Raw genomic sequence first — 55,326 nt, 5'->3', positions numbered from 1 at the left:
GTCCTGGGCAGTCCGTCGCTCTGGTACGACAAGGGCTACATGATGGGGGTCGAGGCCGACTACGCCCGCAACCATCGCGACCTGAACGCCCAGGTCTTCATGTATGTGGGCGGTCACGAGAAGCCCGGCCCGACACGCCGCAACAGCGAGGCCGACATGGTCGGCGACATGCAGGCTCTGCACCGCAACCTGGAATCGCGCGGCTATCCCGGTCTGAAAGTCAGCTCCGTAGTGCTGGAGGACGAAGACCACCTGACCGTCGCCCCCGTCGGCTTCACGCGCGCTCTTGAGGCCGTGCTTCCCGCCCGCTGAGACCGCCTCCGAAAAGCCGCGCGCCTATCCGAAGATTTGCCCAAAGGCGTCGGGATCGCTACATCCCCCGTCAACTTCCCCATCCGCACTGAATCAAGGGCGCGACGCGACGCATGGCGCAGCAATATATCTTCCAGATGCAGGGTCTGACCAAGACCTTCCCCGGCGGCAAAAAGATCTTCGAGAACATCTGGCTGAGCTTCTACAACGACGCCAAGATCGGCGTTGTCGGGGTCAACGGCTCGGGTAAATCCACCCTGCTGAAGATCATGGCCGGCCTGGACAGCGAGTTTCAGGGCGAGGCCCGCGCCGCCGACGGCGTCAAGCGCGGCTACCTGGAACAGGAGCCCCACCTCGATCCGGCGCTGAACGTGCGCCAGAACGTCGAGGCCTGGTGCGAAGAGAAGCAGTGGGTCAACCGCTTCAACGAAGTCGCCGCCGAACTGGGCGAAAACTACACCGACGAACTGATGGAGGAGATGACCGCCCTCCAGGAGAAGATCGACGCCGGCGACGTCTGGGACATCGACAGCCGCATCGACCAGGCCATGGGCGCCCTGCGCTGCCCGCCCGACGACTGGGAAGTCACCAACCTGTCCGGCGGTGAAAAGCGCCGCGTGGCCCTGGCCCGCCTGCTGCTGTCGAAGCCCGACATGCTGCTGATGGACGAACCGACCAACCACCTGGACGCCGAATCCGTCGCCTGGCTGCAGCACCACCTGGAGAACTTCCCCGGCTGCGTCATCCTGGTGACCCACGACCGCTACTTCCTGGATCAGGTCACGAAATGGACGCTGGAGCTGGACCGCGGCAAGGGCCACCCGCACGAGGGCAACTACTCGTCGTGGCTGGAAGCCAAGCAGAAGCGCGTCGTGCAGGAACAGTCGGAATCCGAAGCTCGCCAACGCGCCCTCACCCGCGAACTGGAATGGGTCCGCTCGGGCGCTAAGGCCCGTCAGGCCAAGTCCAAGGCCCGTCTGGCCGCCTATGAGAAGATGGTCGCCGAGCAGGAAAATTCGCGTCAGGCCCAATCCTTCGCCGTCATCCAGATCCCGCCCGGCCCGCGCCTGGGCAACGTCGTGCTGGAAGTCGACGGCCTGAAGAAGTCCTATGGCGACAAGCTTCTGTTCGACAACCTGACCTTCAAGCTGCCGCCCAACGGCATCGTCGGCGTCATCGGCCCCAACGGCGCCGGCAAGTCGACCATGTTCAAGCTGATCACCGGCCAGGAAACCCCTGACGGCGGCACAATCAAGGTCGGCGAAACGGTCAAGCTGGCCTACGTCGATCAGTCGCGCGACGACCTGAAGCCGGACGACACCATCTGGCAGGCCATCTCGGGCGGCACCGACATCATGATGGTCGGCAAGCGCGAGATTAACACTCGCGCCTATGTCGGCAGCTTCAACTTCAAGGGCGGCGACCAGCAGAAGAAGGTCGGCCAACTGTCGGGCGGTGAGCGCAACCGCGTCCACCTGGCCAAGACCCTGGCCACCGGCGGCAACCTGATCCTGCTCGACGAACCGACCAACGACCTGGACATCGAAACCCTGCAGAACCTCGAAGAGGCTCTGGAAGAGTTCGCCGGCTGCGCCGTGGTCATCAGCCACGACCGCTGGTTCCTGGACCGTCTGGCCACCCACATCCTCGCCTTCGAAGGCGACGGCCACGTGGAATGGTTCGAGGGCAACTTCGAAGCCTATGAACAGGACAAGATGCGCCGCCTGGGCGCCGACAGCATCATTCCGAAGCGCATCCAGCACCAGAAGTTCGGTCGCTGATCGAACGGACAAGATGACAAGCGGCCCTCCGAGCGATCGGGGGGCCGTTTTTCTATGCCCCCTCTTCCGCTCATCCCGGCGTCCGCCGGGATGAGCGATGAATGAGAAGGCTGGCGCTCCAGCGAAAGCGGGATAGTCTGTCCCCATGACCCAGCGTCCCGCCGTCCTGATCATGCAGCGGCATCTGGCCCCGCTGAGCGCCTTCCTGGAAGGCGCCTACGACGTCTATCGCTTCTGGGAAGGCCCGCCGATCGAGGCCGCCCATGATATCCGCGCTCTGATCGTCGCGGGCGAGTTCGAACTGGACAAGAGCCTGATCGAACGCCTGCCCAATCTGTCGCTGATCGCCTGCTTCACGGCGGGTTATGACGGCATCGACGTCGAATGGTGCCGCGCGCGCGGTCTGCCCGTCACCCATGCCCCCGGCGTGAACCACGAAGACGTGGCCGACCACGCCATCGGCCTGATCCTGGCCGCGCGCCGCCAGATCGCCGAGGGCGACCGCACGCTCCGCGCGGGCGGGTGGAGCCTCTCCACACGCAGCATCACCACCTCCTTGAGTGGTCAGAGACTGGGGATCGTCGGTCTGGGCCATATCGGCGAGGCTGTGGCGAGACGCGCCGACGTCATGCGGATGGACGTCCGCTGGTGGGGCCCGCGCGAGAAGGACGCAAGCTGGCCTCGCACCGACACCTTGATCGACCTCGCCCAAGGTTCCGACATTCTCGTCGTCGCCTGTCGCGCGGATGAGAACAATCGGGGGCTCATCTCGGCCGAAGTGATCGAGGCGCTTGGCCCGTCGGGCCTGCTGGTCAACGTCGCGCGCGGGCAATTGGTCGATGAGGACGCCGTCATCGCCGCGCTGAAGGACGGCCGACTGGGCGGCGCCGCGCTGGACGTCTTCGCCCAGGAGCCGACCGAAGCCGCGCGTTGGGCGGGCGTGCCCAACACCGTCCTGACGCCCCATACCGGCGGTGCCACGACCGAAGCGGTGCAGGGGATGCTGATGCTGCTTCTGCAGAATCTCTCGGCCCACTTTGCCGATGAACCGCTAAAGACGCCTGTCGCAGACTGAAATTCCGCGCCTCGGGGCCGTCTCGCCCCCCATTCCAGACAAGCAAAGAACGATCCGTGCCTGCATTACGCGGATAGAAGACGCGTGCGACCAGATTTTGCTTGCATAAGCGTATAAGGATATCTTTATACGACCCATGACACTGACCGCTGACCAGACTGTAGAAGCCCTGCGCGCCGCCGGCGAACCGACCCGCCTGCGCGTCCTGTCCCTGCTGGCTGCGGAAGAGCTGTCGGTGATGGAGCTGTCGCGTGTTCTGGACCAGAGCCAGCCGCGTGTCTCGCGCCATCTGAAGCTGATGGCTGACGCGGGTCTGATCGAGCGTTTCCCCGATGGCGCGCGCGTCTTCTACCGCCTGTCGCACGACGCCCTGTCGCGGCGTCTGATCGACACCGTTCTGGACCTTCTGGACGACGGCGAAGGCGAGGCTGACCATCGCCGTCTGGACGAGGTGCGCAAGGAGCGCGCCATCGACGCCGCCCGCTATTTCGAACAGATCGCGCCCCAGTGGGACCAGATACGCAGCCTCTATGTCTGCGAAAGCGCGGTCGAGGCGGCGGTCGCACGCGCGGCCGGATCCGGCCCGTTCGAACGCGTGGTCGATCTGGGCACCGGCTCGGGCCGGATGCTGACCCTGTTCGGCAAACAGGCGAAGATGTCGGTCGGCCTCGACCTGTCGCAGAACATGCTGAACATCGCCCGCGCCAACGTCTCCAAGGCCGGGCTGGACAAGGTCGAGCTGCGCCACGGCGACATCTTCTCGACCCGCCTGCCGCACGAAAGCGCCGATCTGGTGATCGTCCATCAGGTGCTGCACTACCTCGCCGATCCGGCCGCCGCCGTGGCCGAGGCCGCGCGTCTGGTCATGCCGGGCGGCAAGCTGCTGATCGTCGACTTCGCGCCCCATAATTTCGAGCACCTGCGCGAGGCGCACCAGCACCGCCGCCTGGGCTTCTCGGACGCCGAAATCCGCGAATGGCTGACCGGGGCGGGCCTGACGCCCTCGGCGCCCATCGCCCTGCCGCCCGACACGGAAGGCCTGACCGTTCACATCTGGACCGGCGAACGCGCCGCGAACCCTGCCCGAAAGACCGCCTGATGGCCCCCTCATCCCTCGCAGAAGCCCGCGCCCTGCTGCTGTCGCCGCTGGGCCCGGTGGCTCGCGCCGGCTCGAACCGCAGCGCCGTCAACGTCTCTTTCGAATTCTTCCCGCCCAAGTCTGACGAGGCAGAGGCCAATCTGTGGAAGGCGATCCGGCGGCTGGAGCCGCTGAACCCGGCCTTCGTCTCCGTCACCTATGGCGCGGGCGGCTCGACGCGCGAGCGAACCCACCGCACCGTCCAGCGCATCATCAGCGAGACGACCCTGCGCCCCGCCGCCCACCTGACCTGCGTCGAGGCCAGCCGCGCCGAGGTCGACGAGGTCATCGAAGGCTACAAGGCCATCGGCGTCGATCACATCGTCGCTTTGCGCGGCGACCCGCCTGGTTCTGCCGGAATCGGCGGCGCCTATACGCCGCGCGCCGACGGCTACGCCAACGCCACCGAATTGACCGCCGCCATCGCCAGCATCGGCGGGTTCGAGGTCACGGTCGGCGCCTATCCGGAAAAGCACCCGGAAAGCCCGTCCATCGACCACGATATCGAGGTGTTGAAAGCCAAGGTGGACGCAGGCGCCACGCGCGCCGTGACGCAGTTCTTCTTCGATATCGAAGCCTTCCTGCGCTTTCGTGATCGCGTGCGGGCGGCGGGCGTGACCATTCCCCTGATCCCCGGCGTCATGCCGGTGTCCAACTTCGCAGGGCTGAAGCGGATGACGGCGGCGTGCGGCGCAGCCCTGCCCGACTGGCTGGCGGGACACTTCGACGGGCTGGACGACGACCCGGAGACGCGCAAGCTGCTGGCCGCCTCCATCGCCGCCGAGACCTGCGCCCGTCTCCAGGAAGAGGGCTTTTCGGACTTCCACTTCTACACCCTGAACCGCGCCGAGCTGGTCTATGCGATCTGCCGGGTGCTGGGCGTGCGTGAAACCAAGGCTGTTGCGTAGATGACTTCCCCCCTGACCCGCGCTGAACGGATCGCCGCCCTGCACGCGGCGGCGAAAGAGCGCATTCTGGTGCTGGACGGCAGCTGGGGCGTGATGATCCAGCGCCGCGATCTGACGGAAGAGGACTTCCGCGGCGAGCGCTTCCGCGACCACAACCATCCGCAGAAGGGCAACAACGACCTGTTGATCCTGACTCGGCCCGACATCGTGGCCGATCTGCACGATGTCTATTACGCCGCTGGAGCCGATATTTCGGAGACGAACACCTTCTCCTCGACCACCATCGCCCAGGCCGACTATGGGCTGGAAGACGCGGTCTATGACCTGAACTATGAAGGCGCCCGCATCGCGCGCGAGGTCGCCGACCGCTGGGCGCAGAAAGAGCCGCACAAGCCCCGCTTCGTCGCCGGCGCCATCGGCCCGACCAACCGCACCCTGTCGCTGAGCCCCGACGTCAACGACCCCGGCTATCGCGCCGTCACCTATGATGAGGTCTATGAGGCCTATAAGCAGCAGGCGCGCGCTCTGCACCACGGCGGCGTCGACATCTTCCTGATCGAGACGGTGTTCGACACCCTGAACTGCAAGGCCGCGATCAAGGCGATCAAGGATCTGGAGGACGAAGGGCTGGAGCCCCTGCCCCTGTGGATCTCGGGGACCATCACCGACCGCTCGGGCCGCACGCTCAGCGGCCAGACGGCGGAGGCCTTCTGGAACTCGATCCGCCACGCCAAGCCGTTCGCCGTCGGCTTCAACTGCGCCCTGGGCGCCGAGCTGATGCGGCCGCACATCGCTGAACTGAGCCGCGTCGCCGACACCCTGGTCAGCGCCTATCCCAACGCGGGCCTGCCCAACGCTATGGGCCAGTATGACGAACAGCCGCACGAGACGGCCCACTTCCTCGAGGAATGGGCGCAGTCGGGTCTGGTCAACATCGTCGGCGGCTGCTGCGGCACCACCCCCGACCACATCCGCCACGTCGCCGAGGAAGTCGCGGGGGTGAAGCCACGCGCCGTGCCGGAACGTCCCACAGCCCTACGCCTGTCGGGCTTGGAACCCTTTGAACTGGTGTCGTGATGGCTAGACCTACAGTGGAAGAAGACAAATCTAAGCTACTGGCAGCGCTGGAAACGCTCGGTGGAAGTGCTGGGAACGGAGCACTTAAACGCAAGCTTGCTTGGCAAGAGGATCGATATTGGCGCACGAGGAACGCCCTTATTGAAGATGGAGCGCTCACGACTGGCCGAGGCAAGGGCGGAAGTGTTCAGCAAATTGGCTTAGACGCTCCTACAGCTCCAAGCAGTGCGACCTCCTCGCAATCAGAGGCGACCAAAGCGCGAGAAATCGATCACTATCCTGCTCTGGCCGAATGTATGCGGGACCATTGGCTACGTCGTCAGGGCATCGAGAACGCCCGTGCGAATATCTGCGCGCACCAAGGATCCAAATCGACTGGCGGAAAATGGAGCAGACCGGACCTCATCGTTGCCTTCGTTGAAACGTATGAATACGTGCCTGGAAAGCGAATTAGCGTGAATACCTATGAGGTAAAAACCGGAGAGACTGTTGATATCACTGGCGTGTTTGAGGCTGCCGCGCATCGACGTACCGTACATAACTCTTACTTGATGGTGATCGGCGAGTTTGGTTCCGGCGATATCGAAGCAATCGTACGAGCCGCCTGTACGGAGCAAGGCGTAGGCCTGCTTCTGGCAGAAAAGGCTGACAAGGTAGAAACGTGGGAAGAACTTGTTCCTCCCAAAAGAAACGAGCCGGAGCCTCGCGACCTCAACAACACAATCTTCAATTTCTTGGACGACCGCGACTGGCTTAAGCGAGAAGTGCGCTGATGCGTCCTGTCTTCATCAACGTCGGTGAACGCACCAACGTCACCGGCTCGGCCAAGTTCAGGAAGCTGATCGTCGACGGCGACTACACCGCCGCCCTGTCGGTCGCGCGTCAGCAGGTCGAGGCGGGCGCCCAGGTCATCGACGTTAACATGGACGAGGGCCTGCTGGACGGCCCCGTCGCCATGCGAACCTTCCTGAACCTGAGCGCGGCCGAGCCCGACATCGCCCGCGTGCCGGTCATGATCGACAGCTCCAAATGGGAGGTGATCGAGGCGGGCCTGAAATGCGTTCAGGGCAAGCCGATCGTCAACTCGATCTCAATGAAGGAGGGCGAGGACGCCTTCCGCCATCACGCCATCCAGTGCCTGCGCTACGGCGCCGCCGTGGTGGTCATGGCCTTTGACGAGGTGGGTCAGGCCGACACGGCCGCGCGCAAGATCGAGATCTGCACCCGCGCCTATAATATCCTGGTGAACGAGGTCGGCTTCCCGCCCGAGGACATCATCTTCGATCCCAACATCTTCGCCGTGGCGACAGGGATCGAGGAGCACGACAACTACGCCGTCGACTTCATCGAGGCGACGCGGGTCATCAAGGCCACCCTGCCCCACGCCCGCGTCTCGGGCGGGGTGTCGAACGTCTCGTTCAGCTTCCGCGGCAACGAGCCGGTGCGCCGGGCGATCCACAGCGTCTTCCTGTATCACGCGATCAACGCTGGTCTGGACATGGGCATCGTCAACGCCGGCGACCTGCCTGTCTATGACGACATCGACGCCGAACTGCGCGAGGCGGTCGAGGACGTGATCCTCAACCGGCCGCAGCGGACCAACGTGTCCAACACCGAGCGGCTGGTGGACATGGCGCCCCGCTACAAGGGCGAGAAGGGCGCGGCCAAGGTCGTGGACCTGAAATGGCGCGACGCCCCCGTCGCCAAGCGGATCGAACACGCCCTGGTCCACGGCATCACCGACTACATCGTCGAGGACACCGAAGAGGCCCGTCAGGCGTCCGAGCGCCCGCTGCACGTCATCGAAGGGCCGCTGATGGACGGCATGAACGTGGTCGGCGACCTGTTCGGCTCGGGACGGATGTTCCTGCCGCAGGTGGTGAAGTCAGCGCGCGTCATGAAGCAGGCCGTGGCTCACCTCGAACCCTTCATGGAGGCCGAAAAGGCCGGTCAGGAGCGGCAGGCGGCGGGCAAGATCCTGATGGCCACGGTCAAGGGCGACGTCCACGACATCGGCAAGAACATCGTCGGCGTCGTGCTGCAGTGTAACAACTATGAGGTCGTCGATCTGGGCGTCATGGTCCCGGCCGACCGCATCCTGGACGCCGCCATCGAGCACAAGGTCGACATCGTCGGCCTGTCGGGCCTGATCACGCCGTCGCTGGACGAAATGACCTTCGTCGCCGCCGAGATGGAGCGGCGCGGCTTCGACATTCCCCTGCTGATCGGGGGCGCCACGACCAGCCGCACCCATACGGCCGTGAAGATCGAACCGGCCTATCGCAAGGGCTCGACCACCTATGTCATCGACGCCAGCCGGGCGGTCGGCGTGGTGTCCGGCCTGCTGTCCCCCACCGACAAGGCCAAGAACGAGGCGGCCACCCGCGACGAATACATCCGCATCCGCGAGCAATACGCCCGCGGCCAGGAGGTGAAGGCCCGCGCCTCGCTGCAGCAGGCGCGCGACAACCGCTGGCGGCCCGATGAGGCGCAGACCCCTGCCCCGGCGCCGTCCTTCCTCGGCGTGCGCGCCTATGAGGCGTGGGATCTTCAGGATCTGGCCGACCACATCGACTGGACGCCCTTCTTCGCCAGTTGGGAGCTGATCGGCCGCTACCCGCTGATCCTGGAGGACGAGATCGTCGGCGAGGCGGCGCAGGATCTGTTCCGCGACGCGCAGGCCATGCTGAAGCGCATCGTCGAAGAGAGGTGGTTCACGGCCAAGGGGGTTGTCGGCTTCTGGCCCGCCAACGCCCGCGATGACGACGTCATCGTCTGGACCGACGAAACCCGCACGACAGAAGCCGCCCGCTTCCACGGCCTGCGCCAGCAGATCAAGAAGTCCAACGGCAAGCCGAACCTGTGCCTGTCCGACTTCGTGGCCGAGGACGGCGCCGACTATCTGGGCGCCTTCGCCGTCACCGCCGGTCATGGCGAGCTGGAAAAGGCGGCTGAGTTCAAGGCGGCGGGCGACGACTACTCCGCCATCATGGCCACGGCCCTGGCCGACCGTCTGGCCGAGGCCTTCGCCGAGCGGCTGCACAAGGAAGTCCGCACCCAGCTGTGGGGCTATGTTTCCGACGAACAGACCTCGGTGCAGGATCTGATCGAAGAGAAGTATCAGGGCATCCGCCCCGCACCCGGCTATCCGGCCCAGCCCGACCACACAGAGAAGGCCACCCTGTTCCGCCTGCTGGACGCAGGCGCCAACGCCGGGATGGAGTTGACGGAATCCTTCGCCATGACCCCGCCCGCCTCGGTCAGCGGCCTCTACTTCGGCCATCCGGGCAGCCACTATTTCGGCGTCGGCAAGATCGACCGCGATCAGGTCGAGGACTACGCCGCCCGCAAGGGCTGGGACGTGGAGACGGCCGAGCGCTGGCTGGCGCCGATCCTGAACTACGACCCCGACGCTGTCACACGGAACGACGCGGCCTAGGCGGCAGGCCTTTAGCCGTGCGCCTGCTGTTCGGCGCAGCCTGCGACGAGGAAGTCCAGCAGCATGCGCACGGACGGCAAAAGGCCGCGTCGCGACGGGAAGACGGCGTGGACGATCCACTTCTTCGGCCGCCAGTCCGGCAGCAGGTCGACCAGTTTCCCGGCGTCCAGATCGCGGGCGACGGCCACCGTCGGCAGCAGGGCGACGCCCAGACCATGAACTGCGCCTTCGTGCAGCATGTGCAGATCGTCGGTCACAAGACGCGGCGCGTGTCGCACCGAGGCCGTCATGCCTTCCGTGTGATGCAGCGCCCAGACGTGGTCGCGATGCGCCGGGCCGAAGTCGAGGCTGGGCCAGTTCGCCAGATCGGCCGGGCCGGTCGGCCGTCCCATGCGGGCGATCAGGTCCGGACTGGCGACCAGACGATGCACGCTCTCGTCCAGCTTGCGCATGACCAGATCGGTTTGTTCCAGCGGCGGCTCGCGGACGCGGATCGCCAGGTCGAAGCCCTCGCCGATGACGTCCACCCGGCGACTGGTGCTGTGCAACTGCACGTCCAGATCGGGATACAGGGCCATGAAGCGGACGATCAGACTGCTCATCTGATAGGTCAGCAGGCCCGGCGCGCAGGCGACGCGGATCGTGCCGCACGGCTCGGACCGGGCGCCGTCGATCAAGGCCTGCGCCGCCTCGGCCTCGATCAGCATGGCGAGACAGTGTTGATAATAGGCCAGCCCGATATCTGTGACCGAGAATTTGCGTGATGAGCGCTGGATCAGCCGCGTGCCCAACTGGTCTTCCAGCGCGGCGATGCGGCGGCTGAGCTTGGACTTCTGCATGCCCAGCGCCCGCGCCGCCGGGGCGAAGCCGTGGTGATCCACCACCTGCACGAAATAATAGAGGTCGTTGAGGTCTCTCATCGTTCTATTGATAGAACGCAGCGAGGCGATTTCGCAATCTGCCCGCCTCATCGTTTCGCAGGCATAAGGTCTTCAACGCGATCGGCCTCTTCTTCTGACGGCCGGTCCATCGAATGGAGACAAGACCATGAAGAAGGTTCTGGGCCGTTACGGCAACGACCGCGGCCATTGGGTCGGCGACGGTTTCCCCGTCCGTTCGCTGTTTTCCTACAACGCCGCAGGCAAACAGGTCAGCCCCTTCCTGCTGCTCGACTACGCCGGTCCGTACAACTTCGAGCCGACGACCGAGCGGCGCGGCGTGGGGCAGCATCCGCACCGCGGCTTCGAGACCGTGACCATCGTCTATGACGGCGAGGTCGAGCATCGCGACTCGACCGGCCAGGGCGGGATCATCGGCCCCGGCGACGTCCAGTGGATGACGGCGGGCGGCGGCATCCTGCACGAGGAGTTCCACTCCCCGGCCTTCTCGCGCACCGGCGGCCCGTTCCGCATGGTTCAGCTGTGGGTCAACCTGCCCGCCAAGGACAAGATGACCCGTCCCGGCTACCAGTCGATCCTGAACGCCGACATTCCGACCGTTTCCCTGCCGGACGACGCAGGCACGGCCCGGATCATCGCCGGCGCGATGGACGACTCGAAAGGCCCGGCCACGACCTTCACCCCCATCAATGTGTGGGACGTGCGGTTGAACCGGGACGCCGAGACGACGCTGGATCTGCCTGAAGGCCACACGGCCATGGTGGTGGTTCTGTCGGGTCACGTCACCGTCAACGGCGACCAGCCGGCCGGCGCCGCCGAGGCCCTGCTGCTGGACCGCAAGGGCGACAGCGTCACCCTGAGCGCCGATGCGGACACGACCCTGCTGATCCTGACCGGAGAGCCGATCGACGAGCCCATCGTCGGCTACGGCCCCTTCGTGATGAACAGCGAGGACGAGATCCGCACCGCCGTCACGGACTTCAACAGCGGCCGCTTCGGCGACATCCCCGCCGCCTGAACGCCCTCACGAAAACGTAAGGCCCGGTCTTCGGACCGGGCCGCAACCCCCGCCTTGACCGGACATTCGTCCGAGCGCGGCCCCCTGCCTGAAAGGAAAGACGCCCGTGTCCGCTTCCGCCCTGCCCGCCAACTTCAACGGCCAGCGTCCGGTCATCGACCCGAACGACGCCGTCATGCTGCTGATCGACCACCAGAGCGGCCTGTTCCAGACCGTGGCCGACATGCCGATGACCACCCTGCGCCGCCACGCCGCCGCCCTGGCTTCGATGGCGACTCTGGCCAAGCTTCCGGTCATCACCACCGCCTCGGTGCCCCAGGGCCCGAACGGCCCGCTGATCCCGGAAATCCACGCCAACGCCCCCCACGCCCAGTATGTGGCGCGCAAGGGCGAGATCAACGCCTGGGACAATCCCGACTTCGTCGCCGCCGTGAAGGCCACGGGTCGCAAGACCCTGATCATCGCCGGCACCATCACCAGCGTCTGCATGGCCTTCCCCGCCATCAGCGCCGCCTATGAAGGCTACAAGGTCTTCGTCGTGGTCGACGCTTCGGGCACCTATTCGAAGATGGCCCAGGAGATCACCCTGGCCCGCGTGGTCCAGGCTGGCGTGGTGCCGATGGATATGGCCGCCGTCGCCTCGGAACTTCAGAAGACCTGGCATCGCGACGACGCCCAGCAGTGGGCCGAGGTCTACACCCAGATCTTCCCGCCGTACCAACTGCTGATCGAAAGCTACGGCAAGGCCCAGCAGGTCGCGACGGACCACGAAACCCTCGACTCGCAACGCGACTGACGAAGACGCGCCGGTTCCGCCTCGCCCCTCATCAATGAATCGAAACCGGCGTCATGCGCGCGCCTCGCCAAGGCGCAACTTCCCCGGAAAGGAACCATTCAATGGCCAGCGAACCGATCCGCGATCCGAAATCGGATCATCTTCTGACCCCCGAGAACTCGGCCTTCGTCATCATCGACTATCAGCCGGTTCAGGTGAACTCCATCGCCTCGATGGACCGCCAGCTGCTGGTGAACAACATCGTCGGCACGGCCAAGGCGGCCGTCGCCTATGGCCTGCCGATCGTCCACTCGACCGTCAACGTCGAGACGGGGCTGAACCGGCCGCCGATCCCGCAGCTGCGCAAGGTGCTGAAAGACTATCCGACCTATGACCGCACCACGATCAACTCCTGGGAAGATGTGGAATTCCGCAAGGCGGTCGAGGCGACCGGCCGCAAGAAACTGATCATGACGGCCCTGTGGACCGAAGCCTGCCTGACCTTCCCGGCTCTGGACGCCCTGCGTGACGGCTATGAGGTCTATGTCGTGGCCGACGCCGTCGGCGGCACCTCGGTCACGGCGCACGAAATGGGCCTGCGCCGCATCGAACAGGCGGGCGGAAAGCTGATTTCCGCGCCTCAGCTGTTCTGTGAACTGCAGCGTGACTGGAAACGGTCGGAAACTGTCCCCGCCTTCATGAACCTGTTCATCGAAACCGGCGGCACGGCCGGAATCCAGTTCTCCTACGACAGGGAAGACTGACCCTTGAGGGCGATCCGCGTCATAGTGCGGGGATCGCCCCTTTCGTCGTCGCAGCGTTCAGCCTTCAGGAAACCCCAACCATGATCGAACTCATCATCGACCAGCGCCGCAAGGATCTCGGCGGCTTCGAGGTCGGCCGCGTCCTGCCCTTCGCCAAGCGTCGCGCGGTCGGTCCCTTCGTCTTCTTCGACCACATGGGCCCGGTGGACATGCCCGCCGGCATCCCCAAGACGGTCGACGTGCGCCCGCACCCGCACATCGGCATCTCGACCCTGACCTATCTGTTCGACGGCGAGATCACCCACCGCGACAGCCTGGGCGTCCAGCAGGACATCCGCCCGGCCGAGGTCAACTGGATGACCGCGGGCAGCGGCGTCACCCACTCCGAGCGGTTCGAGCGCGCCCGCATGGAGGGTCTGCGTCTGGAGGGCATTCAGGCCTGGCTGGCCCTGCCCGACGGTCAGGAAGAGGTCGACCCGTCCTTCCAGCACGTCGGCTCCAGCGACCTGCCGACCTGGATCGAAAGCGGCGTGAAGGGCCGTCTGGTGGCGGGCGAGACCATGGGCATGAAGGCCGGAGTCAGCACCTTCTCGCCCCTGCACTACATGCACCTTGAGATGGAGCCGGGCGCCCGGTTCCAGACGCCGACGGATCACGCCGAAAGCGCCGTCTATGTGGTCCAGGGCATGGTCGAGATCGACGACGGCCGCCCTGTCGGCCCCGGTCAGATGGCCGTGCTTGAAAAGGGCCTGCCCTCGATCATCGTGGCGCAGCAGCCGACCACCCTGATGGTGCTGGGCGGCGAGCCGGTGGGCGAGCGCTTCATCGAATGGAACTTCGTGTCGTCTTCGAAGGAGCGGATCGAGCAGGCCAAGGCCGACTGGCGCGCCGGTCGCATGAAACTGCCCGACATGGACGATCAGGAGTTCATCCCCCTGCCCCCCGATCGGACGCCGCCCCCGCCCATGTCCTGACCGGGACTGGGCGCTAGGGACAAGGCCGACGCAGGATCCCCTGCGTCGGCCTTATTCCTATGTGACGGCCGGCGCAGCAGGCGGCTCGTCGGCGTCCGTATCCTCTTCTCCGCGCGACACTACGGCGGCGACGACCAGGTCGCCGGTGACGTTCAGCGAGGTCCGGCACATATCCAGGAAGCGGTCGACGCCCAGGATGAGGCCGATCCCTTCCGGCGGCACCCCCACCATGGCCAGGATCATGGCGATGACCGGCAAGGAGCCGGCGGGCACGCCCGCCGTGCCGACCCCGCCCAGGATGCAGACCAGCATGACGATCACCTGCTGGCCCAACGTCAGGTCGACGCCGAAGAACTGGGCCAGGAACAGCACCGTCACCCCCTCGAACAGGGCCGTGCCGTTCTGGTTGGCGGTGGCGCCGACGGTCAGGACGAAACGGGCGATCTTGCGCGGCAGACCCAGATTCTGCTCCGCCACGCGCAGCGACACGGGCAGGCTGGCGTTGGACGAGGCGGTGGAGAAGGACACCACCATGGCCTCGCGGATGTCGCGGAAGAACTTCAGCGGCGACATGCCCCCCATCAGCCAGATCACCAGCGGATAGACCACGAACATATGGATCGCCATGGCCCCCACGGCTACGGCTACGAACGCGCCCAGGCGGATCAGCAGCTCCCAGCCGAACAGGGCCGCCAGGTTGAACATCAGGCAGGCGATGGCGAGCGGGGCGATGCGGATGACGAGGTTGATGAGCTTCATCATCACCTCGAACAGCCCCTCGATGGTCTGTTGCAGCCGGTCCGTGGCAGGGCTCTTGGTCATGACCAGGCCGACGCCGAAGAACAGGGCGAAGACCATCACCGGCAAAATCTGGTTCTCGGCCGCCGCCGTGAAGACGTTGGACGGGATCAGCTCCAGAAAGAAGTCGCCCGCCTGCACCGACTTGGGCGCATTGCCGACGATGGAGGCCGCGCCCGCGCGCCCCTGATCCAGCAGTTGTTGCGCCAGGGCCGGATCAACCCCGTCGCCGGGCCGGAAGACGTTGACCATGACCATGCCGATCAGCACGGCCACGGCGGAAATGAAGACGGTGAAGCCCAGGCTCTTGGAGCCCGCCCGGCCCAGAGCCTTCAGGTCGCCCATCTCGGCCACCCCGATGACCAGGGCCGAGAACAGCAGCGGCAGCACCAGCATGAACAGCAGACGCAGGAATATCTGCCCGGCCGGTCCTGTGATGTTGGAGGTCAGCCACTGCACCCAACCGACGTCCCCTCCGACGGTCAGATTGACGATGAGTCCGCCCGTGAGACCGACCAGAAACCCGATCAGCATCAACATATGGAGCGGCAGTCCGCGCTTGGCTTTGATCTCCATCCGATCCCTTCCCCTTATTCCCTCATCCCCTTGGACTAACGGACAGGAAGGCCATAGATCAACCCACTGGGCCGTGACGACCATTGAGCATTCAGTCCACGCTCCAGATCCAGAGACGACTGTGAACCCAGGTTCCGATTGAATATCTCGCCGTAATTTCCGCCAGCAGAAACAGCGTCTTTCGCCCATGTTCTCGACAGATCGAGGCTCGGGCCGAAGTCACCTTCGTCGCCGAGCAGACGACGGACTCTAGGATCTGCAGAATTCTTATCCATGTCTGCGGCATTTGCACGCGTCACGCCCAATTCCTCGGCCAAAATCAGAGCGTTGAGCGTCCAGCGAATAACCGCCGTCCAGCGGTCGTCGCCGCTGCGCACCACGGGCCCCAGCGGCTCCTTGGAGATAACGTCCGGCAGAATGACGTGCTGCTGCGGGTTCGGCAGGGTCGTGCGCGCCGCCGCCAGGGCCGAGATGTCGGCGGTGAAGGCGTCGCATTCCTCGCGCGCATAGGCCTGGCGCGCCTCGCCTTCGGTGGCGACCACGACGGGGCGATACTCGATGCCCCTGCGGCGGAAATAGTCCTCGACATTCAGCTCAGTGGTCGAGCCGGACTGGACGCAGATGCGAGCGCCGTTCAGTTCGGCCGCGCTGCTCAGATTGAGCGCGCGGCGCACCATGAAGCCCTGGCCGTCGTAGTAGTTGATCCCGGCGAAACTGAGCTGCGCGCCCGTATCCCGGCTCATGGTCCAGGAGGTGTTGCGCCACAGCACGTCCACGCGCCCGTCGCGCAGGGCCTCGAACCGCTGTTCCGTCGTCAACGGCACGAAGCGCACGGCGTCCGGGTCGCCGAAGATGGCGGCCGCCGTAGCGCGGCAGAAGTCGACGTCAAAGCCCCGCCAGGCGCCGCGATTGTCGGTATAGGCGAAACCGACCAGCCCCTCGTGCACGCCGCAATTCAGCCGACCGCGCTGGCGCACCGCCGCCAGGGTCGGGCTGGACTTCGCCTCGGTCGCAGCGGTCGGCGCCTGGCGTGAAGGTTCGCGCGGTTCCGGCGCCTGCGGTTCAGCCGATCTCTGACAGGCGCCTGTCGCCAGGGTCAGCATCGCCGCCACGCCTGCTGTCGCTCGCCATCTCCGCATCCGATCCACCGCTCCGTCTTGCGCCCCGGAACAGTTTAGAGCCCTCTAGGCCCCGAACCGCAACCCGCCGGAGCCTTCATGCCGCCCATTTCCGACCGAACCCGGCTGATCGCCGGCGCCACCCGGCGCGGCCAGGGCCGTCGCCCGGTCAATCCTCCTGTGGAGCGCGCCTCCACCATGCTCAGCGACGATCCGGCGCGGATGCAGGATGCGTCGGACGGCCCCGTCTATGGCCTCGACGGCACGAGCGCGGCGCGCGAGCTGCGCTCCCTGCTGGCCCAGATGGAGGGCGGGACCGACGCCTTCCTGGTCCCCTCGGGCCTGGCGGCCGTGACCGTGCCCCTGACCGCCCTGCTGCGTCCCGGCGACGAGGTGCTGACCACCGACGCCGTCTATGGACCCACGCGCCGCTTCCTGACCCGCCACCTCGCCGCGCGCGGGATCACCGCCCGCTTCCACCCCGCCGACGCCTCGGCCGAGTCCGTTCTGGCCGCCATCACCCCACGCACCCGACTTCTGCTGATCGAAGCGCCCGCCTCTCTGACCTTCGAGATCGCAGACGCCCCCGCCCTGGCCGCCGCCTGTCGCGAACGCGGCGTTCTGACGGTCATGGACAACACCTGGGCGGCGGGGCTGGCCTTCCGTCCCCTGGCGCATGGCGTCGACGTCAGCGTCCAGGCGCTGACCAAATACGTCGGCGGCCATTCCGATCTGCTGATGGGCGGGATCGCCGCCGGCGAGCCGTCCGTTCTACGCTCCATCGCAAACACCATCGAGGACATGGGCTGGCACGTCTCGCCCGACGACGCCTGGCTGGCGCTGCGCGGCGTCCGCACCCTGCCCCTGCGCTACGAGGCCCAGGCCCGCTCGGCCCTGACGGTGGCGCAGTGGCTGAAAGCCCAGCCGGAGGTCGCCGACGTCCTCTATCCGCCCCTGCCCGGTTCGGTCGGACACGACCTGTGGCGGCGCGACTTCGACGGCGCGGCCTCCCTGATGGGCGTGGTCATGAAGGGCGGCGACACAGCGGCGGCCCACGCCTTCATGCGCGCGCTCAGCCTGTTCGGCATGGGGTATTCCTGGGGCGGCTTCGAGAGCCTGATCACCCACGAAACCCCGCAACTGGCCCATCGGCAGCATGCGCCCGACCTGTCCGGTCAGTTGCTGCGTCTGCATATCGGGCTGGAAGACCCCGCCGACCTGATCGGCGATCTTGAGAAGGGATTGAAGGCATGGCGCGCCCTGCAGGACTCGAACCTGAAACCTGCCGATTAGAAGGCGGGCGCTCCACGACCATATGCATCTGAATGGAAAAGCTTCTTGCGTTTTGTCAGACGCCTGCCTGACCTATCCGCCAGACTCCTGTTCGTCAGCCGTTCACAAGGATCGCATCTCCTGCTATCGGGCGTCCGCCGCGCCCATAGCTCAACCGGATAGAGCAGCCGACTTCTAATCGGCAGGTTTCAGGTTCGAGTCCTGATGGGCGCGCCACTCGATTAGATGACGAGTCCGCGCTTCCTCTGCGCATTCCTCGCCACCTTGCTATCGCTCTGCCTATCGCAAGAACAGTTCCAGGCAATTGAACGGGCATTCAGCGATCAAGGCCGCTCTCTCACACACGCGAACAGCGGCCAAGGCCTGATGGGAAGATCAAGCTGATGGGTCTCACGATTGTGGACACCGGCTCGACGCGGATTCTGTGGTCCGCCGCACGACGTTGCCGAGTTACGTGGCGGACATATTGCGGCGCTATGTACTGATGAAGCCGATAGCCGACGGCGAAATCTGACGGTGCATTCTGGCGTGCGGGCCATGTCGCAAGCATGGCCGCATGGGACGAACCTACACACCTAACGGCGAGACGCTCGAGAAGTATCCTACAGCTGCGCGAACGTGGTCTGCATTCAGGGGCCGATACTATCGGGCAAGTCCGTCGCCAGCGTAGTGCGCATCTACGAGGCCATGATGAACGTCGAGCCGGATCTCACTGGCAAGCGACGGTCGCGGTGGCTGGTGATCCACAACAGCTATCCCGACCTGCTGAACACCACGATCAAGACGTGGCTCGAGTCACCGAAAACCTGAACATCGTCGAGCCGAGCCGGCTCATGGGCCTGCTGGAGGGCCGGACCAAGGACGAGATCGACGCGGACCTGATGAACCGCGTGATGATCTCGCAGTCAGACCTGCCTGTGTTCCCGATGTTCGTCCGCGACACTCACGTTGCGAAGTCGCCACTGCACGCAGCATCAAGCGTGGCGCTGCAAGCGGGGCTGGACTTTGGGCCCCGCCCTGCCGCGATCGTGTGATGCAGCAGACAGGCAATCGCTGGTTCATTTTGGGCGAGTTGACGGCGCTGAACACGGCAACCGAAGAGGTTGCGCCCTGCAGGCTGTTGACCTAACAGGTAACATACCCGCCCATAAAAACGACTGTGTTATCTCCACAGATATTGTGAACTGTCGTATCTATCGAATCCTGACCTGAGCGGCGTTGAAACGGCGTGTCGCGGCAGGATTACCGCCACGACATTTGATATTGTGACTTCGCCATTCCTAAACGTCTCTGGCGCTGACCTTAAGGTCGCCAGGGAAGTGAGGCCCTAACTCCAAGGGGTGTCGACTGCCGTCTGCAGTAGATTGGTCCACTCACCATACGCGGCTAACTCAACGCGATGGTAGCTTGCGAGCGTGGATATAGTGGCTAGTTTCAAGCCTGGCTCGATCAGCATTACGCCATCAAAAGCGAACGTCGATGCGGGAACGACGCATAGCAACCTGTGAGGTAAATATTGGTCTAGCGCAGCCTTCAAGGCGAGACATTCACTCAGCGTTAGCCCAGCGTTCGCCTTCACCACGTAGATTTTATTGCCTGTCTTTAGAGACGCAATCGTCTTGTCCCTAAGGTGAATGAATTTCGAACGGTCCGCTTCCCAAACAGCCCGCCGTTCGACCTCGGGTAGCACAAACTCAAACGGCGCATCTTCGGAAGATCGTGAGCTATGAACGGCGCAATGAAACGCGCACTGATATTTGTCGTCCCAGGCCATGTCGAATGCCCACGGCTTTAGATGCTCCCACGAGTAGATGTCTGCCCACCCGTCTTCCAGCCCGCGAAGCACCCCATGTAGAGGCGCTGTTGCCCAACGGAATAAGCTAGACGGCTCAGCGCCATGAAACCGCTGCACAAACCCAAACTCACAATTATCACCCAGGCTCTCAAACTGTTCGAGCAACTCGGGTCGTAACGTATAACCTTGTGGCACTGCATCGACCATCCCCATACGGTCATCCGCGAGAGGCCAGCGCTTGATGTATGGGGGATTCTGCATAACCAAGATAATACAAGCTCGACCGTTCTTGTCGAGTGGCGTGTTCCTCGTTGCTTCCCTTCTCTTGTTGCTGTCATGCCGCTTACAGCTCCGATGACCGAAAGACCCCGCCGCCTTCCCAATGCGTCATGCCTGGAGTTGTGATGGCCGACACATCGCCAAATGGTGTGAAGAAGGTAGGATGGTTCAGTCATTCTCAAGCGGCATTGACAAGCTGGACCTTGACGCCCCGTGATGATCCCGTTCGGTCTGGCCTGTCTGGCGGTCTATGCGATCAACACATGGGCCGCAGCGGACGCCAAACCGACGCTGCGCGCGTCGATGCTGACCCCGGCCGCCTGCGAAGCGCGAATCTAGCAGCTTGTCATAAAATCTCGGCAGTGCCAGAATTCCCGCATGGACAAGAAAGTCTATTTTGATGTTGGGGCAAACGACGGGAGTGCGGGCTTAGAGTTCGCCGGAAATCCTGAATGGGTTGTTTATGCCTTCGAGCCCACGCCCGAGTTGGCCGAAACTATCCGCCAGCGCACGGCTGGGTTTGATAATTATCACCTGATCGAAAAGGCCGTTTCGGATTGGCCGGGCCGTGCAATCTTCAACGTCGCAGGTCAGGGTGACTGGGGAACCTCATCCCTACTCGCCTTTGCCGACAACATCGAAGAGACTTGGGCGGGTAGGACGGACTTCGCGGTTACCCAGCAGATCGAGGTTGAGGTGATCCGGCTGGAGGATTTTTGCCGCAAGAACGGAATTGATCGCATCGACCACCTCCATTCAGACGTGCAGGGGCTCGACATGGAGGTTCTGTTGGGCCTCGGCGAGATGATTGCCAATGTGCGCGGCGGCGATATGGAGTGCAGCCGCAGCCATGACGTGGCCCTCTACAAGGGCGAGCGGTTCGTGTTCGAAGACGTAGCCCTACTCCTCTACCAGTCCGGCTTCGTCATCGACGCCATTAAAGCGAACGACGACCACGGCCAACTCTGCGGCCCGACCTCAAGGCTGCGTGATGCTAACGAGCTAAGCATCTGGTATCGGCGGCCCTAGGGCGGATTTCGGTGCATTCCCGACTCCCGCAGTGATCACGATGGTCGGGCATGACTAACGCATCATCAGAAAAGCTCGAATTGATTACAGCTCCGACGGCGACAATTGAGCATTCGCGCTGGGCAAATCGGCTGCACTGTCTGACAGCCCTGACCGGCGTGCTGGCTATCCTTGGGCTGGCCATCTAATTCGACAAGCCCGTGTTCGTCATGTCGATGCTGGCCTAGATGATCGTGTTCACCGCGACGCTCACGGTCATCACGCCTTCGGCCGAGCAGATGATGAAGATGCTGGCCCAGGTTGCTGACCCTGAGCGCCTGCGGTCATCTGACGAGTTCCGGCGGGACTGAGTCCGCGCGTGGCGCCAAGACCTTCTACGCTATCGCCAAACCCATACCCTGGTTGGCCCGCGACACCGATCAGACGATCCGAGAAGTGAAGCCGCACAACGCAATTGGCGTCGCTCGTTAGTGCGTCCAGGACTGCTTGCGGTTGGTGGCGAAGTTGTCGGCGTAGGCCTTGATGATGACCGGCGCCTCGTTCGGCTCGTGCAGGCGGAAGGCGATGCCGTGGCGTTCGGCGTATTCGACCGCCTCTTCCTTGGTGTCGAAGGACAGGCGGACCTGGCCGTTCATGTCGGTCGAGCTGGTCCAGCCCATCAGAGGATCGATGGTGCGGGCCGAGGCCGGCTCGAACTCCAGACGCCAGTCGCGCGTCTTGGCCTTGCCGGACTGCATCGCGGTCTTGGCCGGGCGATAGATGCGAGCGAGCATGGACGGAATCCTTCGGACGGGGAACTCGCGGGGTGCATACCCCGCCGCCGCCGCCCGGTCCAGACGCCGCAAGACTTCATCAGACCGCCTGGATCAGGCGGCGAGCGTAGAAGAACCGGCGTCAATCCAGCGGCGTGCGGCGCGCTGGGCCTCGGCGATCTCGTCGTGCTCCATCTCCTGGCTGATGTCGCGTCGGTATTCCCGCGCCTCGATCGAGCCCTTCATGGAGGCCAGGTTGAAGATCATATGGGCCGACACCCGGTCGATCGGGCATCCGTCCAGTCCCGCCGAATAGGCCAGACCCAGACGGAACAAGGCGTCGCCGTCCATGTCGGGCGTGGGCAAGGGCAAGGTGTCGCGCGCCTGGGGCGCTTGATCGTCATGCAGCGGATTCATCAGCAATCCTCCCCCGCGGCGTCGTTCTGACCCCGCTATCGGACACGCATTCAAGTATCGTTGGTTTGAAATTAGCGTTAACGCGCTCAAGCCCCACGCAGCGCGGCCCTTGTCCGCATGCGGACGCAAGCTGACAGGCCGGTTCAGCGACGGTTCATTCGACCAGCGTGAAAGTCGACGCCAGACAGGGATTTCGCTTCTTGAATGGAGTTGCCAAATGAACCGCCTGACCAAGGCCGCCGTCGTCGCGCTCGCTCTGGCGACCACAGCCGCCCCCATGATGGCCCAGGCGCAGGATCATCGCGGGGACCGCCGCGAGTGGAGCCATGATCGCCGAGACGACCACCGTGAGCGGCGTCAGGATCGACGCGACGACCGTCGTGAATGGCGCCAGGACCGACGCGAGGACCGCCGTGAGTGGCGTCAGGACCGTCGTGAGTGGCGTCAAGACCGTCGCGACGATCGTCGAGAATGGCGCCAGGACCAGCGCCGATACGACCGCTGGAGCCGTGACAACCACAACTGGTGGCGCGGGCGGCCCGAGTTCCGCGACTATCGCGGCGCACGCAACGGCTACTGGTATGCGCCGGGACACGGCTATTATCGGGTCGAACCTCGCTACTACGGCTATCGCTGGCGCACGGGCGCCTACCTGCCGCCCGCCTATCGCTCCTACTACGTCAACGACCCCTATTTCTATAATCTGAGACCCGCTCCGCGCGGCTATCGCTACGTCCATGCCGGCAACGACATCCTGCTGATCGCCGTCGCCACAGGCCTGATCGCCAGCGTGTTGAGCGACGTCTATTAAGGCACGCTGGACCAAGGTATCGCTTCGCCCCGCAAGGCTCTGTCTTGCGGGGCTTTTTTCATGACGCCGCTCTGCGATCGACGTTCAGCAGCAGTTCATGGCCCCGGGCCCATTCTGTCCGCAAGCCGTCCAGTTCGGACGTGCGAGGACTTCGACCATGAAACGCTCGCTTCTCATGTTCGCGGCGGCCGCCAGCTTCCTCGTGCCCGCCGCAGCCCCCATGGCTGTTCTGGCCCAGGATCGGCCGCAGGCGCGCGAGGACGGTCCGCGTCGTCCTGATCGCGGCCAACCTCAGCGCCAGCACCGCGACGCCGATCGCCCGCGCCAGGAAGGCCCGCGCCCTCAACGACCGGAGCGCAGACCAGAACAAAGGCCGGAACAAAGGCCAGAACAAAGGCAGGAACAGCGACCCGACTGGAACCGCCCCGATCGCCCCGATCACCCTAGCCGACCGGACCGACCACAACGCCCGGATCGGCCGGACCGTCCCCAGAGACCCGATCAGCCGTGGCCTGACAGACCCAATCGTCCGGACCGCCCCGATTGGAATCGACCGGACCGTCCCCAGCGCCCAGATCGACCGGATTCCCATCGCCCAGACCGTCCCGAACGCCCGGATTGGAACCGCCCTGGCCGCCCGGACGCCCACCGCCCGAACAGGCCGGATCGTCCCAGCCAGTGGAACCGTGACCGCGACTATCGTGAGTTCCACAACCGCTGGAATCGCGACCAGTGGCGCCGCGACTGGGACCGTCGTCACCGTAGCGACTGGTGGCGCCATGACCAACGCTTCCGCAGCTGGAACGGCGTGCGCATCGGCTTCTATTTCGCGCCCGGCTACGGCTACTACAGCGTGCCGCGCACCTATTGGAACCGGCAGTACTATGTCGGCCAGTATCTGCCGGATGTCTTCTGGCGCTATCAGGTGAACGACTGGCGCACCTACGGCCTGGGCTATCCGCCTCCAGGCACGCGATGGGTCTATGTCGACAATGCGATCTATCTGATCGACGACTACGACGGCTACATCATCGAAGTCGTCCGCGACGCCTGGCGCTGGTAGCGCAAAACAGGAAGGCCCCGGAGAGAGCTCTCCGGGGCCTTTTTGTGGTCTGCAAGAAGGCTCTAGCCTAACCCTTAACGCGCCCTGTCGCTCAAGCAGCGAGCGACCGCGTCGCGAGCGTTAGCGACCAGCTGGGGGGTTTGGGGGCCGCAGCCCCCAAGCATCAAAGCCCTAGCTTGGCCTTCAGGATGTCGTTCACGGCGGCCGGATTGGCCTTGCCGCCGGTGGCCTTCATGACCTGGCCGACGAACCAGCCGATGGCCTGGGGCTTCTCGGCAACGGCGGCGGCCTTGTCGGGGTTGGCGGCGATGATCTCGTCCACCGCCTTCTCGATGGCGCCGGTGTCGGTGACCTGCTTCAGGCCGTGCTTCTCGACCACCTCGGCGGGCGAGCCTTCGCCGTTCCACACGTAGTCGAAGACTTCCTTGGCGATCTTGGACGAGATGACGTTGGTCTCGATCAGCTCGACCAGCTGGGCCACGTGGGCGGCCGGCAACGGGTTGTCGCTGAAGTCCTTGCCGTCGGCAGCCAGACGGGCCGAGACCTCGTTCGTCACCCAGTTGGACACCAGCTTGGCGTCGCGGCCCTTCGCGGCGGCCTCGAAATACAGGGCCTTGGCCTGCTCCGAGATCAGCACGCCTGCGTCGTATTGCGACAGGCCGTATTCGCTCATGAAGCGGCGGCGCTTGTCGTCCGGCAGCTCCGGCAGGTCGGCCTTGATGGCGTCGATCCAGGCCTGCTCCAGCACCAGCGGCAACAGGTCGGGATCGGGGAAGTAGCGATAGTCCTGCGCCTCTTCCTTGGAGCGCATGGAGCGCGTCTCGCCCGCTGTCGGATCATACAGGCGCGTCTCCTGCGTGATCGAACCGCCGTCTTCGAGAATCTCGATCTGGCGACGCGCTTCATATTGAATCGCTTGGGAAATGAAGCGGAAGCTGTTGACGTTCTTGATCTCGCAGCGCGTCCCCAGGAAGCTGAAGTCGCCCGTTTCCTTGAACTTGTGATAGTTCCCGGCGCGGCAGACTGACACGTTCACGTCGGCGCGCAGATTGCCCTTCTCCATGTCGCCGTCGCAGGTGCCGAGGTAGATCAGGATGGTGCGGATCTTCTTGACATAGGCGACCGCCTCTTCCGGCGTGCGGATGTCGGGGCGCGAGACGATCTCCATCAGCGCCGTGCCCGCACGGTTCAGGTCGACGTAGGATTCGGTCGGCGACAGGTCGTGGATCAGCTTGCCCGCGTCCTGTTCCAGGTGCAGGCGTTCGATGCCGACGTTGAAGAAGCTGCCGTCCTCGGCCTCCACCTCGACCACGCCCTCGCCCACGATGGGGTGATACAGCTGGCTGATCTGATAGCCGGTCGGCAGGTCGGGATAGAAGTAGTTCTTGCGGTCGAACTGGCTCTTCAGATTGATCTGGGCGCGCAGGCCCAGGCCCGACTTCACCGCCTGCTCGACGCAGTATTTGTTCAGGGTCGGCAGCATGCCGGGGAAGCCCGCGTCGATCAGCGACACCTGCTCGTTCGGCCCGGCGCCGAAGCCGACCGCCGCGCCCGAGAACAGCTTGGCGTTCGAGGCGACCTGGGCGTGGATCTCCAGACCCATGACGATTTCCCAAGCGCCCGTGCGGCCTTGGATCAGTTTGGAGTTCTCAGTCATGCTCACCACCAACGGTCCGGCTTGGCGACGAAGCCCGCCGCGTCTTCGAGGGCGCCTGCGACCTGGAAGACGGTCGCTTCATCCAGGGCCTTGCCGATGACCTGCAGGCCCAGCGGCAGGCCGTCGGCGCTGAGGCCGGCGGGGACCGAGATGCCCGGCAGACCGGCCAGGTTGGTCGTCACCGTGAAGACGTCGTTCAGATACATGGTCAGGGGGTCGATCTGCTTGTCGCCGATGGCGAAGGCGGCCGACGGGGTGGACGGCGTCAGGATGGCGTCCACCTGGCCCCAGACGTTGTCGAAGTCCTGGGCGATGCGGCGACGCACCTTCAGCGCCTTGACGTAATAGGCGTCATAGAAGCCCGCCGACAGCACATAGGCGCCGATGGTCAGGCGGCGCTGGACCTCCTTGCCGAAGCCCTCGGCGCGCGAGGTCGCATAGAGGTCGTCCAGAGAGGTGAACTGCTCGGCGCGGTGGCCGAAGCGCATGCCGTCATAGCGCGCCAGGTTCGACGACGCCTCGGCCGGGGCCACGATGTAATAGGTCGGCAGGGCGTATTTGGTGTGCGGCAGGCTGATCTCGACGATCTCGCAACCGGCGGCCTTCAGCCACGCGACGCCCTGCTCCCACAGCTTCTGGATCTCGGCGGGCATGCCGTCGAGGACATATTCCTTGGGCACGCCGATGCGCAGGCCCTTGACCGACTGGCCGACCGACTGGGTCCAGTCGGGGGTCGGGATGTCGAGGCTGGTCGAATCCTTGGCGTCGAACGAGCACATGGAATTCAGCAGCAGGGCCGAATCCTTGACCGTCTTGGCGATCGGCCCGGCCTGATCCAGCGAGCTGGCGAAGGCGACCATGCCGTAGCGGCTGGCGCGGCCGTAGGTCGGCTTGATGCCCACGGTGCCGGTGAAGGCGGCGGGCTGGCGGATCGAGCCGCCGGTGTCGGACGCCGTCGCAGCCAGGCACAGGTCCGCCGCCACGGCCGAGGCCGAACCGCCGGACGAGCCGCCCGGCGTCAGGTCGGCGTTCGAGCCCTTGGACTTCCACGGGTTCTTCACCGGACCGAAGGCCGAGGTCTCATTGGACGAGCCCATGGCGAACTCGTCCATGTTCAGCTTGCCCAGCATGACCGCCCCGTCGCGCCACAGATTGGCGGTGACGGTCGATTCATACGGCGGCACGAAGCCGCGCAGCATGTTGGAGCCGGCGGTCGTCTGCACGCCCTCGGTGCAGAACAGATCCTTGATGCCCAGCGGCGCGCCTTCCAGCGCCCCGCCCTCGCCCTTGGCCAGACGGGCGTCGGACGCGCGCGCCTGTTCCATCGCCTTGTCCGCCGTCACCTCGACATAGGCGTTCAGCGTCGGGTTCGAGGCTTCGATGTTGGTCAGGAAGGCCTTGGTCAGTTCTTCGGACGAGAAGGTCTTGGCCTTCAGGCCGTCGATGGCGTCGGCCAGCGTCAGCTTGGTCAGATCGGTCATGACTTACTCCACGACCTTGGGTACGACGAAGAAGCCGTCGGCGGATTTGGGCGCGTTGGACAGGACGTCGGCGACCTTGTCGCCGTCCGTCACCAAGTCGTCGCGCATGCGCAGCGGCTGGGACACGTTGGAGGTCATCGGTTCGACGCCCTGCACGTCCACCTCGTCCAGCTGTTCGATCCACTTCAGGATGCCGTTCAGCTCCTGGGCCAGGGGCTCCAGGCGGTCCTCGGGGGTCTTGATGCGGGCGAGATGCGCAACCTTGCGCACCGTCGCGGCGTCGATGGCCATGCGGCCCTCCAAAGCATGAGAGTCTAAGGGGTCGGGATTAGCGTTTCGCCGCCGTTTCGACAAGGATTTGGGTGCAGGCGCGAAATGAGCTTGGCCGTTGCGGCCAAACGCCCCCTATCGAAGGCCCGAGCGGCGCCTAAGTATGAGGCGCAGATCACAGGAGACGCGACCATGAAGATCACCGGCCCCCAAGTCCGCGCCGCGCGCGCCCTGGTGCAATGGCCGCGCGACCATGTGGCCCGCCTGTCCGGCCTGACGGTGGACGCCCTGGCCGACTTCGAGCGCGAAAACGTCGATCCCGGCGACGAGGCCCGCAGCCGCCTTCAGGCCGCGCTGGAGGAAGGCGGCGCCGTCTTCCTGCACGAAGAAGACGGCGGCCTGGGCGTGCGGCTGAAGTTCACCCGCAAGGAAGTGCGCTCGATCCGCAGCCTGGAGAACGAAGGCGGGCCGGTCGGGGACGACGACGTGTGAGTCCGTCTCCAACTCCGCTCATCCCGGCGGAGGGAAAGGGGCCCACGCTTTGACACGCGCCCCGTCTGGGCCTAACGCGCCCTCGTGCCTGTCCTTGATCTCTCCGAACTGCCCGCCGCCTGCCCGCCCAACACCCCGTGGCTGGGCCTGGACCTGGGCGAGAACACCATCGGCGTCAGCGTGTCCGACACCGGCCGCATCATCGCCAGTCCGCTGGAGCTGATCCGCAAGACCAAGTTCAGCCAGGACGCCGAACAACTGTTCAGGATCATGGACGGCCGCAAGGTCTCGGCCCTGGTCATCGGCCTGCCGCTGAACATGGACGGCACCGAAGGACCGCGCGCCCAGTCGTGCCGCGCCTTCGCCCGCAATCTGGAGCGGTTTCGGCCGGTCAACGTCGCCTTTCAGGACGAGCGCCTGTCGACCACCGCCGTCGAGCGGTTCCTGATCGACGAGCTGGACCTGACCCGCAAGCGCCGCGCCGATGTGGTGGACCGCACCGCCGCCGCATGGATCCTGCAAGGCGCGCTGGACCGGCTGCGCGGCTGAGATGGCGGCCATCCTCGCGGGCGTCCTGCCGGTCTTCCTGCTGCTGGCGCTCGGTTATGGGCTGAAGAAGTCGGACTATCTGCCCGACGCCGCCTGGCGGCCGATCGAGAAGCTGGCCATCAATGTCCTCTATCCCGGCTTCCTGATCCCCGCGATCTGGAATGCAGACCTGTCAGGCTCGGCCGCAGGCGCGGCAGGCGCCGCCGCCGTCACCGTGTCCATCATCATTTCGACCCTGACCCTGCTGTCCAAGCCCCTGTTGCCCCTCAGCGGCCCGGCCTACACCAGCGTCTTTCAGGGCATGATCCGCTGGAACAGCTTCGTCTTCCTGCCGGTCGTGCAGGCGACCTTCGGACCTGCGGGCGTGGGCCTGGCCGCCGTGGTCATCGCCGCCATGATCCCCGTCAGCAACATCCTGAGCGTCGTCGTCCTGGCCAAATGGGGCGCGGGGCAGCACGGCGCCTCGCCCAGGGCGCTGTTCCGGGCGATGATGTCCAACCCCATCCTGCTGGCCTGTCTGCTGGGGCTGGCGTTGAACTTCTCGGGCGCGCCGCAGCCGCCGGGGGTAAGCGAGACGTTGCAACTGCTGGGATCGGCCGCCCTGCCGCTAGGTCTGATCGTGGCGGGCGCGGGCCTCAGCTTCCGCGAACTGGCGCGCACGCGGGTGACGGTCGGCGCCGTCGTCGTGGTCAAGATGATCGTGACGCCGCTGGCCATGTGGCAACTGGCGCGCCTGTATGGCGGCGATGAGCTGGCGCAGGGAATCGCCCTGCTGTGCGGCGCGGCCCCCGGCGCCGCCTCGGCCTATGTGCTGGCGCGTCAGATGGGCGGAGACGCGCCGCTGATGGCCGGGATCATCGCAGCGACGACGGTATTCTCCGTGATCGGCATTCCAATGGCGCTGCTGCTATTCCATCTGACCTGAGTCCCCCCTATAGCGGCGTCTCGATGACCCAAGCCGCTCCCGTCACCGAACTCATTCAGGAACGGCTGACCCCGTTCCCCCGCGATCACTTCCTGGCCGCAGGCGATCTGAACCCGCCCGCCGCCCTGGCCTTGCTCGACCTGGCCGACGCCTTCGTCGACTTCAACCGGCAATCCGCCAAGGGCGTGGACCTGCTGCGCGGTCAGACGGTCGTGAACCTGTTCTTCGAGAACTCGACGCGGACCAGCTCTTCCTTCGAGATCGCGGCCAAGCGTCTGGGCGCCGACGTCGTGACCATGCCTGTCGCCTCTTCCTCGGTGAAGAAGGGCGAGACGCTGATCGACACCGCCGTGACGCTGAACGCCATGAAGCCGGAGATTCTGGTGGTGCGCCACGCCTCCTCGGGCGCGGTGGACCTGCTGTCGCAGAAGGTCGGATGCGCCGTGGTCAACGCCGGCGACGGGCGCCACGAGCACCCGACGCAGGCCCTGCTGGACCTGCTGTCCATGCGGCGCGCCTTCGGCGACGTAGGCGGGCTGAGCGTCGCCATCTGCGGCGACATCGCCCACAGCCGCGTGGCGCGCTCAAACGTCGCCCTGCTGCAGATGATGGGCGCGCGGGTGCGGCTGATCGGCCCGCCGACGCTGGTGCCCGGCGACGCGGACCGCTGGGGCTGCGAGGTCTTCCACGACATGAAGGACGGCCTGAAGGGCGTCGACGTGGTCATGATGCTGCGCCTTCAGCTGGAGCGGATGGCGGGAGCCCTGATCCCCTCGACGCGCGAGTATTTCCGCTTCTGGGGTCTGGACCGCGAAAAGCTGGCCTGGGCCGCCCCCAACGCCAAGGTCATGCACCCCGGCCCGATGAACCGGGGCGTCGAGATCGATTCCGACGTGGCCGACGACCTGAGCGTCTCCCTGATCCAGGATCAGGTCGAGATGGGCGTCGCCGCCCGCATGGCCGTTCTGGCCGCCCTCGCCCACCGCCGCGCGGGAGGCGCCGCATGACCGCCGCTCAATCTCAGCCGATCGCTATCATCAACGCTCGCTTGCTGGACCCGGCCAGCGACTACGACGGCCCCGGCGCGGTCCTGATCGAGAACGGCCGCATCGTCGAGGTCATCCACGGGCAAGCGACCCAACGCCCCGAGGGCGTGCAGATCATCGACGCCGAGGGCCGCTGCCTGGCGCCCGGCCTGATCGACATCCGGGTCAAGACCGGCGAGCCGGGCAATGAGCCCAAGGAGACGCTGAAGTCAGCCAGCCTGTCGGCGGCGGCGGGCGGCGTCACCACCATCGTCGTCCAACCCGACACCGATCCCGCCATCGACGACCCCGCCCTGATCGACCACATCCAGCGGCGCGGCGCGGCGCTCGATCTGGTCCACGTCCGCGCGGCGGGCGCGGCGACGCAAGCCCGCGACGGCGAGCGCATGGCCGAGATCGGCCTGATGCACGAGGCGGGCGCCCTGTATTTCACCGACGGCGACCGGGTGATCCGCAACACCCGCACCCTGCAACGGGTCATGAGCTACGCCGCCTCCTTCAACGCCCTGATCGCCTGTCGTCCGACCGAGCCGTGGCTGTCGGAGGGCGCGGTCGCGACCTCGGGCGAACTGGCGACGCGGCTGGGCCTGTCGGGCGCGCCCGCCATCGCCGAGCGCATCCAGCTAGAACGCGATCTGGCCTTGGTCGAGCAGACCGGCGCGCGCTTCCTGATCGACCAGATCTCGACCGAGGGCGCGTTGGAGACGCTGGCCCGCGCCCGTGCGCGAGGGCTGGAGGTCGCGGCCTCGGCCTCGATCAACCACCTGTGCTTCAACGAGATCGACATCGGCGACTATCGGACCTTCTACCGGCTGGACCCGCCGCTGCGCGCCGAGAGCGACCGGCAGGCCCTGGTCGAGGCGGTGCGCGACGGTCTGATCGACGTCATCACCTCGGCCCACTGTCCCGAACCGGCTGAAAACAAGCGCCGTCCTTTCGCCGAGGCCGAGCCGGGCGCCGTGGGTCTGGAGACCCTGATGCCCGCCGCCCTGACGCTGCACCACGAATACGGCGTCGACCTGCTGGACGTGCTGCGTCCGCTGACGCAGGGCCCCGCCGCCCTGCTGGGGCTGGAGGCCGGTGAGCTGTCGCAAGGCGCGCCCGCCGATCTGGTGCTGTTCGACGCCGGGGCGCCTGTGGTGATCGACGCCGCGACGCTTCGCTCCAAGTCGAAGAATTCGCCCTTTGACGGGCGGCGACTGCAAGGGAAGGTCTTGCTCACCGTCGTTTCGGGCCGCATCGTCCACGACGCACGTTAAGGGGAGCGAATCACTTGCAGGATCTGGCGGGGCCGGCGCTCCTTACGCTCGGGCTTGTGGCTATTGGCGGATACCTGCTGGGCTCCATCCCGTTCGGCGTGGTCCTGACCCGCGCGGCGGGCGCGGGCGACGTGCGCAACATCGGCTCGGGTAATATCGGCGCGACCAACGTCCTGCGCACCGGGCGCAAGGATCTGGCTATCGCCACCCTGATCCTGGACGCGGGCAAGGGCGCGGTCGCCCTGCTGATCGCGCGTCATCTGCTGGGAACCGACGTCGCGGGCGCCATCGCCGGCGGCGCGGCCTTCCTGGGCCACCTGTTCCCCGTCTGGCTGGGGTTCAAGGGGGGCAAGGGGGTGGCGACCTTCTTCGGTCTTATCCTGGCCGCGTGCTGGCCGCTGGGCCTGCTGGCGGCGGCGACCTGGCTGATCATGGCCTTCGCCTTGCGCTATTCCTCGCTGTCGGCCCTGGTGGCGGCGGCGCTGACGCCGTTCTACGCCCTGCTGCCCCTGCCTGCGCTGGGTCTGCCTGCGCCGCAGCCCATCTTCATCATGGCGGTCTTCACCGCCGTCCTGATCTTCATCCGCCACCATGAGAACATCGGCCGCCTGCTGAAAGGCGCCGAGCCCAAGATCGGGGCGAAGAAGGCGTGACGGCGCTGTCGGAGGCCGAGCGCTTCGCCCGCCTCCGGCTCGCCCGGACCGACCGCGTCGGCCCCGTGGCCTTTTCCCAGCTGTTGCAGCGGTTCGGTTCGGCCGAGCGCGCGCTGAACGCCCTGCCCGACCTGATCCGCAGCCGGGGGCGCAGCGGCTATTCCATCCCGACGCCCGAAACCGTCGAGGCCGAACTGGAGGCCGGCGCCCGCATCGGCGCGCGACTGATCCTGTGGGGCGAGACCGCCTATCCCGAGGCCCTGGCCGCCGTTGATCCGCCGCCGCCCCTATTGTGGACGCTGGGCGATCCGGCGCTGATGCAGCGGCCCTGCATGGCCATCGTCGGGGCGCGCATCGCCTCGGCGGGCGGCCAGCGCATCGCACGCGGCCTAGCCCAGCAGTTGGGCGAAAGCGGCCAGGTCGTCGTCTCGGGTCTAGCGCGCGGGGTAGATGCGGCCGCGCACCTGGGCGCGCTGGAGACCGGCACGGTCGCCGTGCTGGGCGGCGGGGTGGACGACGTCTATCCGTCCGACAACGCCGACCTGTATCGCCAGATCGCCGAGCGCGGCTGCATCGTATCGGAAAGCCCCGTCGGCGCGCGGGCGCAGGCGCGCGACTTCCCGCGTCGCAACCGCATAATCTCGGGCCTGTCGCGCGGCGTGGTGGTGGTCGAGGCGGAAATCCGCTCAGGCTCCCTGATCACCGCGCGGCTGGCGGGCGAACAGGGGCGCGACGTCTTCGCCGTACCGGGTTCGCCGCTGGACCCGCGCTCCAAAGGGCCGAACGAGCTGCTGCGTCAGGGCGCCATCCTGTGCGAAGGGATCGAGGACATCGAGCGGGCCTACGCCGCTCTGCGGACGCTGCGCGAACCGCCCGCTGATTCGCCGTTCGCCGCCGGTTCGCCGGATCAGATCGACGATGCGGTGCTGGATCGTATCGAAGCCCTGCTGTCGCCGACGCCCATCGGTCGCGACGAACTGGCGCGCGCAGCCGGATTGTCAATTGCGGAAACGGCCGCCGCCCTGCTGGAGCTTCACCTCGCAGGGCGGGCGACCTTGCTGCCCGGCGGACTGGCCTCGACCTAGGCGGGCGCGGTGCGGCGGGCCATATCCGCCGCGCTTTCCAGCAGACCGGCCAGCCGCTCATCCCCGTCCCAGCGGGCCATTCCGGCCAGTTCCGTGGCCATGGCGGCCACATATTCACGGACCGGATAGTCCGTCAGGTCAGGGCCTGTCGCCTTGCGACGTCGTTGCACTGGCTTGTTCATCGTCAACCCTCCCGAGAACGCCTGAGAGGAACACAACTCAAGGAGGTTTGTAAACTCACGTTACCCGGAAAGGTTGCTCATATAAAACGGGCCGATTGACTTCCGCGTCCGCCGCAACCACGTTCGCGCCCCGTTTTCCCCGATAGAGCGCCATGAATCTCGTTATCGTCGAGAGCCCCGCCAAGGCCAAGACCATCAATAAATACCTGGGCTCGGACTATAAGGTTCTGGCTTCCTACGGCCACGTCCGCGACCTGCCGTCGAAGGACGGCTCGGTTCTGCCTGACGATGACTTCGCCATGCACTGGGAGGTCGACGCCAAGGCGTCCAAGCGCCTGTCCGAGATCGCCGAGGCCGCCAAGGCCGCCGACCGCGTCATCCTGGCGACCGACCCCGACCGCGAGGGTGAGGCGATCAGCTGGCACGTTCTGGAGATCCTGAACAAGAAGAAGGCGCTGAAGGACACAGACGTCCAGCGCGTCACCTTCAACGCCATCACCAAGTCCGCCGTGCTGGAGGCCATGGCCAACCCGCGCCAGCTGGATATGGAGCTGGTGGACGCCTATCTGGCGCGCCGGGCGCTGGACTATCTGGTGGGCTTCAACCTGTCGCCGGTGCTGTGGCGCAAGCTGCCGGGCGCCCGTTCGGCCGGTCGCGTTCAGTCGGTCGCCCTGCGCATCGTCGTCGATCGCGAGATGGAGATCGAGAAGTTCAAGGCTCAGGAATACTGGTCGGTCGAGGCCGACCTGATCGCCGACAGCCCGCCCTTCACTGCCCGTCTGGTCAAGCATGACGGCAAGCGCGTCCAGCGCCTGGACATCGTGTCCGAGGCCATGGCCATGGCGGCGCGCGAGGCCGTTCACAGCGGCGACTTCACCATCAAGTCGGTAGAGAAGAAGCCGGCCAAGCGGTCCCCCGCCCCGCCCTTCACCACCTCGACCCTGCAACAGGAAGCCGCGCGCAAGCTGGGCTTCACCGCCCAGCGCACCATGCAGGCGGCGCAGAAGCTGTATGAGGGCGTCGACGACACCGGCGGCCTGATCACCTACATGCGTACCGACGGCGTCTATGTGACGCCCGAGGGCATCGCCCAGGCGCGCGAGGCCATCGGCCAGCGTTTCGGCCCCGCCTACGTCCCGGCCGAGCCGCGCTACTACAAGACCAAGGCCAAGAACGCTCAGGAAGCGCACGAGGCCATTCGTCCGACCAACATCCTGCGCAACCCCGACACCCTGCGGCTCGATAGCGATCTGCAGCGGCTGTATGAGCTGATCTGGAAGCGGATGATCGCCTCGCAGATGGAATCGGCGCGTCTGGACCGCACCACGGTCGAGATCGAGACGCCCGACGGCCAGACGGGCCTTCGCGCCACCGGCCAGGTCGTGGTCTTCGACGGTTTCATCGCCGCCTATGAAGAAGGCCGCGACGACAGGCAGAAAGGCGCTGAGGACGAGGACGACGAAGGCGGCCGCCTGCCTGCGCTGAAGGAAGGCGCCAAGGCCAAGGTCGAGGCGATCCGCACCGACCAGCACTTCACCGAGCCGCCGCCGCGCTTCTCGGAAGCCACCCTGGTCAAGAAGCTGGAAGAACTGGGCATCGGCCGCCCGTCGACCTACGCCTCCATCCTGACGACCCTGCGCGACCGCGAATACGTCCGCATGGACAAGAACCGCTTCTTCCCTGAGGACAAGGGACGGCTGGTCACGGCCTTCCTCGAGCAGTTCTTCGCCAAATGGGTCGAGTACGACTTCACCGCCGCGCTGGAGACCCAGCTGGACGAGGTGTCGGCGGGCGATCTGGACTGGAAGACCCTGCTGCGCCGCTTCTGGCAGGACTTCCACGCCGCGACCCAGGCCGCAGGCGAACTGCGCACCACGGCCATCCTGGATCACCTGAACGAGGCGCTGGGCCCGCACATCTTCCCGGACAAGGGCGACGGATCCAATCCCCGCGAATGCCCGGTCTGCCATGAAGGCCAGCTGAGCCTGAAGACCAGCCGTTTCGGCGCCTTCATCGGCTGCTCGCGCTATCCAGAGTGCAAATACACCCGCCCGGTGGCCTCTCCCGACGCGGCCGACGGCGGCGCCGAGAGCGGCGATCGCGAACTGGGCGTCGATCCGGCGACCGGCCAGCCGGTGCATCTGAAGATCGGCCGCTTCGGCCCCTATGTCGAAACCACGCCCCCGGATGCGGACAAGCCCAAGCGCTCGTCCCTGCCCAAGGGCTGGTCCCCGGCATCGATCGATCTGGAGAAGGCGCTGCGCCTGCTCAGCCTGCCGCGCGACGTGGGTCCGCACCCCGAAGACGGCAAGATGATCACCGCCAGCCTGGGCCGCTACGGTCCGTTCGTGGCGCACGCGGGCACCTACGCCAACGTGGCGGACATCGAGGAAGTGTTCGACGTCGGCCTAAATCGCGCCGTGGCCCTGCTGGCTGAGAAGCGCGCGGGTCGTGCGGGCCGCACCTCGGCCGCCGCGCCGTTGAAGGAGCTGGGCGCCCACCCGGAAACGGGCGAGGCCGTGCAGGTCATGGCCGGCCGCTACGGCCCCTACGTCAAGTCGGGCAAGATCAACGCCACCCTGCCCAAGGGCACGGCGCCTGAGGACATGACGATGGAGGCCGCCCTGCCCCTACTGGCCGCCAAAGCCGGCGCCGCGCCCAAGAAGAAGGCGCCCGCCAAGAAGGCGGCTGCGAAAAAGCCTGCGGCGAAGAAGGAGCCTGCCGCCAAGAAACCGGCCGCGAAGAAGGCCCCCGCCAAGAAGGCGGCCAAGGCTGCGGAAGCCGAATAAGACGAAGCGCCCTCGTTCTCACGAACGGGGGCGTTTTTCTTACCGCCCCGCGACCAACTCATTGCGGACGCGACGGCCCAGGGGATCTCGGCCTGGCCAGCTCTCCCCAACGGACGCCTCGACATAGGGCGTGCAGAAGCGCGAGATGATCATGCGCGGGCGGATTTCGTTCAGACAGACGCGATCCCCCTCACGCGCCCAGCGCGCGGTCAGGCGCCGTCCATCCGAGAACAGGGCGCGGTAACGGCCGTCACGGTCGAACCAGTGCTTGACCCAATCGCCGTCCGGATAATGGGAAACGACCGTATTGCCGAAAGCCGCCTGCATGGCGTCGACGTTTCCGCCGCTGCCTGAGGCTGACGCGCTCGCAGGCGCGGCCAACATCAGCGTGATCAGCACGGCTGCGCGCATCCGGTCCCTCTCCCAATCGTCTTTGCAGTCCCCAGGCGGACCATACAGGCCGAAACGCCGTTGCCAAGCGGCCCGTTCCGAACGGAAATACTTGACTGAGGCGTAGGGCTTTCTCTATACGGCCGCAGGCTCGGAACAGGACTGGCGATGCGCGCCGCCCGCTCGCCCACGAGGGGCGGTTCCGTCAGCTGAAGGCGTTTGCGAACGCTATCCTCCGTCCCTTCAGGACTGCATGACTGAATTTTCCAAGCTGGGCCTCTCGCCCACGACCCTTCAGGCGGTCGCCGATACCGGCTACACGACCGCCACGCCGATCCAGGAGCAGGCCATTCCGGTGGCCCTCGCCGGGCGCGACGTCCTCGGCATCGCCCAGACCGGCACCGGCAAGACGGCCGCCTTCACCCTGCCCATGGTCGATCGCCTGGCCTCGGGCCGCGCCCGCGCCCGGATGCCGCGCGCCGTGGTGCTGGCGCCGACCCGCGAACTCGCCGACCAGGTGGCGGAAAGCTTCGCCAAATACGCCAAAGGCACGCGCCTGAACTGGGTGCTGCTGATCGGCGGCGTCTCCATGGGCGACCAGATCGCCGCCCTGAACAAGGGCGTGGACGTTCTGATCGCCACGCCCGGCCGCCTGCTGGACCTGTTCGATCGCGGCAAGATGCTGCTGACCGGCGTCGAGCTGATGGTGGTCGATGAGGCCGACCGGATGCTGGACATGGGCTTCATCCCGGACATCGAACGCATCTTCAAGCTGACGCCGCCGCGCCGCCAGACCCTGTTCTTCTCGGCCACCATGCCGCCGGAGATCACGCGCCTGACGCAGCAGTTCCTCAAGGATCCGACCCGGATCGAGGTGGCGCGCCCGGCCACGACCGCCGACACCATCACCCAGCACATCACCCGCCTGCCTTCCTCGGACCCCAAGGCCAAGCGCACCGCCCTGCGCGCCCTGGTCGAGCGCGGCGACGTCCAGAACGGGATCGTCTTCTGCAACCGCAAGTCGGAAGTCGACATCGTCGCCAAGTCGCTGCAGGTCCACGGCTTCAACGCCGCGCCGATCCACGGCGACCTGGACCAGTCGCTGCGGATGAAGACCCTGTCCGACTTCCGCAGCGGCGAGCTGAAGCTGCTGGTCGCCTCCGACGTCGCCGCCCGCGGCCTGGACATCCCGGCCGTCAGCCACGTCTTCAACTATGACGTCCCGCATCACGCCGACGACTATGTCCACCGCATCGGCCGCACCGGGCGCGCCGGGCGCCTGGGCGAGGCTTTCATGATCGTGACGCCCGCCGACGACAAGTCGTTGGACAAGGTGCTGAAGCTGATCAAGAAGGAGCCGGTCGAACTGCCGCTGGACGACATCGACTTCGCCTCGATCAAGGATCGCCCGCGCGACGACAGCCGCTCTTCGCGCGGCCGTGGACGCGGCGAGCGCAGCGAACGCAGCCGTTCACGCAAGACGGTTGAAGCCGCCCCGGTCGACATCGAGTCCGACGCGCCCGTCGCCGCTGAAGTCGTCGCGCCCCACAAGGCTGATGAAGCGCCGCGTCGTTCGCGCAGCCGCAAGAAGTCCGAGGATCGCGCCTCGACTGCGGCTCCCGCCGCCGCTCCTGCCGTCGCCAAATCGTCCGGAGATATCCGGGGCAGCGCTTTCGGTGATGATGTGCCGGCTTTCCTGCGTCGCCCGGTTATTTTTGCTGATTGACGTCGCGATTCTTGATTTAACCCTGCGTTACGGAAGGCCGGGCTAACCTCCTGGCCTGAACTTTCCAGGGGCGCTTCAAGGCATGACCACTCAGGTCGAAACCACGGTTCGTAGTCCGGAAGCCTATGCCTTGGCGCACCGCGCAGTTGATGCGATGCAAGAGGCGAGCGTCTGGCCGACTCCGCTGAACTTCGAGCTCTGGCTGCACTATCTCAGTGCGCCGGACAGCCCGTTGAGCCAGGAGATGGCGCGGCTGCTGGCCAGCGGCGCGCCCTTCACTGACACCACAGCCGAGATGCTGGCCGCCGAATTCCTGCCCCGCAGCCGCCTGTCGGAAGAGATTCGCGACGCGGGCGCCGTGCTGAACCGCGAACTGGCCGCCGTCGCCGCCGCCATCGACAAGGCGCGCGAAAGCCAGGCCGACTACGGCGACACCCTGTCACAGGCGGTCGACCGCATGGCCTCAGCGCCCGACACCGACAGCCTGGGCGTCATCGTTTCCTCCCTCAGCGACGCCACGCGACGGATCCGACGCCACACCTCGGCGCTGGAGCGTCGTCTGGAATCCTCCAACCGCGAAGTCGTCAAGCTGCGCGACCACCTGGAGCAGGTCCGTCGCGACGCCATGACCGACGCCCTGACCAATCTGGCCAACCGCAAGGCGTTCGACGAACAACTGCAGCGCATGTGCGACGAAGCCGAGAGCGACGGCACCCCCATCGGACTGGCGCTGATCGATATCGACCACTTCAAGCGCTTCAACGACACCTGGGGCCATCAGACGGGCGACCAGGTGCTGCGCTATGTCGCCAGCGTCCTGGCCCGCATCGCGCGCACGCCGCGTGTCGCCGCCCGTTATGGCGGTGAAGAGTTCGCCGTCATCTTCCCGCGTGAGACGGCGGGCGCCGTCGAGGCCGCCCTGAACGCGGCCCGCGAAGAGATCGCCTCGCGCAGCCTGCGTCGTCGTTCGACCAATGACGACCTAGGCGCCGTGACCATTTCCGTCGGCTTCGCCCTGCGCCACTCCGGCGAAGCCGCGTCCCATTTCCTGGGGCGCGCCGACGAGGCGCTCTACGCCTCCAAGCGCACGGGCCGGAACCGCGTCACCAACGCCGAATTGGCGGCCTCCGCCGCCGCCTGAGGTTCGCCTCAGTAGGACAGGCGCAGACCCAGCGACAGGGTGCGCGGCGGAGCGTAGCCGGCAACGCCGCCCGCCGTTTCCGAGACCTCGACTTCGGCGTCGAACAGGTTGTCCGCCGCCAGCCACAGCAGGGTTCGCGGTCCGGCGCGCCATTCCGCGCGAGCGTCGACGGTGACGGCGGCCTCCAGAACGCGGCTGTTGAGATCATCCTCAAACCGCTTGCTTTCATAGCGGGCCTGTATCGACAGGCCGAGCCGGTCAGACGCCTGCCAGTCCAGCCCGCCCGTCGCGCTCCAGATCGGCGCCTGCGCGGGACGCAGCCCGGTCAGCTGAGGCGCGGCTGATCCGCCGTCCATCCGCGCGTCGGTGATCGACAGGGCGCCGTTCAGGGTCAACCCGCCTCGCAGCGCCTGACGCGCCGTCAGCTCCACGCCCTTGGCCTCGATGGTCCCGGCGTTCTGACGCTGGCGCAGAACGCCGCCCGCCGGAACAAAACCCGCCCGCGGAAACGTTCCCGGCCCCTCGGCGATGGTGACGTTGACGATGGCGTCCTCGATCCGGTTCCAGAACAAATTGACGCCGAAGGCCGAAATCGGCCCCTCGAACGCCAGTCCCGCCTCGATCCCTTGCAGCGTCTCGGGAACCAGAGCCGCATTGGCCTCGGTCAGGTCGTTGCCGACGCGGAACGGACGGTGCAGCTCATTCAGACTCGCCGGGCGGAAGCCGGAATAGGCCGCCGCCCGCGTCGCCCAACCGCCGCCGATGAAACGGCGCGCCGCCAGGCGGGCGCTGACCACCTCGCCCGAACGATCCGGATCGCTCTCGTCCAAGGTCGGCGAGCCCGTGGCGCGGTCCCACTCTCGCCGCCGGCCGTTTTCGTTACGCCAGCCGTCCAGCCGCAGGCCGCCCGCCACCAGCCACAGGTCGTCGCTCCACGACCCTTCGCCATAGACGCCCGCCACAGAGGTCGCGCCGCCCGCCACGCGGTCGCGGGTGAAGGCCCCCTGCATGAAGCGGAAACGCTCGCGCGTTTCGCCCTCGTTGAAGCGGGCGTCGGCGCCCAACTCCCATTCCAGCCGCCCTCCGGCGATGTCGCACGCCGAGCGACGCAGGGCCGCATTGACGCCCCACCCTGTCGCAGGCGTTTCATATTGATCATTGGCGGGCGTGGTCGCGCTGCGATCCGCCGCCACGGCGACGGAGGTGTTGGCGAAGTCGCTTTCGCGCCGCCACGCCTGCAAGCGCCAGCCATAGCGACCCTCGTCCGGTCGGCGCGCCGCCGCGGCGGACAGCAGGTGGCCGCTGGCGCTGGATCGAGCCCCCGCGAGGCCTGAACCGCGCTCTTCGTCATAGGCCGAGGCTCGCAGCGATACGCTGGCCTCGCCCAGCGGCGCGTCCAGACGCAGGGCCGCCGCGCGCGCTTCCAGATCCAGCGGCGTGTCCGCCGCCCCGGCCGCCGCGCCGCGCACAGGCGTATAGCCGTCGCTGATCTCATACAGGGCGGTTGCCGTCAGCCGCGCCGGCCCGAGATCGAATCCGCCGGCCCCGGCCAGCCGCGCCCCTCCCCGTTCAGCGACCGAGGAGGACAGCACGCCGCCGCGTTCGCGCTCGCGCAGTTGGATCACGCCCGTCAGAGCGCCCGCGCCATAGGGGCCAGCCCCGGCTCCCCGCACGATGTCGAGACTCTCCAGGCTCTCCGTCGGCGTCTGCGACCAGATCACCCAGCCGCCGAAGGGATCGTTCATGGGCACGCCGTCCAGCGTCACCAGGGTCCGCCCCGCGCCCGACGGCGCGATGGCGCGCAAGGAGATGCCCTGGGTCGTGGGGTTGGCCGCCAGGCTGGAGCTGCGCCGGAACAGGGACACGGCCGGAACAGCGCTCAGGGCCTCGTCCAGCCGATCAGCGCGCGCCAGCGCCGCTTCGTCCAGCCGAATGACCGAAAAGGCCGCCTCGCCCGCCGCAGGCGGCAACCGCGCCGCCGTCACCACGACCTCGTCAACGACGTGCGCCTGAAACTCGATCAACGCTGAACTCCCTGCCAATCGCTCGGCGATCAGGTCAGGGATAGTCGATGCGGTCAGGCTTGTCGTCGGCCGAGCCGCAGCGTCTGCGCGTCAAATGACCGCTGCCCGAGAAACCTCAGCTCGGGAACGCCCTCAACCAGCGCCGCCGCCGGTCCACACGCTGAACAGCAGCCCCAGAACGCCGCGAACCATCAGGCCGAGCGTCATCACGCCGACCGTGGCGCCGATCAGAAACACCGCGCGAAAATGCCGGTGCAGGAAGTAGAGAATGTCGCCTGCCATCTGCGTCGACCCTAAAGGTTAACAGCATGATGACACACGGTTCGGCGAAAACCGCAACAACCGTTCGTGATCAGACCAAGCGGCTCTGCACCAGCGCGGCTTCGATGAAGCTGGCGAACAGCGGGTGCGGAGCGAAGGGGCGGCTGCGGTACTCTGGGTGATACTGCACGCCGATGAACCAGGGGTGATCCTTGCGCTCCACCGTCTCGGGCAGCACGCCGTCCGGCGACAGACCCGCGAAGAACAGGCCGCCCTTCTCCTCCACCGCCTGCCGGTAGTTGATGTTCACCTCATAGCGGTGACGATGGCGCTCGTTGATGTCGGTCTGGCCGTAGATCTCGGCGATCTTCGAGCCAGGCGCCAGGGTGGAGGCATAGGCGCCCAGACGCATGGTGCCGCCCAGATCGCCGCCCTGCTCGCGCTTCACGCGCTCATTGCCCTGGACCCATTCGGTCATCAGGCCGACGACGGGCTCTTCCGCCGGGCCGAACTCAGTCGAGGTCGCCTTGGGATAGCCCGCCAGGTTTCGCGCCGCCTCGATCACCGCCATCTGCATGCCGAAGCAGATGCCGAAGTACGGGATCTTGCGCTCGCGGGCGTAGCGCGCCGCCTCGATCTTGCCCTCGGCCCCGCGTTCGCCGAAGCCGCCGGGCACCAGGATGGCGTGGGCGCCTTCCAGCCGCTCGGCGCAGGCCTGCGGGTCGCCGGCGAAGGTGTCGGCCTCGACCCAGTCGATGTTGACCTTGGCGTTGTTGGCCACGCCGCCGTGCTGCAGGGCCTCGATCAGCGACTTATAGGCGTCCTTCAGGACCGTGTACTTGCCGACCACGGCGATGGTGACCTCGCCGTCCGGATGCAGGCGGCGGCGCACGATCTCGTTCCAGCCGGACAGCTCCGGCTCAGGCGCGTCGGTCAGGCCGAAGTGAGCCAGCACCTGGGTGTCCAGGCCCTCGCGGTGATAGTCCAGCGGCACGGCGTAGATGTCAGCCGAGTCCATCGCCTGGATGACGCTGTCGGGACGGACGTTGCAGAACTGGGCGATCTTGCGCTTCTCGTCGGCCGGGATCGGCGCCTCGCAGCGGCACAGCAGGATGTCGGGCTGGATGCCGATGGAGCGCAGCTCCTTGACCGAGTGCTGCGTCGGCTTGGTCTTCATCTCGCCGGCGGTCTTGATGAAGGGCAGCAGGGTCAGGTGGACGAAGCAGGACTGGCCGCGCGGCAGATCCTGCTCCAGCTGACGGATCGCCTCGAAGAAGGGCAGGCCCTCGATGTCGCCGACCGTGCCGCCGATCTCGACCAGGACGAAGTCCACATCCTCGCCGCCGTCCGTCTTGGCCGGGTTCAGGCAGAACTGCTTGATCTGGTCGGTGACGTGCGGAATCACCTGGACGGTCGCGCCCAGATAGTCGCCGCGCCGCTCCTTCTCGATGATCGTCTGATAGATGCGGCCGGTCGTGATGTTGTCCGACTTGGCCGCCGAGACGCCGGTGAAGCGCTCATAGTGGCCCAGGTCGAGATCCGTCTCGGCGCCGTCGTCGGTCACGAAGACCTCGCCGTGCTGATAGGGGCTCATCGTGCCCGGATCGACGTTGAGATAGGGGTCCAGCTTGCGCAGGCGGACCTTGTAGCCCCGCGCTTGCAGAAGAGCGCCGAGAGCGGCGGAAGCGAGGCCTTTTCCAAGAGAGGAAACCACGCCGCCGGTGATGAACACATAGCGAGCCATGGGCGGACACCTTACTCCATGATTCGTCCTGCGCGGAGAGGCTCAGGAAAAATCCAACTGTTGATCAAAAGAAGAAAGCGCGCCTTGCGGCGCGCTTCCCCAAAACTCGATGGCGGCGATGCCCTTATTGGGCGGGCGCGCCCTGGCCGGCCGGCAAGCTGGCTTCCAGATCGTCCAGCGACGGAGCGGCCGGAGCGGCCGGGGTCGCCGGTGCGGCTTCAGGCGTAGCCGGAGCCGTCTGTTGCGGCTGATCCACGGCGATGGAGCCGACGGCGTCGGCGTCGATCACCGAACGCGAACCGCGCGCATAGTTGCCCGCGATCGTCAGGCCGATAGCGCAGACGAAGAAGGCGATCGCCAGGATCGACGTGGTGCGGGTCAGCAGATTGCCCGCCCCGCGCGCCGTCATGAAGCCCGAAGGACCGCCGCCCATGCCCAGGGCGCCGCCCTCGGAACGTTGCAGCAGGATCACGGCCGACAGGGCGACCGAGATTAGGATCATGGCGACGAGCAGAATGGTCTGGAGCATGGCGTCATTCATGTGGGCGCAGAAGCGCGCCGATCAAGCGGCCGCCTCTAACATTGATGGAGGTTTCGGGCAAACGCTCAGGCGCGCGGTCAAACCGCGCGGATGATGCCCAGAAAGTCTTCGGCCTTCAGCGAGGCGCCGCCGACCAGGGCGCCGCCGACCTCGGCCACCGCCAGGATCTCCCTGGCGTTCGACGGCTTGACCGAGCCGCCGTACAGGATCGGGGCGACGCGGCCGCCGTCGCCCAGCTTGGCGACCATGGCGGCGCGCACGGCGGCGTGGACTTCCTCGATCTGCTCCAGCGTCGGCGTCAGGCCGGTGCCGATGGCCCAGACCGGCTCATAGGCGACGGCGAACGCCTTGCCCGCCAGCGAGGCCGGCAGCGAGCCGGCGACTTGACGGCTGACGACCTCGACCGCCTGCCCGGCTTCGCGTTCCTGCAGCGTCTCGCCGATGCAGATGATCGGCTCCAGATCGGCGGCCAGGGCGGCCTCGACCTTGGCGGCGACGTCGGCGTCGGTCTCGCCGAATCCGGCGCGGCGCTCCGAGTGGCCGAGAATCACCAGGCGGGCGCCCGCATCACGGACCATCTCGGCCGAGACCGATCCGGTGTAGGCGCCCGAGGTTTCAGCGTGGCAGTCCTGCCCGCCGATCTCGACGGCGCCGCCCTTCAACGCCTGGGCCATGCGATCGATTAAAGTGGCGGGTGGGCACAGGGCCACGCGACAGGCCGCAGCCTGTTCCTTCAGCGCCTTCTCGAGGGTTTCAGCCTCGGCCAGGCTCGCGCCCAGGCCGTTCATTTTCCAGTTGCCGGCGACCAGCTTCACAGATTGTTTCATGCGGCCTGTCTAGTGGCGACAGCGGCGGAAGCCAAGATGTCGTCAAGCCTCACTTGCGGCGGCGGCCCCGCACCCCCTATACGCGACCCTTGGCGCCCTTTCGACGCCGGCCCTCGTCAGGTTCTTTTCGATGATCACGTACTTCCGAAACTTCGCCAAGTCGAAATGGGCCGCCGGCCTGTTCGCCCTGATCATCCTCAGCTTCCTGATCGTCGGGGCGCAATCCGACATCTTCGCCAACCTGGGGCCGCGCCATATCATCAGCGCCGGGGACCGCAGCGTCGATTCCAACCAGTTCCGCGGCGACTTCGAACGCGTGCGCGCCAATCTGCAGGAACAGGCCGGTCGTCCAGTCAGCTATGACGACATGGTCAAGGAAAACCTGCACCAGCAGTATCTGGACAGCCAGACTCAGCGCCTGGGCTTCCTGGACTGGGCCTATAAGGCGGGCATCCGTCCGGGCAAGGAGCTGGTGCTGGCGGAAATCCGCAAGATTCCGGCCTTCTTCAACCAGATCACCGGCCAGTTCGACAAAGACCTCTACGCCCAGGCCCTGGCCCAGCAGAACCTGACCTCGGAAATGCTCGAGCAGGATCTGCGCGACCAGTATGTCACCTCGCACGTCGGTTCGGCCGTGTTCGCCGGTCTTCAGGCGCCGCGCGTCTACGCCGCCCTGCTGGCGGGTCAGGCGCTGGAAACGCGCGACGGCCGCTGGTTCTCGGTCACTCAGGACATGGCCGGCCGCGCGGGCGCCCCGACCGACGCCCAACTGACCGCCTTCATGAAGGAAAACGAGGCGCGTCTGCGCAGCCCCGAGTTCCGCATGATCTCCCTGGTGCTGTTCACGCCGGGTCCGAACGACCCGCGCCCGACCGTCACCGAAGAACAGATTCAAGAGCGCTATGAGTTCCGCAAGGCCGCCCTGGCTGATCCGGAAAAGCGCACCTTCGTCACCCTGACCGTTCCGACCAAGGAAGCCGCCGACAAGATCGCCGCCGACCTGCGCGCCGGCAAGGCTCCGGCCGAGGTGGCCAAGGCCAACAACATCCAGCTGGGCGACTACAAGGCCACGCCGCAGGCCGCCGTGGGCGACCCCGCCGTCGGCGCCGCCGTGTTCGGCCTGGCCGTCGACCAGGTTTCGGCCCCGATCCAGGGTCGCCTGGGCTTCACCGTCGCCAAGCTGGCCGCCATTCAGGCCGGTCAGGCCGTGACGCTGGAAAGCGCCCGTCCCGCCTTGACCCAGGAACTGCAGGCAGAGGCCGTCAAGGCCGCGACCTACGCCAAGGTCGAGCAGTTCGAGAAGGCCCGTCAGGAAGGCAAGAACCTGGCCGACGCCGCCACGGCCGCCAAGGCCCGCGTCATCCAGCTGCCGCCCTTCACCCAGCAGGGCCAACTGCCGGACGGCCAGCCGATGAACGCCCCGCGTCAGGTTCTGGAAAGCGCCTACACCCTGACCAAGGGCGGCGAGAGCGATGTGATCGACGCCGGCGACGGCCAGTATTTCGCTGTCCGTCTGGACGACATCCGCCCGTCGGCCCTGCCGACGCTGGACGAAGTGCGCGCCCCGCTGGGCCAGCAGTGGACCCTGCGTGAAAACGCCCGTCTGCTGTCGGCCAAGGCTGAACAACTGGCCGGTCGCGTCCGCGCCGGCGAGGACATCGCCAAGGTGGCCGCCGAAGCCGGCGCCCCGCTGACGGTCCGCACCGGCGTGCAACAGAGCCGCGAGTCGCAGGCCCAAGTCGGCGACGGCGTGCTGCGCGGTCTGTTCGGCCAGAGCAAGGGTCAGGTCTTCTCCGACGCCCAGTCGCAGACCGCCTTCGTCGTCGGCCGCGTGGACGCCATCCACGCCGCCAATCCGGCCCTGGCCGCGCCGCTGGCCGAACAGGCCCGCCCGCGTCTGACCGAAGAGCTGGCCAACACCCTGGCCGACCGCACCATCGCCGCCGCCGCTGCACGCACCAAGTCGCGCAACGACCCGGCCCTGGCCCTGCAAGCCCTGGGCGTGGAGGCTCCGGCCGCTGCGCCTGCGGCTCCGGCTGCTCCCGCATCCGCCAAGAAGTAATGCTTGAAGAACGCGACGCCTTCATCGCCGGTCTGACGGCGGGCCGCCCTCAGGTTCTGGTCCGCCGCCTGGTCGATGACCTGGAGACCCCCGTCTCGGCCTTCCTGAAGGTCGGGCACGGGCGGCGCTACGCCAGCCTGTTCGAGTCGGTCGAGGGCGGCGCCGTCAACGGCCGCTACTCCTTCGTAACCCTGTCGCCGGACGTGGTCTGGCGCTGCCGAGACGGCAAGGCCGAGATCGCGCGCGGCGCCGATGTTCTGTCCGACGTCTTCACGCCCGAAGACAGGCCCGCGCTGGAATCCTTGCGCGCCCTGATCGCGGCGACCAAGTTCGAACTGCCCGCCGATCTGCCGCCGATGGCCGCCGGGCTGTTCGGCGTGTTCGGCTACGACATGGTGCGTCTGCTGGAGCCGCTGGGCGCCGCAAATCCCGATCCGCTGGACCTGTCCGACGCCGTCATGGCGCGCCCGGCCCTGGTCGCCATCTTCGATTCGGTGAAGCACGAGATCGTCCTGATCGCCGCCGCCTATCCGGACACCGCGAGCGATCCTGTCCAGGCCTACGCCGCCGCCGAGGCCCGTCTGGAGGACTTCGAGGACCGCCTGCGCGGCCCCCTGCCGATCCAGCGCGAAGTCGAGCCGGTCCCGGCGCCCGATTTCCACTCCCCTGTCGATGAGGCCGCCTTCGGCCGCATGGTGGCGCGGGCCAAGGACTACATCGCCGCCGGCGACATCTTCCAGGTCGTGCTGGCGCACCGTTTCTCGGCCCCGTGGAGCCAGGATCCGTTCGCCTTCTACCGGTCGCTGCGTCGCGGCAATCCATCGCCCTATCTGTTCTTCCTCGACTACGTCGACTTCCAACTGGCCGGGTCCAGCCCGGAGATCCTGGTCCGGTTGAAGGACGGTCGCGTCACCATCCGGCCGCTGGCGGGCACCCGCCCGCGCGGAGCCACGGCCGAACAGGACAAAGCGCTGGAGGCCGAACTGCTGGCAGATCCCAAGGAGCGGGCCGAGCATCTGATGCTGCTGGACCTGGGCCGCAACGACGTGGGCCGCGTCTCTAAGCCCGGCTCGGTCGAGGTCACGGAAAGCTTCGTGGTCGAGCGCTACAGCCAGGTCATGCACATCGTCTCCAACGTGAACGGCGCGGCTGATCCCAAGCTGGACGCGGTGGACACGCTTCTGGCCGCCCTGCCGGCAGGTACGCTCTCGGGCGCGCCCAAGGTGCGGGCGATGGAGGTCATCGACGAGTTGGAGACCGAGAAGCGCGGCGTCGGCTACGGCGGCGGCGTCGGCTACATCTCGGCCAATGGCGAAGCGGACATCTGCATCGTCCTGCGCACCGCCATGTTCGCGAAGGGACAGATCTTCGTCCAAGCCGGCGCCGGCGTCGTCGCCGACAGCGACCCGGCCGCCGAATATGCTGAAACCCTGGCCAAGGCTCGCGCGCCGATGAAGGCCGCCGCCGAAGCGTGGCGATTCACTGCGACCACTCGCGGCCAGGGTGCCGGCGGATCAGTCTAAGGATTGGAAACCGTGGAACCCTGGTCAAACGACACGCCGGGGCCCACGATCATGGTTCCGGCCAGGAGGACCGCCGCTGTGGCGGCGAAGGCGGCTGCGGCAAGCAGGCGCAGGGGTTTCGGTTGTTCCGCCGGGGCCTCGTTCAACAGGGCGCGGGCGTCACGGATGCATTCTACAGGGGTCAAGACGGATTTCTTCCGATGGCGATGCTCCTGTATCGCCCGGACAGCTTAACGTCCGCTTTCAATCGGCCCGACTGTCTTCCATGTTTGGGGCCGCCTTGCCTCCCCCGTCTTCAAGAAGCCTTCGCCATGATCCTCGTCGTCGATAACTACGACAGCTTCACCTACAACCTCGTCCACTACCTCGCGGAGTTGGGCGCCCAGACGCACGTCATCCGCAACGACGACCTGACCGTCGAGGAAGCCTGGGCGCTGAAGCCCGAGGCCGTCCTGCTGTCGCCCGGCCCCTGCGCCCCCGATCAGGCGGGCATCTGCCTGTCGCTGATCGAAACGGCCGCAGAGACCATGCCCATCCTCGGCGTCTGCCTGGGCCACCAGTCGATCGGCCAGGCCTTCGGCGGCGAGGTGGTGCGCGCCAAGACCCTGATGCACGGCAAGACCTCGCCCATCCTGCATGAGGGACGCGGCGTCTTCGGCGGCCTGCCCTCGCCCTTCACGGCGACGCGCTATCATTCGCTGGCCGTGCGCCGCGAGACCCTGCCCGACGCGCTGGAGGTCACCGCCTGGACAGAGGACGGCGAGATCATGGGCCTGTCGCACCGCTCGCGGCCGATTCACGGCGTCCAGTTCCACCCGGAATCCATCGCCACCCAGCACGGCCATGCGATGATCGCCAACTTCCTCGATCTGGCGGGCGTCAAACGATCGGCGAACGTCTGATGGACAGCATCAAGCCTCTGCTGGCCAAGCTGGTCGACGGACAGGTGCTGAACCTGGATGAGGCCAAGAGCTTCTTCGCCGCCTGCCTGCGCGGCGAACCCACCCCGTCACAGGTCGCCGCCGCCGTCACCGCCCTGCGCATCCGCGGCGAGACGGTGGACGAGATCGTCGCCTTCGCCAGCGCCATGCGCGAGGCCGCCCTGTCGCTGGAGCACCCGTTCGATCAGGTGATCGACACCTGCGGCACCGGCGGCGACGGCCAGCACACCTACAACGTCTCGACGGCGGCCGCCTTCGTACTGGCGGGCGCGGGGCTGAAGGTCGCCAAGCACGGCAACCGCGCCATCAGCTCCAAGTCCGGCTCGTCCGACGTTCTGGCCGCCCTGGGCGTCAACCTGGACGCCACGCCCGCCCAGCAGGCGCGGGCGCTGGACCAGGCGGGCATCGCCTTCCTGTTCGCGCCGACCTATCACGGGGCCATGCGCCATGTCGGGCCGGTGCGCGGCGAGATCGGCTTCCGCACCGTGTTCAACCTGCTGGGGCCGCTGTGCAATCCGGCAGGCGCGACGCATCAGGTGATGGGCGTCTATGATCCCGCCCTGCTGGAGCCGCTGGCCGAGGCGCTGGGCCGACTCGGCGCGCGGCGCGCCTGGACCGTCAACGGCCAGGGACTGGACGAACTGACCACCACAGGCCCGACCGAGGTGGCCGAATGGAAGGACGGCGCCGTGCGCCGCTTCACCGTCACGCCCGCCGACGCCGGACTGCCGCTGGCGACGATGGATGATCTGCGTGGCGGCGACGCCGAGCATAACGCCGCCGCCCTGACGGCCCTGCTGGCGGGCGAGCGCGGCCCCTATCGCGACATCGTCCTGCTGAACGCCGCCGCCGCCCTGGTGGTGGCCGGGCGGGTCGAAGATCTGAAATCGGGCGCTGAACTCGCCGCCGCCGTCATCGACGACGGCCGCGCCGCCGCCGCCCTGGCTGAACTGGTGCGCGTCTCCCACGCGCCGATCGAAGACGAGGACGCCTGATGAGCGACGTTCTGGACCGCATCGCCGCCTACAAGCGCGAGGATGTCGCCGCCCGCAAGGCCGCCGTATCACAGGACGCCATCGAGGCCCGCGCCCGCGAGGCCTCGCCTCCGCGCGGTTTCCGCGCCGCCCTGGCTGACCGTTTCTCCGAAACCGGCCGCCCGGCCCTGATCGCCGAGATCAAGAAGGCCAGCCCGTCCAAGGGCCTGATCCGCGCCGACTTCGACCCGCCCGCCCTCGCTCAAGCCTATGAGCGCGGCGGGGCCTCCTGCCTCTCCGTCCTGACCGACGGCCCCAGTTTTCAGGGCGACGACGCCTATCTGACGGCCGCGCGCGCGGCGGTCGCCCTGCCCTGCCTGCGCAAGGACTTCCTGGTCGATCCGTGGCAGGTGGCCGAGAGCCGGGCTCTGGGCGCCGACTGCATCCTGATCATCATGGACATGGTGGACGACGCCCTGGCCGCAGACCTGCTGGCCGAGGCGACCCGCTGGGGCATGGACGCCCTGATCGAAACGCACGACGCCGATGAAATGGCCCGCGCCGCCAAGCTGGTTCAAGGCCGCGACGACGCCCTGATCGGCGTCAACAACCGCTCGCTGCGCACCTTCGAGGTCGATCTGGCGACGACCGAGCAATTGGCGGCGTTGAGCCCTGACGGCGCGCTGCTGGTCGCCGAAAGCGGCCTGTTTACGCCGCAGGATGTAGCGCGCGTGGCCGACGCCGGCGCCCGCGCCCTGCTGGTTGGCGAAAGCCTGATGCGTCAGGCGGATGTCGAAGCGGCCACGCGAGCCTTGCTGGCCTAAGCTTCCCACTTACCGCTCATCCCCGCGGGGTGTGGAGGATCAGCCCGCCTTCGCCGCGATCACCCGGAGCACCGCATCAGCCGCGAGTTCCGACGGGTCCGGCCCGCCTCGTCCCATCAGATCCAACGCCTCCGTCTGACGCCGCGCCTGTTCGGCCGCCGCCTCAGGGTCGGTCAGCAGCCGCCCGACCTCCTTGGCCAAGGCCTGCGGCGTCGCCTCATGCTGGATGAACTCCGGCGCGATAGCTTCATCGGCGGCGATATTGAACAGGGTGATGTGCTTGGCCGTCACCAGCCGCTTCATCAGCACATAGCTCAGCCCGTCGATCTTATAGGCGATGACCATGGGCGCGCCCGCCAGCGCCAGTTCGGTCGAGACCGTGCCGCTGGTGGCCAGGGCGGCGTTCGCGGCCTTCATGGCGTCGTACTTGTCGGCTTCCTGCACCACATGGGCGCGGAAGGGCCAGGCGGCGACCCGGCCCGCCACGTCGGCGGCGACCGTGCCCGCCGCGACGACGGCGATCTCCAGCCCCGGAATCTGGGCCTTCAACTGCTTCACCGCCTGCTCATAGACAGGCGTCATGCGCGTGATCTCGCTGGGTCGGCTGCCCGGCAGGACCAGCAGCAGCGGCGCATCCGCCGCAATGCCTCGCGCGGCCCGAAAGCGGGCGCCGTCGGCCCCCGCCATGTCGACGTGCAGCGCCTGCGAACCCACGACCGTCGTCGGCAGACCCGCCTTCTCGAACCAGGGCGCATCCAGCGCATAGAGGGCCAGCAGATGATCCACCGCCCCCGCCAGCGTCTTGGCGCGGCCCGGCCGCGAGGCCCAGACCTGCGGCCCCACGTATTTGATCAGCGGCGTCTTCGGCGAGGCGGCACGGATCGCCTGAGCCACGCGGATGGTGAAGCCCCAGCTGTCGATCAGCACCACGGCGTCCGGCTTTTCCGCCGCCGCCAGCGTCGCCGTCTCGGCCACCCGCTTCTTGACCTTGCCATAGGCCTTCAGCCCCTCGATCCAGCCCAGGATCGACAGCTCGGCGATGTCGAAGGGACTGGCGACGCCCTCGGCCGCCATCTTGGGGCCGCCCACGCCGACGAAGACCACGTCCTTGCCCAGCCGCGCCTTCAACGCCCGCGCCAGTCCGGCGCCCAGCGCATCGCCCGAGGCCTCGGCCGCCACCAGCATGACCTTCAACGGACGGCTCATCGCGGCTCTCCCCAGACGAACAGGCCCAGACGGTCGGCCGCTTCGACCAGACCTTCGTGGTCGATGACGATCAATCGCCCCTCGAACCCGCCGATCCCGGCCAGACCCGCAGCGGCGGCCAGTTCGACCGTCGTCGGTCCGATAACGGGCATGTCGACGCGCAGATCCTGGATCGGCTTGGGCGCCTTGCCCAGAGCGCCGCGCGCAAAGCCCGGCGAGCCGCGCAGGTCGACAGGCAGGCTCGCCACACGGCGCAGCATTTCGTCCGTGCCTTCCTGCGCCTCAACCGCCAGCACCAGCCCGTCGCAGACGACCGCGCCCTGACCGATATCCAGTTCGCCTGACTTTTCAGCGATGTGCAGCGCCTTCTTCAGGTCCGCCAACTGCTCGGCCGTCGGCGTTACGTGGCCCAAGGCGCCCGCCGCCAGCATCTCGCCGCCCAGGATGTCGTCCGCGCCTTCGACGGCGAAGCCTTCATCCTCGAACACCGACAAGATCTTCCGCAACAAGGCGTCGTCGCCCTTGGACGCCGCTGCGATAATGCCGGGCAGCAAGGACGCGCCCTTCAGATCGGGCTTCAACGTCTTGAAATCCGGCCGGTTGACGTAGCCCGCCAGACAGACCGCGCGACAGCCCTCGGCCCGCATGGCCTTCACGATCTTGCCGATCTCGGCCATGCCGAAGTCCTGTCCCGGCCAGCGGTGCAGGTGGGCGTCGGCGAAGCCCTTCAGGCGGATGATGAAGACCTCGCGTCCCTCGGCCTCGCAGCGTTGGGCGACGCGGATGGGCAGGTCGCCCGACCCCGCGATCAAGGCCAGCTTGGGCGCGGTCGTCATTCCGCGCCCGGCAGGCACAGCGGGCGCTTGCCGCCGTCACGGATGAAGGCGGTGATCTCCATGATCTCGGGCAGGTCGGCATAGGCCTGTTCGACCCGATCCAGACGCTCAGCAAAGACGCCTTCGCCCTCGAACAGATCGCGATAGGCGGCCAGCAGACGACGCACCGCGTCCTTGCCGTAGCCCTTGCGCTTCAGCCCGATCAGGTTGAGGCCGTGCAGGCTGGCGTGGTTGCCCCAGACCGAGCCGTAGGGAATGACGTCGCGCGTCACGGCGGCCAGACCGCCGACGATGGCGCCCTGCCCCACCCGGCCGTTCTGGTGCACGGCGCAAAGGCCGCCCAGAAACACCCGATCGCCGACATGGACGTGACCGCCCAGGGTGGCGTTGTTGGCCATGGTGACGCTGTCGCCGACCACGCAGTCATGGCCGACGTGGGCGCCGGTCATGAACAGGTTGTTCGAGCCGACGCGGGTGACGCCCGTTCCTTGAGGCGTGCCCCGATTGAAGGTGCAGTGCTCGCGGACCAGGTTGTTCTCGCCGATCTCCAGCCGCACCGGCTCGCCCTTGTAGCCGCCGTGCTGCGGATCGCCGCCGATGACGGCGAAGGGGTGGATCGTCGTGTTCGCGCCGACGCTGGCGTCCTGCTGGATCACCACATGGCTGACCAGACGCACGCCGGAGGCCAGGGCCACGCCCGGCCCGACGGTGCAGAACGGGCCGATCTCGACCCCGTCCGCCAGGGTCGCCGAGGCGTCGACGACGGCGGTCGGGTGGATGGTCACTGGGCGGGCTCCGCCACGGTCACGACCATGGCCATGAACTCGGCTTCCGCTGCGAGTTTGCCGTCGATGAAGGTCTCGCCACGGAACTTGTAGGCGTCGCCGCGCGCCTTGATCACCTTGACCTCCATGCGCAGTTGGTCGCCCGGACGCGCAGGCTTGCGGAAGCGCACGCCGTCAATCGACATGAACATGATGACCTTGTCGGCCACCGCCACGTCCAGCGACTTGGACATCAGCAGAGCGCCCGTCTGGGCCATGGCCTCGACGATCAGCACGCCCGGCATGACCGGATCGATCGGGAAGTGACCGGGAAAGAAGGGCTCGTTGTGGGTGACGTTCTTGACGCCCACGATCGAGGTCGCCGCCACGAAGTCCTCGGCCTTGTCGACCAGCAGGAAGGGATAGCGGTGCGGCAGGCGACGCATCACCTCGGCGTAATCGATCTTGTTGTCTTCGCTCATGCTTTCGATTCCTTCGCGCCCTTCTTCTGGGACGCCTGTTTGGACAGCCACACCGTCTCGCGCAAGAACTGGCGGATGGGCTTGGCGGGATAGCCGGACCAGGTCTCGCCCGGCGGAATGTCGGCAAGGACGCCGCCTCCGGCCGCGACGCGAGCGCCCTCGCCGATGGTGATGTGGTCGCCCACGCCCGCCCGGCCGCCGAAGATGCAGTTGTCGCCGCTGGTGACTGAACCCGAGATGCCGGTGTGCGCCGCCATCAGATTGTTGCGGCCGATGACGCAGTTGTGGCCGATCATGACCAGATTATCGATCTTGGTGTTCTCGCCGATGACAGTGTCGTCATAGGCGCCTCGGTCGATGCAGGAATTGGCGCCGACCGTCACGCCGTCCTGCAGGATGACGCGGCCCAGTTGCGGAATGTCCACCGGCCCGGCCCTGGACCCGGCGGCGCCGAAGCCCGCCTCGCCGATCCGCGCGCCCGCCAGCAGCTTCACCCGGTCGCCTAGCAGGGCGAAGCCGACGGTGACGCCGGGGCTGATCAGGCAGTCGCGGCCGATCTGGACGCCCGGCCCGATGACGGT

At 66.7% G+C, this 55,326-nt stretch carries 57 protein-coding genes and 1 tRNA gene (1 of these 58 cut by a window edge); 37 read left to right on the top strand and 21 right to left on the bottom strand.

The annotated features are described in order from the left end of the window. From BDIM_RS06010 to metH, 8 genes are all read left to right on the top strand, one after another. Positions 1-312, top strand: the 3' portion of a protein-coding gene (locus tag BDIM_RS06010; RefSeq protein WP_003164679.1) for an alpha/beta hydrolase. The gene continues 618 nt to the left of window position 1, outside the view; 312 of the gene's 930 nt are visible here — the last part of the coding sequence; the start codon falls outside the window, past its left edge; its stop codon occupies positions 310-312. 113 nt (positions 313-425) lie between these two features. Beyond that, the gene (ettA, locus tag BDIM_RS06005) at positions 426-2,093 is read left to right on the top strand and encodes an energy-dependent translational throttle protein EttA (RefSeq protein WP_040345215.1); all 1,668 of its coding nucleotides are present in this window, start codon (positions 426-428) and stop codon (positions 2,091-2,093) included. A gap of 145 nt (positions 2,094-2,238) precedes the next feature. Next, a complete protein-coding gene (locus BDIM_RS06000; RefSeq protein WP_003164678.1) occupies positions 2,239-3,168 on the top strand; it encodes a 2-hydroxyacid dehydrogenase in 930 nt (309 codons plus the stop codon). A gap of 136 nt (positions 3,169-3,304) precedes the next feature. Further along, complete coding sequence (locus tag BDIM_RS05995; RefSeq protein ID WP_003164677.1) at positions 3,305-4,267, top strand: ArsR/SmtB family transcription factor; 963 nt, start codon at positions 3,305-3,307, stop codon at positions 4,265-4,267. Next, positions 4,267-5,214 carry a methylenetetrahydrofolate reductase [NAD(P)H] gene (metF, locus tag BDIM_RS05990; protein WP_003164676.1) on the top strand — a complete coding sequence of 316 codons (948 nt, stop codon included), beginning with the start codon at positions 4,267-4,269 and terminating at the stop codon, positions 5,212-5,214. Before BDIM_RS05995 ends, metF begins: the two co-directional genes overlap by 1 nt. Next, positions 5,215-6,291, top strand: coding sequence for a homocysteine S-methyltransferase family protein (locus BDIM_RS05985; RefSeq protein ID WP_003164675.1), 1,077 nt, complete (start codon positions 5,215-5,217; stop codon positions 6,289-6,291). 14 nt (positions 6,292-6,305) lie between these two features. After that, positions 6,306-7,064, top strand: a complete 759-nt coding sequence (locus BDIM_RS17430) for a hypothetical protein (protein ID WP_143276785.1) — start codon at positions 6,306-6,308, stop codon at positions 7,062-7,064. After that, on the top strand, positions 7,064-9,730 hold the full coding sequence (gene metH / locus BDIM_RS05980) for a methionine synthase (protein WP_050796632.1): 2,667 nt from the start codon (positions 7,064-7,066) through the stop codon (positions 9,728-9,730). Before BDIM_RS17430 ends, metH begins: the two co-directional genes overlap by 1 nt. 11 nt (positions 9,731-9,741) lie before the next feature. Here metH and BDIM_RS05975 read toward each other — a convergent pair whose 3' ends face one another. Then, complete coding sequence (locus BDIM_RS05975; RefSeq protein WP_003164673.1) at positions 9,742-10,650, bottom strand: LysR substrate-binding domain-containing protein; 909 nt, start codon at positions 10,648-10,650, stop codon at positions 9,742-9,744. A 127-nt stretch (positions 10,651-10,777) separates the two neighbouring features. On the opposite strand from BDIM_RS05975, the gene BDIM_RS05970 reads away from it, so the two are divergent. The 4 genes from BDIM_RS05970 to BDIM_RS05955 all read left to right on the top strand — a co-directional run bounded on the left by BDIM_RS05970 (position 10,778) and on the right by BDIM_RS05955 (position 14,160). After that, positions 10,778-11,647: a pirin family protein gene (locus tag BDIM_RS05970; protein WP_003164672.1), complete on the top strand. Its 870-nt coding sequence runs from the start codon at positions 10,778-10,780 to the stop codon at positions 11,645-11,647. 106 nt (positions 11,648-11,753) lie between these two features. After that, a complete protein-coding gene (locus tag BDIM_RS05965) occupies positions 11,754-12,443 on the top strand; it encodes a hydrolase (protein ID WP_003164671.1) in 690 nt (229 codons plus the stop codon). 101 nt (positions 12,444-12,544) lie between these two features. After that, entirely contained in the window at positions 12,545-13,186 is a 642-nt protein-coding gene (locus tag BDIM_RS05960; RefSeq protein WP_003164670.1) for a hydrolase, read from the top strand. 80 nt (positions 13,187-13,266) lie between these two features. Continuing rightward, the gene (locus BDIM_RS05955) at positions 13,267-14,160 is read left to right on the top strand and encodes a pirin family protein (RefSeq protein WP_003164669.1); all 894 of its coding nucleotides are present in this window, start codon (positions 13,267-13,269) and stop codon (positions 14,158-14,160) included. A gap of 57 nt (positions 14,161-14,217) precedes the next feature. Here the strand turns inward: BDIM_RS05955 and BDIM_RS05950 are convergent, their stop codons facing one another. Together BDIM_RS05950 and BDIM_RS05945 are read right to left on the bottom strand one after the other, a co-directional pair. Further along, positions 14,218-15,534, bottom strand: a complete 1,317-nt coding sequence (locus BDIM_RS05950; RefSeq protein WP_003164668.1) for a dicarboxylate/amino acid:cation symporter — start codon at positions 15,532-15,534, stop codon at positions 14,218-14,220. 35 nt (positions 15,535-15,569) lie between these two features. Continuing rightward, entirely contained in the window at positions 15,570-16,637 is a 1,068-nt protein-coding gene (locus BDIM_RS05945; RefSeq protein WP_081461848.1) for an amino acid ABC transporter substrate-binding protein, read from the bottom strand. 114 nt (positions 16,638-16,751) lie between these two features. Between BDIM_RS05945 and metC the strand changes: the two genes are divergently transcribed. From metC to BDIM_RS18560, 8 genes are all read left to right on the top strand, one after another. Beyond that, positions 16,752-17,945, top strand: a complete 1,194-nt coding sequence (gene metC, locus BDIM_RS05940; protein ID WP_003164667.1) for a cystathionine beta-lyase — start codon at positions 16,752-16,754, stop codon at positions 17,943-17,945. Positions 17,946-18,084: 139 nt separating this feature from the next. Beyond that, positions 18,085-18,161: transfer RNA gene (locus BDIM_RS05935), tRNA-Arg, on the top strand. A gap of 471 nt (positions 18,162-18,632) precedes the next feature. Next, positions 18,633-18,755, top strand: a complete 123-nt coding sequence (locus BDIM_RS18570) for a hypothetical protein (protein WP_256974086.1) — start codon at positions 18,633-18,635, stop codon at positions 18,753-18,755. Continuing rightward, entirely contained in the window at positions 18,731-18,979 is a 249-nt protein-coding gene (locus BDIM_RS05930; protein WP_003164665.1) for a hypothetical protein, read from the top strand. Before BDIM_RS18570 ends, BDIM_RS05930 begins: the two co-directional genes overlap by 25 nt. Before the next feature lie 1,253 nt (positions 18,980-20,232). After that, positions 20,233-20,358: a hypothetical protein gene (locus BDIM_RS18565; protein WP_003164664.1), complete on the top strand. Its 126-nt coding sequence runs from the start codon at positions 20,233-20,235 to the stop codon at positions 20,356-20,358. A gap of 39 nt (positions 20,359-20,397) precedes the next feature. Next, positions 20,398-21,048 (top strand): FkbM family methyltransferase, encoded by a 651-nt coding sequence (locus BDIM_RS05925; protein WP_003164663.1) that lies wholly within the window; start codon positions 20,398-20,400, stop codon positions 21,046-21,048. Positions 21,049-21,098: 50 nt separating this feature from the next. Further along, the gene (locus tag BDIM_RS17845) at positions 21,099-21,236 is read left to right on the top strand and encodes a hypothetical protein (protein WP_157683888.1); all 138 of its coding nucleotides are present in this window, start codon (positions 21,099-21,101) and stop codon (positions 21,234-21,236) included. 39 nt (positions 21,237-21,275) lie between these two features. Continuing rightward, positions 21,276-21,398: a hypothetical protein gene (locus tag BDIM_RS18560; RefSeq protein WP_003164661.1), complete on the top strand. Its 123-nt coding sequence runs from the start codon at positions 21,276-21,278 to the stop codon at positions 21,396-21,398. A 117-nt stretch (positions 21,399-21,515) separates the two neighbouring features. On the opposite strand, the gene BDIM_RS05920 is transcribed toward BDIM_RS18560, so the two are convergent. Next, a complete protein-coding gene (locus BDIM_RS05920; RefSeq protein ID WP_003164660.1) occupies positions 21,516-21,821 on the bottom strand; it encodes an ETC complex I subunit in 306 nt (101 codons plus the stop codon). Between the two features lie 93 nt (positions 21,822-21,914). Beyond that, positions 21,915-22,217 carry a hypothetical protein gene (locus tag BDIM_RS05915; protein ID WP_003164659.1) on the bottom strand — a complete coding sequence of 101 codons (303 nt, stop codon included), beginning with the start codon at positions 22,215-22,217 and terminating at the stop codon, positions 21,915-21,917. A 217-nt stretch (positions 22,218-22,434) separates the two neighbouring features. Here BDIM_RS05915 and BDIM_RS05910 point away from each other — a divergent pair, with 217 nt between their 5' ends. Both BDIM_RS05910 and BDIM_RS05900 read left to right on the top strand, forming a co-directional pair. After that, positions 22,435-23,028 carry an RcnB family protein gene (locus BDIM_RS05910; protein ID WP_003164658.1) on the top strand — a complete coding sequence of 198 codons (594 nt, stop codon included), beginning with the start codon at positions 22,435-22,437 and terminating at the stop codon, positions 23,026-23,028. Between the two features lie 808 nt (positions 23,029-23,836). After that, entirely contained in the window at positions 23,837-24,091 is a 255-nt protein-coding gene (locus tag BDIM_RS05900) for an RcnB family protein (RefSeq protein ID WP_003164656.1), read from the top strand. 163 nt (positions 24,092-24,254) lie between these two features. Here BDIM_RS05900 and gatB read toward each other — a convergent pair whose 3' ends face one another. From gatB to gatC, 3 genes are read right to left on the bottom strand one after another with little or no spacing between them, the layout of a single operon-like run. After that, the gene (gene gatB / locus BDIM_RS05895; protein ID WP_003164654.1) at positions 24,255-25,748 is read right to left on the bottom strand and encodes an Asp-tRNA(Asn)/Glu-tRNA(Gln) amidotransferase subunit GatB; all 1,494 of its coding nucleotides are present in this window, start codon (positions 25,746-25,748) and stop codon (positions 24,255-24,257) included. A 2-nt stretch (positions 25,749-25,750) separates the two neighbouring features. Continuing rightward, positions 25,751-27,229, bottom strand: a complete 1,479-nt coding sequence (gene gatA, locus BDIM_RS05890) for an Asp-tRNA(Asn)/Glu-tRNA(Gln) amidotransferase subunit GatA (RefSeq protein ID WP_003164653.1) — start codon at positions 27,227-27,229, stop codon at positions 25,751-25,753. A gap of 3 nt (positions 27,230-27,232) precedes the next feature. Continuing rightward, a complete protein-coding gene (gene gatC, locus BDIM_RS05885) occupies positions 27,233-27,520 on the bottom strand; it encodes an Asp-tRNA(Asn)/Glu-tRNA(Gln) amidotransferase subunit GatC (RefSeq protein ID WP_003164652.1) in 288 nt (95 codons plus the stop codon). Positions 27,521-27,691: 171 nt separating this feature from the next. On the opposite strand from gatC, the gene BDIM_RS05880 reads away from it, so the two are divergent. From BDIM_RS05880 to dprA, 7 genes are all read left to right on the top strand, one after another. Beyond that, on the top strand, positions 27,692-27,991 hold the full coding sequence (locus BDIM_RS05880; protein ID WP_003164651.1) for a hypothetical protein: 300 nt from the start codon (positions 27,692-27,694) through the stop codon (positions 27,989-27,991). Between the two features lie 84 nt (positions 27,992-28,075). Next, positions 28,076-28,540 carry a Holliday junction resolvase RuvX gene (gene ruvX / locus BDIM_RS05875; protein ID WP_003164650.1) on the top strand — a complete coding sequence of 155 codons (465 nt, stop codon included), beginning with the start codon at positions 28,076-28,078 and terminating at the stop codon, positions 28,538-28,540. 1 nt (position 28,541) lies between these two features. Then, positions 28,542-29,465 carry an AEC family transporter gene (locus BDIM_RS05870; RefSeq protein ID WP_003164648.1) on the top strand — a complete coding sequence of 308 codons (924 nt, stop codon included), beginning with the start codon at positions 28,542-28,544 and terminating at the stop codon, positions 29,463-29,465. Positions 29,466-29,488: 23 nt separating this feature from the next. Further along, complete coding sequence (locus BDIM_RS05865) at positions 29,489-30,472, top strand: aspartate carbamoyltransferase catalytic subunit (RefSeq protein ID WP_003164646.1); 984 nt, start codon at positions 29,489-29,491, stop codon at positions 30,470-30,472. Next, complete coding sequence (gene pyrC / locus BDIM_RS05860) at positions 30,469-31,770, top strand: dihydroorotase (protein ID WP_003164645.1); 1,302 nt, start codon at positions 30,469-30,471, stop codon at positions 31,768-31,770. Before BDIM_RS05865 ends, pyrC begins: the two co-directional genes overlap by 4 nt. A 14-nt stretch (positions 31,771-31,784) precedes the next feature. Then, a complete protein-coding gene (plsY, locus tag BDIM_RS05855) occupies positions 31,785-32,423 on the top strand; it encodes a glycerol-3-phosphate 1-O-acyltransferase PlsY (RefSeq protein WP_040345204.1) in 639 nt (212 codons plus the stop codon). Further along, positions 32,420-33,508 (top strand): DNA-processing protein DprA, encoded by a 1,089-nt coding sequence (gene dprA / locus BDIM_RS05850; RefSeq protein WP_003164643.1) that lies wholly within the window; start codon positions 32,420-32,422, stop codon positions 33,506-33,508. The genes plsY and dprA overlap by 4 nt, the downstream gene beginning before the upstream one ends. Here dprA and BDIM_RS05845 read toward each other — a convergent pair. Then, on the bottom strand, positions 33,505-33,690 hold the full coding sequence (locus BDIM_RS05845) for a hypothetical protein (RefSeq protein WP_040345201.1): 186 nt from the start codon (positions 33,688-33,690) through the stop codon (positions 33,505-33,507). The genes dprA and BDIM_RS05845 overlap by 4 nt on opposite strands. 152 nt (positions 33,691-33,842) lie before the next feature. On the opposite strand from BDIM_RS05845, the gene topA reads away from it, so the two are divergent. Then, positions 33,843-36,479 (top strand): type I DNA topoisomerase, encoded by a 2,637-nt coding sequence (gene topA, locus BDIM_RS05840; protein ID WP_003164641.1) that lies wholly within the window; start codon positions 33,843-33,845, stop codon positions 36,477-36,479. Between the two features lie 39 nt (positions 36,480-36,518). Here topA and BDIM_RS05835 read toward each other — a convergent pair whose 3' ends face one another. Then, positions 36,519-36,890, bottom strand: a complete 372-nt coding sequence (locus BDIM_RS05835; protein WP_003164640.1) for a hypothetical protein — start codon at positions 36,888-36,890, stop codon at positions 36,519-36,521. 232 nt (positions 36,891-37,122) lie between these two features. Here BDIM_RS05835 and BDIM_RS05830 point away from each other — a divergent pair, with 232 nt between their 5' ends. Then, positions 37,123-38,595, top strand: coding sequence for a DEAD/DEAH box helicase (locus tag BDIM_RS05830; protein WP_003164639.1), 1,473 nt, complete (start codon positions 37,123-37,125; stop codon positions 38,593-38,595). 82 nt (positions 38,596-38,677) lie between these two features. Beyond that, positions 38,678-39,736 carry a GGDEF domain-containing protein gene (locus tag BDIM_RS05825; protein ID WP_003164638.1) on the top strand — a complete coding sequence of 353 codons (1,059 nt, stop codon included), beginning with the start codon at positions 38,678-38,680 and terminating at the stop codon, positions 39,734-39,736. Between the two features lie 8 nt (positions 39,737-39,744). Here the strand turns inward: BDIM_RS05825 and BDIM_RS05820 are convergent, their stop codons facing one another. The 5 genes from BDIM_RS05820 to tpiA all read right to left on the bottom strand — a co-directional run bounded on the left by BDIM_RS05820 (position 39,745) and on the right by tpiA (position 45,133). Further along, positions 39,745-41,760: a TonB-dependent receptor gene (locus tag BDIM_RS05820; protein ID WP_003164637.1), complete on the bottom strand. Its 2,016-nt coding sequence runs from the start codon at positions 41,758-41,760 to the stop codon at positions 39,745-39,747. A gap of 132 nt (positions 41,761-41,892) precedes the next feature. Further along, complete coding sequence (locus tag BDIM_RS17420) at positions 41,893-42,042, bottom strand: hypothetical protein (protein WP_003164636.1); 150 nt, start codon at positions 42,040-42,042, stop codon at positions 41,893-41,895. A gap of 70 nt (positions 42,043-42,112) precedes the next feature. Next, positions 42,113-43,765, bottom strand: coding sequence for a CTP synthase (gene pyrG / locus BDIM_RS05815; protein ID WP_040345199.1), 1,653 nt, complete (start codon positions 43,763-43,765; stop codon positions 42,113-42,115). A gap of 124 nt (positions 43,766-43,889) precedes the next feature. Beyond that, on the bottom strand, positions 43,890-44,294 hold the full coding sequence (gene secG / locus BDIM_RS05810) for a preprotein translocase subunit SecG (protein WP_223850708.1): 405 nt from the start codon (positions 44,292-44,294) through the stop codon (positions 43,890-43,892). 89 nt (positions 44,295-44,383) lie between these two features. Then, positions 44,384-45,133: a triose-phosphate isomerase gene (gene tpiA / locus BDIM_RS05805; protein ID WP_003164633.1), complete on the bottom strand. Its 750-nt coding sequence runs from the start codon at positions 45,131-45,133 to the stop codon at positions 44,384-44,386. A 130-nt stretch (positions 45,134-45,263) separates the two neighbouring features. Here tpiA and BDIM_RS05800 point away from each other — a divergent pair, with 130 nt between their 5' ends. Both BDIM_RS05800 and trpE read left to right on the top strand, forming a co-directional pair. Then, a complete protein-coding gene (locus BDIM_RS05800) occupies positions 45,264-47,195 on the top strand; it encodes a peptidylprolyl isomerase (protein ID WP_003164631.1) in 1,932 nt (643 codons plus the stop codon). Next, complete coding sequence (trpE, locus tag BDIM_RS05795) at positions 47,195-48,718, top strand: anthranilate synthase component I (RefSeq protein WP_003164630.1); 1,524 nt, start codon at positions 47,195-47,197, stop codon at positions 48,716-48,718. Before BDIM_RS05800 ends, trpE begins: the two co-directional genes overlap by 1 nt. Here the strand turns inward: trpE and BDIM_RS05790 are convergent. Then, on the bottom strand, positions 48,715-48,903 hold the full coding sequence (locus BDIM_RS05790) for a hypothetical protein (RefSeq protein WP_003164629.1): 189 nt from the start codon (positions 48,901-48,903) through the stop codon (positions 48,715-48,717). The two genes, trpE and BDIM_RS05790, sit on opposite strands and share 4 nt — an antisense overlap. Before the next feature lie 126 nt (positions 48,904-49,029). Here BDIM_RS05790 and BDIM_RS05785 point away from each other — a divergent pair, with 126 nt between their 5' ends. The 3 genes from BDIM_RS05785 to trpC are packed head-to-tail and all read left to right on the top strand — an operon-like array spanning position 49,030 to position 51,457. After that, the gene (locus BDIM_RS05785) at positions 49,030-49,620 is read left to right on the top strand and encodes an anthranilate synthase component II (protein WP_003164628.1); all 591 of its coding nucleotides are present in this window, start codon (positions 49,030-49,032) and stop codon (positions 49,618-49,620) included. Continuing rightward, entirely contained in the window at positions 49,617-50,654 is a 1,038-nt protein-coding gene (gene trpD / locus BDIM_RS05780; protein ID WP_244911907.1) for an anthranilate phosphoribosyltransferase, read from the top strand. The genes BDIM_RS05785 and trpD overlap by 4 nt, the downstream gene beginning before the upstream one ends. Continuing rightward, positions 50,654-51,457, top strand: coding sequence for an indole-3-glycerol phosphate synthase TrpC (gene trpC, locus BDIM_RS05775; protein ID WP_003164626.1), 804 nt, complete (start codon positions 50,654-50,656; stop codon positions 51,455-51,457). Before trpD ends, trpC begins: the two co-directional genes overlap by 1 nt. 39 nt (positions 51,458-51,496) lie before the next feature. Here the strand turns inward: trpC and lpxB are convergent, their stop codons facing one another. The 5 genes from lpxB to BDIM_RS05750 form a co-directional block, all read right to left on the bottom strand. Continuing rightward, positions 51,497-52,663 carry a lipid-A-disaccharide synthase gene (gene lpxB / locus BDIM_RS05770; protein WP_003164625.1) on the bottom strand — a complete coding sequence of 389 codons (1,167 nt, stop codon included), beginning with the start codon at positions 52,661-52,663 and terminating at the stop codon, positions 51,497-51,499. After that, a complete protein-coding gene (lpxI, locus tag BDIM_RS05765; protein WP_003164624.1) occupies positions 52,660-53,499 on the bottom strand; it encodes a UDP-2,3-diacylglucosamine diphosphatase in 840 nt (279 codons plus the stop codon). The genes lpxB and lpxI overlap by 4 nt, the downstream gene beginning before the upstream one ends. Continuing rightward, entirely contained in the window at positions 53,496-54,284 is a 789-nt protein-coding gene (gene lpxA / locus BDIM_RS05760) for an acyl-ACP--UDP-N-acetylglucosamine O-acyltransferase (RefSeq protein WP_003164623.1), read from the bottom strand. The genes lpxI and lpxA overlap by 4 nt, the downstream gene beginning before the upstream one ends. Then, complete coding sequence (gene fabZ, locus BDIM_RS05755; RefSeq protein WP_003164622.1) at positions 54,281-54,745, bottom strand: 3-hydroxyacyl-ACP dehydratase FabZ; 465 nt, start codon at positions 54,743-54,745, stop codon at positions 54,281-54,283. Before fabZ ends, lpxA begins: the two co-directional genes overlap by 4 nt. Next, the coding region (locus BDIM_RS05750; protein ID WP_040345194.1) for a UDP-3-O-(3-hydroxymyristoyl)glucosamine N-acyltransferase at positions 54,742-55,326 on the bottom strand (585 nt) is incomplete at its 5' end. The genes BDIM_RS05750 and fabZ, both read right to left, overlap by 4 nt.

Source organism: Brevundimonas diminuta ATCC 11568 (assembly GCF_000204035.1).
Classification (GTDB): Bacteria; Pseudomonadota; Alphaproteobacteria; order Caulobacterales; family Caulobacteraceae; genus Brevundimonas; species Brevundimonas diminuta.
The sequence above is the reverse complement of the archived record's forward strand: the minus strand, read 5'-3'. Positions and strand labels throughout refer to the sequence as shown.

What these genes read in the sequence shown, in the direction of transcription:
- gatC (WP_003164652.1), bottom strand. Translation starts at nt 27,520, where the DNA reads ATGGCCATCGACGCCGCGACGGTGCGCAAGGTTGCGCATCTCGCCCGC.
- lpxI (WP_003164624.1), bottom strand. Translation starts at nt 53,499, where the DNA reads ATGACGACCGCGCCCAAGCTGGCCTTGATCGCGGGGTCGGGCGACCTG.
- gatB (WP_003164654.1), bottom strand. Translation starts at nt 25,748, where the DNA reads ATGACTGAGAACTCCAAACTGATCCAAGGCCGCACGGGCGCTTGGGAA.
- fabZ (WP_003164622.1), bottom strand. Translation starts at nt 54,745, where the DNA reads ATGAGCGAAGACAACAAGATCGATTACGCCGAGGTGATGCGTCGCCTG.
- BDIM_RS05945 (WP_081461848.1), bottom strand. Translation starts at nt 16,637, where the DNA reads ATGCTGACCCTGGCGACAGGCGCCTGTCAGAGATCGGCTGAACCGCAG.
- BDIM_RS05825 (WP_003164638.1), top strand. Translation starts at nt 38,678, where the DNA reads ATGACCACTCAGGTCGAAACCACGGTTCGTAGTCCGGAAGCCTATGCC.
- pyrC (WP_003164645.1), top strand. Translation starts at nt 30,469, where the DNA reads ATGACCGCCGCTCAATCTCAGCCGATCGCTATCATCAACGCTCGCTTG.
- metH (WP_050796632.1), top strand. Translation starts at nt 7,064, where the DNA reads ATGCGTCCTGTCTTCATCAACGTCGGTGAACGCACCAACGTCACCGGC.
- lpxB (WP_003164625.1), bottom strand. Translation starts at nt 52,663, where the DNA reads ATGAGCCGTCCGTTGAAGGTCATGCTGGTGGCGGCCGAGGCCTCGGGC.
- secG (WP_223850708.1), bottom strand. Translation starts at nt 44,294, where the DNA reads ATGCTCCAGACCATTCTGCTCGTCGCCATGATCCTAATCTCGGTCGCC.
- BDIM_RS17420 (WP_003164636.1), bottom strand. Translation starts at nt 42,042, where the DNA reads ATGGCAGGCGACATTCTCTACTTCCTGCACCGGCATTTTCGCGCGGTG.
- trpE (WP_003164630.1), top strand. Translation starts at nt 47,195, where the DNA reads ATGCTTGAAGAACGCGACGCCTTCATCGCCGGTCTGACGGCGGGCCGC.
- BDIM_RS05970 (WP_003164672.1), top strand. Translation starts at nt 10,778, where the DNA reads ATGAAGAAGGTTCTGGGCCGTTACGGCAACGACCGCGGCCATTGGGTC.
- BDIM_RS05865 (WP_003164646.1), top strand. Translation starts at nt 29,489, where the DNA reads ATGACCCAAGCCGCTCCCGTCACCGAACTCATTCAGGAACGGCTGACC.
- pyrG (WP_040345199.1), bottom strand. Translation starts at nt 43,765, where the DNA reads ATGGCTCGCTATGTGTTCATCACCGGCGGCGTGGTTTCCTCTCTTGGA.
- BDIM_RS18560 (WP_003164661.1), top strand. Translation starts at nt 21,276, where the DNA reads ATGATCGTGTTCACCGCGACGCTCACGGTCATCACGCCTTCGGCCGAG.
- metF (WP_003164676.1), top strand. Translation starts at nt 4,267, where the DNA reads ATGGCCCCCTCATCCCTCGCAGAAGCCCGCGCCCTGCTGCTGTCGCCG.
- BDIM_RS05845 (WP_040345201.1), bottom strand. Translation starts at nt 33,690, where the DNA reads ATGAACAAGCCAGTGCAACGACGTCGCAAGGCGACAGGCCCTGACCTG.
- BDIM_RS05800 (WP_003164631.1), top strand. Translation starts at nt 45,264, where the DNA reads ATGATCACGTACTTCCGAAACTTCGCCAAGTCGAAATGGGCCGCCGGC.
- BDIM_RS05960 (WP_003164670.1), top strand. Translation starts at nt 12,545, where the DNA reads ATGGCCAGCGAACCGATCCGCGATCCGAAATCGGATCATCTTCTGACC.
- BDIM_RS05910 (WP_003164658.1), top strand. Translation starts at nt 22,435, where the DNA reads ATGAACCGCCTGACCAAGGCCGCCGTCGTCGCGCTCGCTCTGGCGACC.
- BDIM_RS05785 (WP_003164628.1), top strand. Translation starts at nt 49,030, where the DNA reads ATGATCCTCGTCGTCGATAACTACGACAGCTTCACCTACAACCTCGTC.
- BDIM_RS05915 (WP_003164659.1), bottom strand. Translation starts at nt 22,217, where the DNA reads ATGAATCCGCTGCATGACGATCAAGCGCCCCAGGCGCGCGACACCTTG.
- trpC (WP_003164626.1), top strand. Translation starts at nt 50,654, where the DNA reads ATGAGCGACGTTCTGGACCGCATCGCCGCCTACAAGCGCGAGGATGTC.
- BDIM_RS05830 (WP_003164639.1), top strand. Translation starts at nt 37,123, where the DNA reads ATGACTGAATTTTCCAAGCTGGGCCTCTCGCCCACGACCCTTCAGGCG.
- ettA (WP_040345215.1), top strand. Translation starts at nt 426, where the DNA reads ATGGCGCAGCAATATATCTTCCAGATGCAGGGTCTGACCAAGACCTTC.
- BDIM_RS17845 (WP_157683888.1), top strand. Translation starts at nt 21,099, where the DNA reads ATGACTAACGCATCATCAGAAAAGCTCGAATTGATTACAGCTCCGACG.
- tpiA (WP_003164633.1), bottom strand. Translation starts at nt 45,133, where the DNA reads ATGAAACAATCTGTGAAGCTGGTCGCCGGCAACTGGAAAATGAACGGC.
- BDIM_RS05870 (WP_003164648.1), top strand. Translation starts at nt 28,542, where the DNA reads ATGGCGGCCATCCTCGCGGGCGTCCTGCCGGTCTTCCTGCTGCTGGCG.
- BDIM_RS05880 (WP_003164651.1), top strand. Translation starts at nt 27,692, where the DNA reads ATGAAGATCACCGGCCCCCAAGTCCGCGCCGCGCGCGCCCTGGTGCAA.
- metC (WP_003164667.1), top strand. Translation starts at nt 16,752, where the DNA reads ATGCCGCCCATTTCCGACCGAACCCGGCTGATCGCCGGCGCCACCCGG.
- BDIM_RS05955 (WP_003164669.1), top strand. Translation starts at nt 13,267, where the DNA reads ATGATCGAACTCATCATCGACCAGCGCCGCAAGGATCTCGGCGGCTTC.
- topA (WP_003164641.1), top strand. Translation starts at nt 33,843, where the DNA reads ATGAATCTCGTTATCGTCGAGAGCCCCGCCAAGGCCAAGACCATCAAT.
- BDIM_RS05985 (WP_003164675.1), top strand. Translation starts at nt 5,215, where the DNA reads ATGACTTCCCCCCTGACCCGCGCTGAACGGATCGCCGCCCTGCACGCG.
- BDIM_RS05995 (WP_003164677.1), top strand. Translation starts at nt 3,305, where the DNA reads ATGACACTGACCGCTGACCAGACTGTAGAAGCCCTGCGCGCCGCCGGC.
- BDIM_RS05835 (WP_003164640.1), bottom strand. Translation starts at nt 36,890, where the DNA reads ATGCGCGCAGCCGTGCTGATCACGCTGATGTTGGCCGCGCCTGCGAGC.
- BDIM_RS18570 (WP_256974086.1), top strand. Translation starts at nt 18,633, where the DNA reads ATGATGAACGTCGAGCCGGATCTCACTGGCAAGCGACGGTCGCGGTGG.
- BDIM_RS05920 (WP_003164660.1), bottom strand. Translation starts at nt 21,821, where the DNA reads ATGCTCGCTCGCATCTATCGCCCGGCCAAGACCGCGATGCAGTCCGGC.
- BDIM_RS06000 (WP_003164678.1), top strand. Translation starts at nt 2,239, where the DNA reads ATGACCCAGCGTCCCGCCGTCCTGATCATGCAGCGGCATCTGGCCCCG.
- BDIM_RS05975 (WP_003164673.1), bottom strand. Translation starts at nt 10,650, where the DNA reads ATGAGAGACCTCAACGACCTCTATTATTTCGTGCAGGTGGTGGATCAC.
- gatA (WP_003164653.1), bottom strand. Translation starts at nt 27,229, where the DNA reads ATGACCGATCTGACCAAGCTGACGCTGGCCGACGCCATCGACGGCCTG.
- BDIM_RS05950 (WP_003164668.1), bottom strand. Translation starts at nt 15,534, where the DNA reads ATGGAGATCAAAGCCAAGCGCGGACTGCCGCTCCATATGTTGATGCTG.
- BDIM_RS05925 (WP_003164663.1), top strand. Translation starts at nt 20,398, where the DNA reads ATGGACAAGAAAGTCTATTTTGATGTTGGGGCAAACGACGGGAGTGCG.